Raw genomic sequence first — 56,951 nt, 5'->3', positions numbered from 1 at the left:
TCGATGCACTCGATCGTGGCGCCATGGGATATTTCGAGTATTCGGCAGACGCGGACGACCCCTACTCCAAGATCGAATCCTTGCGGTGTCGCAGCTTGCGCGAGCAGGGATTGCGCCATCGCCGCCAATCGGCTGTGCGCCGGCTCGAACAGCTGAGCCAGCGCGAGCGCGAAGTGCTGAGCGCCGTCGCAGAAGGCCATTCGAACAAGGCGATTGCCCGCCAGCTGTCGATCAGTCCGCGGACGATCGAGATTCACCGTCGCAATGTAATCGCCAAGCTCGAGGTGGCGAACAGCATCGGTGCGGTCCGCGTAGCCATGGAAGCCAGCCTATAGGTCCGGGCCGTCGCCCGCATTGGCTGCAGCGATGATGGCGACCAGCGCACGCGCATAGGCGCCAAGCAATGCGATCGCCGGATCGTCAGCGAAGAAATTACCTTCTTCGACATCGTCGACGATCTTCACGAGACCTGACGACGAACCGATTGCCGAACAGCCGATCAAAATGCCCCGGGTGGGACCGACGAGTTCCATGGCGGCGCACAGTTGCGCGTCCACTTCGAGAAGCTGCGCCAGTCGGGCATTGTCCGCCCGCTTCGAAAGGATGGAGGTGAGCGTTGGCGGGGCGTCGTCGAGAATCGCAGCCAGAGCCACGATCGCGTCATGCGAGGTCTGGAATCCACCAACCGAACATGAATCCACGAAAGACAGGATTCGGCTTTCCCAAGGCGACATCGGAGTTATCCCGAACGGAATGGCCCCGCAAAAGGGGTGCGTTACGGTGCGATTACACCGCAATACCGGCAGCTGTCATCCGTTCTGGCACGTATTGGCAAGATTTTTCGCAGAATTTCTCGTGGTTTGTGCGCTCACACGTGGTTTTCTAGCGATCGGCGATGGCCAGGCGCAGCTTCGAGAGCGCCGATGACTTGAGCTGGTGAACGCGCGGCACGCTCACATCGAGAACGGCGGCGATCTCGGTCAGGTTCAGCTCTTCGATGAAATGCAGCTTGACGATCAGCTGGAGGCGTTCGGGCAGGCTTGCGATCGCTTCGGCCAGGGCTTCCCGGTCGTCGGCTTCGAGCAGGCGCGCCTCGGCATCGGGTTCTTCCGAAGTGAACGCCGGATTTGCGTCGGAATAGCAATCTTCGAGATCGACCACGCGCGTCGCCAACTGTGCGCGCATGTCGTGATACTCCTCGACCGATATATCCATCGCGAAGGCGATTTCCTCGGCCGAAGGATCGCGGCCCAGGCTGATGCGCAGCTGGTCGATCGCGCCGTCGATGCGGCGGCGCTGGGCGGCGGCGCCGCGCGCATGCGGCGATTGGGAGCGCAAGAGATCGATCATCGCCCCGCGCACACGCATCTTGGCATAGGCGGCAAAGCCATCTTCGCCCGGCCGATCATGGCGCTGCGCGCATTCGGTCAGCGCGATCATTCCGGCCTGAAGCAGGTCGTCGACATCCAGGGACGCGCCGCAGCTGCCCTCGTAATACCATGCCAGCTTGCGGACCATGGGCAGGAATTTCCCGATCCGCTGATTGGTCTCGCTCGTATAGGCGCGCTGTGCATTGAAATTGGAGTGGTCGTACTTCATGCCGCGAGGGCCTCCGTTTCATGGCCGAGTTGAGCAGGCTGTTCGGGTGTCTCGTCGCCCACCACCGCGATCACTTCGATCGGCTGGGCGGCGGGCAGTTCGTTGATCGACAGCACCAGGCATTGCGGTGCGCGCAGCCGCAGCAGGGCGGTCAGCGCGCGTCGGGCGCGCGGCTGAACGATGAGCGCGGGCCGCGTGGCCGATGGGTCGCGCTGCGAGACGATGGCGGCGATGCGTTCGCCGATCGACCGCGCAAGGTCGGGTTCGATCACGATCTCGCCCGATGCGGGGTCCTGCAGCCCGCCGACGACCATGTCCTCGAGACCCGCAGCCAAGGTTATTACCGGCAGTTTTGCGTCGGGCGGGCAGGCTTCGCCTACGATCATGGCGCCAAGGTCGGCGCGGACGATGTCGATCATGCGATCGTGCTCCGCGGTCTGCTGCGCGGCGAGCGAGATGCTCGAGAAGACGCGCAGCGAATGGCGCAGCGAGATGCCGTCGGCGAGCAGCGCCTTGAGCAGGCGAGTGACCGCGGCAAGCGTCAGCGGCTGAGGCGTGAAGGATTCGATCAGCTGGCCGTGGCGCGCACGCAGATGGTCGAGCAGGTCGCGGACCTGGTCGGGGCCGAGCAGGTCCTGCGCCCGTGCTGCCAGCAATTGGTGGATCTGCGTGGCAATGACGCTCTCCGGATCGACCGCGAGGTAGCCCTCGGCCACTGCCAGGTCGCGGGTGCCCGGATCGATCCACAGCGCCGGGCAACCGAAGCTCGGATCGACCGTCGCTTCGCCGGGGACGGCCTGCGAGTGCATGACTTCGCCGGTGTCGATCGCCAGCAGGTGGTCGGGCTTGATCTTGCCGCCGCCGATCGTCGCACCGCCCAGCGTGATGCGATAGGCGTCGGGCTCGACTTCGAAACTGTCCTCGATGCGAAATTGGGGGATGATAAAGCCGAAGGTCTGGCACATTTGCTTGCGCAGGCCGGTCAGGCGCGCGACCAGCGTCGCGCCGCGCTTCTCGTCGGTCAGATGGATCAGGCCGTAGCCGAGCTGGATCGTCACCAGCGTCTGGTCGGAAACCTCGTCGATCGCGATATGCGCAGGGTCGGGTGTGACCACCGGTTCGGGTATGTTTTCCGCCGCTTCCTGGCGCTTGCGCAGGCTGTGCCACAACCAGAACGCGCCTGCCGACAGCGGCAGGATGATCGATTGGGGCATCGCCGGAATGCAGCCGATCACGAACAGGATGCAGGCGACGGGCAGCCAGATCTTGGGATCGGCGAGCTGGCCGCCGATCTGGCCGGTCAGGTCGCGCGCGTCGGATACGCGGGTCACGATGACGGCGGCCGCTATCGACAGCAGCAGCGCTGGCACCGATGCGACCAGCGCATCGCCGACCGCGAGCGTGACGTAGAATTCGGCCGCTTCGCCGGCCGACAGGTCGTGCGTCGAAACGCCCAGCACCAGCCCGGCGATCACATTGATGAGCAGAATCAGCAGCGCGGCGACGGCGTCGCCCTTCACGAATTTGCTGGCACCGTCCATCGAGCCATAGAAGTCGGCCTCGGTGGCGATTTCGCGCCGACGTGCCTTGGCCTCGTCGGCGGTCAGCAGGCCGGCCGCGAGATCGGCGTCGATCGCCATCTGCTTGCCGGGCAGGGCGTCGAGGGTGAAGCGGGCGGAGACTTCGGACACGCGACCGGCGCCCTTGGTCACGACCATCAAATTGATGATCATCAGGATCAGGAAGACGAAGATACCGACGGCGAAATTGCCGCCGATGAGGAAGGCGCCGAAGGCCTCGATAACCTTGCCCGCTGCCGCGCCACCCTCATGCCCGTTCAGCAAGACGATGCGTGTCGATGCGACATTGAGCGCCAGGCGCAACAGCGTGGCGAACAGCAGCACCGAGGGGAATGACGAGAAGTCGAGCGGTTTCTTGGCGTTCATCGCCGCCATCAGCACCGATACCGACAGGGCGATGTTCATCACGAAGAACACGTCGAGCAGCATTGCCGGGATCGGCATCACCATCAGCAGGATGATCGTCAGGATGCCGATCGGCAGGGCGAGCCCGGGGTTCAGGATCTGACGCGCGCTCACAGGCCGAGCGCCTTGAATTTGCCATAGGCGGCGGCGATTTGCTCATTCGCGCGGCTGCCGCCGGCGCTGCCGTCGCCGAAGGTGGACCGTAGCGTGTCGGCCATCGACGGACGCGGACCACCCGCAGGGGGCAGTGGCGGTGGCGCCAGATTGCCGCGGGTGGACACGGTACGCTGGAATTGCGGTTGCGCAGCCATCGCCGCGAAATCGTGTTCGGTGCCCCGACCGCCGCCGGGCACCGGCGTCTGGCCATAGGCGGCATCGACCTTGTCGCGCATCAGCGTCATCACCTCGCCGACCGAGCGCGGCGATCCGCCGGCATAGAAGATCGAACGGTTAGCGCGGGCGGCCTGCGGCATCAGGGCAGCGGCCGACTGATCGGGATTGCTGTCCAACACGCCGAGGAATTTCTGCGCCCCGCCGAGGCCGAGGAAATGCGCGAGGTAGAGTTCGGCCGGTTCGGGCTCGCGGCCCAGCGTCGTGCGCAGCCCCTGTGCATTGTCGCGCGTCAATTCGGCGGCCATCAGAGACGAGGCGTCGGCGTCGTAGCGCAGCGACAGGATGTGATTGCGCGTCGCCGCGTCGCTCACCCGCCCATTGGGGCTGATGGCGGCATCGGCCCAATCCATGCCGTGCTTGGCGCCATGCCGGTCGAGTGTGCGCAGCCAAGTGGAATCGATGAATTGGTAGAGCCCGGTCGCGCTCGAGGTTCGCGCCTTGGCGCTGGGGTCGAGACCGGATTCGAGCCTGGCCTGGGCCAGCAGGTAATCGAAGTCGACACCGGTCCGCGTCGCGGCGCGGGCGATCGCTCCCTGCACTTCTGCGGTCTGGACTGGATTGACTGTAGGCACGAAACCTCCGGGAATTGTTCTCCCGGCAGTTCAGCAAGATGCGTGCCAAATCCCCCGCCCAGGCGGGCTGGATCGTCAGGCGAGTGCCACGCCCATATTCTGGCGAGGCAGGGCCGCGTAGGGCTGGCTGTTGCCGCTCAGCGCGCCCAGGCGGTTCTGGACATTGCTGGCAATCAGGTTGCGCAAGCGGCGGTTGATCTCGTTCAGGCGGCGCACCGCGTCGAGGACGCCGAGGCATTCCTCGTCCAGGCTGGCCTGGTCCACCGCTTCGAGCTTTGCGCACAAATCCATCTTGCCATTGGTGCAGGTGACGATGCGATCGAGGTCGAGGGCGGCAAGTGCCTGCCGCTCACCCTGCAAAAGTGCGAGCATCTGTTGCAGGGTAGCCAGCGTTTCCTTCTTGCGGGTCATTTCCCGACCTTTCCATAAAGGCCCGCCGCGATGATCCCATCGGCGATTTCGGTGGGGATCAGCGGGTAGGTGCCGGTTTCCAGCGCCTTGCGGATTTCCGCCACACGGTCGTGGTCGACGGGAACCTCACGGCCCGCCGAAACGCGCGAAGTCGAAATGGGGGCTTCGGCTTCGCGCGCTTCGGCAGCGACCTTCTGCGAGGGCGAGATCTTCCCTGCAGGCGAGACGGCTGCGCTCGGGCGCAGCACCGATCCCTGAAATTCCGGCAATCCGACAATACGCATCGTTTCGCTCCATTGACTGGTCGCTCAGAAGAACGGCGAAAGATGCGCGGGTTTAACTCCCCGGCAATAAAATTTGCCGGTTACGGCAATTCGATGCCGACCTGGCCCGGGCGAATGACCATGGCGCGAAGCGTTTCGGTCTTTTCGCCGGCGGCGCGGACCTTGATCCATTCGCCCTGCGCTCCGTCTTCGACGGCGGATCCTTGCCGGGTCAGCGTAAAGCCGCTGCCGCGCACGAGAATGGTGACGTTTTCGCCGCGCTTGACCAGCGTCTCGCCATATTGCTGCGCGAAGCGACCGGAGCCCCCGGCACCACCATCCACGGCAACATAGATGCGCCAGCCCGCGCTGGGACAGGCGACCTGGATCGAGCGCTGGTCGCGCCCGAACCATTGCAGGTCTAGCGGAGACTGGCAGTGCGACAGCCGCAGGCGGCGGTCGACGGGCAGCTTTGCGCCGCCCGGCTGGCCGACTTCGGCACCGGTGAAATCGGCCACGGCGCGATCGATGATCGACAGGTCCATCGGCGCTGCGGCCACGGCCGAGGTCGCGAAGAGCGCGGCGGCGAGTGATCCTAGAAACTGGTGACGCATGATCGATTCTGGCTCCGGTTCACGAGTGTACCCCCGGCGATCGGGAGCGTTTCGCGATTACGGAGCAAGACTCGTGCCAGCCGAAGGCATGCGCAGGTAATCGACCGAGATCGCGACCTCGTCCTTCCTGTTCGGGATCGCGATCAGGCGTGCCGCGATGCCGGCGGCCTCCGCCTCGGCCATCAGCCGTTCGCCCTCGGCCAGCGCCTCGACCCGGCGATGGGGGGCATAACCGACGGAGATCGTCGCCACCTGGCGTTCGTCGGTAACCGTTGCGATCAGCCATTCGCGGACCTCTTCGCCCCGGACGGGACGGTGCAGGGCCAGCGCGGAAGAAGCGACCGGCGCCTGAGCGTCGGGGGCGGCTACGACCGTGGGCGTTTCGTCTTCTCCGGCCGGCGCCGCATTTGTCCCGGCGGCCTGGGCCGTGATCAGGAACAGGATCAGCGCGAGATCCGCGGTGATCGTCTGCCAGCCCGATGTGGGACGCAGGATCATGCCGCCACCTTCGCCGCGACCGGCGCGGCATCGGCCTTGCCGGCCTTCTGGATGCCGTTGGCCAGCCATTCGAGCACCTCGTCGCGATCGCGTTCTTCCTGGCGCGACCTGCGCGCGATGGCATTGCCGATGGGAGAAAAGAGGAAATTGGCGGCGACGAGGCCGTAGAGGGTGGTGACCACCGCCGTCGAGATCGCGCCGACGATCCCGCTGTTCGCCGCCGCCGCGCCCTGCGCCTGGCCGAGCGCGACCAGCGTGCCGGCGAGCCCGAGGACGGGCGCGAGTTCGGCGGCGCTGTCGAATACGCGCATGGCGGTGTGCGCATTGGCCAGCCGGGCGTCCTTGAACTTGGAATGCTCGCCATGCAGCGACTGGATCGAACGCTGGCTGATCATGAGGTCCGACAGGCTGTCGAATTCCCTATCGCCGAAATGGTGTGGTTCGGCGCGAAGGAAGCCGTCGTCGGCGATCTCGCGGATCTGGACGGCCAGGCTGGCCTTGGCCCTTGCGGCATCGAAGGGTTCATCGAACAGGCCGCGCAATGCGCATAGCGCAATGCGGCTGTCTGCGACGCCGCAGCGCAGCAGCGTCGCCGCCAAGGTGCCGGCAAGGACGATGGCGAGCGCCATCGGATCGAACCAGGTATCCAGCATGAAGTTGCTTCTCCTTGCCGCCAAGAACGACCGGAGTCTGCCGAGATTTATCCGGCGGACGAACTTTGCCGCCTACCGGCAAGCGCTTGCCACATTCTGCCGCTTTGGCCTTTTCCGGCCCTGCAAATCCACTTTGGCACGCCCCTTGCTGAACATTTCCCGTAATTTTTGCGGAGGCTCAGATGAGCGACAGATTGTTCGGCATTCACGGGGCGGCACTGGAAATCCGGTCGCAGCGCATGGGTGTGCTCGGTTCGAACATCGCCAATGCGGGAACGCCCGGCTACAAGGCGCGCGACGTGGACTTTGCCGCCGCGCTGCAGGCCAAGCTGGGCGGCGCCGATACCGCCCGCGCAACCGATAGCGCCATTCAGTATCGCGTCCCGACCATGGCGAGCCTCGACGGCAATACCGTCGAAATGTCGACCGAACAGGCTGCCTTCGCCGAAAACGCGGTGGCCTACACCGCCACGCTCAACTTCCTGCGCGGACGCGTCGAAACCGTCACCCGCGCGATCAAGGGCGAATGACGATGGCCGGTCCCAATTCCTTCTTCGATATCGGCCACCGCGCCATGTCCGCGCAGCTCGTGCGGATGAACACGGCGGCCTCCAACCTTGCCAATGCCGGCTCCGTGTCGGGTAGCGAGGAAGAAGCCTACCGCCCGATGCGCACGGTGTTCGAACAGGAACTCGATCGCGCGACCGGCCTGTCTTCGGTCCGCGTGGGCGGGGTGGTGCGCGAGGACGTCGCGCCGATCCGCCGCCACGATCCGGGCCACCCGCTGGCCGACGAAAACGGCGACGTCTGGGAAGCCCCGGTCGATGAGAACGCCGAGATGGTCGAGATGCTCGAAGCGTCCCGCCAGTACCGCAACATGGTCGAGGCCATGTCGACCGCCAAGCAGCTCATGCTCGAAACGATGAGGATGAAATGATCACTCCTATTACCAATCAGGCGGCCAATTCCGCCACGTCGAACGCGCCTGTCGCAGGCCGCGGCATGGACTCGCTGGGGCAGGGTGATTTCCTGCGCCTGCTGACCGTCCAGATGCAGCAGCAGGACCCCTTCAATCCGGTCGATAACAAGGAAATGCTGGCCCAGATGGCGCAGTTCTCCTCGCTCGCCGGGGTCGCCGAAACCAATGCCATGCTCGAGCGGATTGCGGACAAGCTCGACCAGTTGATCGTCACCAACCAGTCCGCATCCGACATCTGATCAGGGAGACAATCCATGTCCTTCTACACTTCGCTTAACGGCATGAAGAATGCGCAGACCTCGCTCGGGGTGATCGCGCACAATATCTCGAACTCGGAAACCCACGGCTTCAAGCGCAGCCGCACCGAATTCTCGGAAATCGTCGCCGGATCGGCGCTGACCAACCCGCGCATGATCCAGGGCATCGGTTCGTCGGTGTCGTCGATCACGCAGAATTTCGCGCTCGGCCCGGTCGAGCAGACCGGTTCGGCGCTGGATCTCGCGATTACCGGTGATGGCTTCTTCACCATGCGCTCGGGCACGGACGGTTCCACGCTCTATACCCGCGCGGGCTCTTTCGCACTGACCGAAACCGGCTTCGTGGCCGACAGCGCGGGCAATCGTCTCCAGGTTTTCCCGGTCGATGCCAATGGCCAGGTGACCGGCAATACGCTGTCCGATGCCCAGGTCCCCGCCGTGAATGCCGCCGGTGCGGAATTCGCCGGTGTCACCATCACCTCCACCGGTCTGGTCCAGGCGTCCTATGCCGATGGTTCGGTCGAACCGGTCGGTGCCGTGGCGCTCGCCAGCTTCATTTCGCCCACCGGCCTCAAGAAGGTCGGTTCGGCGAACTGGGAGAGCACCGGCCTGTCGGGTGCGGCCAGCTATGGCTCGCCGGGCTCCGGGGCTTACGGCTCGCTGCTGTCGGGTGCGCTCGAGCGCTCGAACGTCGATATCGCCGAGGAACTGGTCAGCCTGATTACCGCGCAGCGGAACTTCCAGGCCAATGCCAAGGCGATCGATACCGCGACCCAGATTTCGCAGACGGTCATCAACCTGCGGAGCTGATCGCCATGGACCGCCTAATCCATACCGCGCTTTCGGGCATGCGGGCGTCGATGGACAGCCAGCGCGTCATCGCGAGCAACATGGCCAACGCCAATACGCTCGGGTTTCGTGCGGAACTGCTCGATCAGCGTCCGGTCACGATCGAGGGCCAGCCCAACGAGGCTCGGGCGATGCAGACCGCAAGCGTCCGCGGCGCGGATATGGCGGCGGGCGAGACCATCGAGACCGGGCGCGAGCTCGACATCGCGATGGAAACCGATGCGCTGATGGCGGTGCAGGCCGCGGATGGAACCGAAGCCTACACCCGCCGCGGCGATCTGTCGGTTTCGGCCACGGGCCTGCTCGTCAATGGCGAGGGGCATCCGGTGCTGGGCGACAACGGACCGATCACGATCCCGCCGGTCGGTATCCCGGCGATCGCGCCCGATGGCACGATCACCATTGCCGATCCCGCCACGCCCGAACAGGCGCCGGCCGAGATCGGTCGGATCAAGCTGGCGGCGTGGGAAGGCTCGCCGGTGAGCAAGGGGCTCGATGGTTTGTTCCGCGTCGAAGGCGGCGGCATCCTGCCGACCGACGAGGCGGCCACCGTCAAGACCGGCGCGCTGGAACAGTCAAACGTGAAAACCACCGAAGTTCTGGTCGACATGATCGATGCTCAGCGGCTCTTCGCCATGCGCAGCAAGGTCATCTCCACCGCACGCGAAATCGACGAAAGCGGCGCGCAGCTCATGCGCCTCGGCTAATCAGGGGAAAGGATAGTCCATGCCCACTTCAGCCCTTCAGGTCGCCCGTACCGGGCTCGAGGCACAGGATGCGCGCATGCGCGTCATCGCCAATAACCTCGCCAATGTCGGCACTACCGGCTTCAAGCGCGATCGTGCCAATTTCGCCACTCTCGCCTATCAGGACGCACGCGTCGCTGGCCAGCGCTCGTCGGGCGAGACCGCCTATGCCACCGGGCTCAACCTGGGCACCGGCGTGGCTGTCCAGTCGACCAGCCAGATCATGACGCAGGGTGCGCTCAGCAACACCGACAATGCCTTCGACCTCGCGCTCGACGGGGATGGCTATTTCCAGATCGAGATGCCCGGCGGCCAGATCGGCTATACCCGGGCAGGCAATTTCACGCTCTCGCCGGAAGGCCAGCTGGTTACCCAGCAGGGCTATGCCGTCCAGCCCGCGATCACCGTTCCCGAAGGGGCCACGGCGATCGCCGTGGCGCCGGACGGCACCGTATCGGCGGCGCTGCCGGGCGAGGCCGAACCTGCGGAACTCGGCCAGATCCAGGTCGCGCGCTTCACCAACCCCTCGGGCCTGCAGGCGATCGGCGACAACTTCCTCGTCGAAACCGCGGCCAGCGGCGCTGCCGAACTGGCCGCCGCCGGTGAGAACGGTCGCGGCAACATCCGCCAGGGCATGCTCGAAGGCTCGAACGTCAACATCGTCCAGGAACTGGTCGAGATGATCGAAGCCCAGCGCGCCTACGAAATCAGCTCGAAGATGGTCTCCGCCGTCGACGAAATGCTGCGCAACGCCAACCAGACGCTGTGAGGAATTTCGCCATGAAACCCGCTATCTGTCTCGTCCCGCTCGCGCTCGCCCTGTCGGCCTGCGGCGGTGGCTCGGCGCGCCCCGAGGGCTTCTCGGCCGCGCTTCCGCCCGCTCCGCAACAAATGGCGCCCGCGCGCCATCAGGACGGCGCGATCTACCAGGCCAGCCACGGCTATGCGCCGCTCTATTACGGCAATCGCGCAGCCAGGGTCGGCGATATCGTGACCATCGTGCTGGTGGAACGCACGCGGACATCGAAATCGACCAGCGGATCGACCAATCGGGACGGCGACATCGGCCTTTCGCTGCCGCAATTCATCGGCATCGACGACAGCGACCTTAATGCCTCGGGCGGATCGTCGTTCACAGGTTCGGGCGATGCATCGCAGGCCAGTTCGATCCGGGCGGACCTGACCGTGACCATTGCCGAAGTTCGCCCGAACGGGACGGCATTGGTGCGCGGGGAAAAGGTCATGCAACTCAGCCAGGGCGAAGAATGGGTCCAGCTTTCGGGCATCATCCGCCTCGCCGATATCGATCAGGACAATCGTGTCCCGTCGATCCGCGTGGCCGATGCGCGTATTTCCTATTCGGGTGCAGGGTCGATCCAGCGCGCCAGCCGCGAAGGTTGGCTGTCGCGCTTCTTCGGCGCGATTTCGCCGTTCTGAGGATGCCGATCATGATCCGTCGCCTCGCCCTCCTCTTCGCCGCGCTGCTCGCGTCGCTGCCGGTTCCGGCAGCGGCCGAGCGGGTCCGCGACCTCGGACAGTTCCAGTCGGTGCGTTCCAACCAGTTGACCGGGTACGGCATCGTCGTGGGTCTCGACGGGTCGGGCGACGACAATTTCGCTTACCTGACGCAGGCCATGCGCGGCGTGTCGGGCCGTCTCGGCCTGCAGCTGCCGCCCGGGGTCAACCCGGCGCTCAAGAATGCCGCGGCGGTCATCATCACCGCCGAACTGCCGGCCTTCGCCAAACCCGGCCAGCGGATCGACGTGACCGTTTCGACCATGGGCAAGGCCAAGTCGCTGCGCGGCGGGGCCTTGGTGATGACGCCGCTCTACGGTGCCGATGGCCAGATCTATGCGATGGCGCAGGGCAACCTCGCCGTGGGCGGGCTCGGAATCTCCGGCCAGGATGGTTCGAAATTGACCGTCAACGTGCCCACCGTGGGCCGGATCGCCGATGGCGCGACGGTCGAGCAAGCGGTGTCGAGCAATTTCGATTTCAGCGAGGTTCTGCGCTGGAACCTCTACTATGCCGACTTCCTGACCATTTCGCGCGTGCGCGATGCGATCAACGCCGCCTATCCGGGCATGGCGCAGGTCGAAGATGGCGTCACGCTTGCGCTCATGCTGCCGCCCGGCGCCAATACGCGCGCCGAGATCATGGCGCGGATCGAGATGCTCGAAGTCAATCCCGCCGAACGCGCGGCCAGGGTCGTGATCAACAGCCGCACCGGCACGATCGTGATCTCCAGCGCCGTGCGGCTGGCTCCCGCGGCGATCAGCCACGGCAGCCTCGTGGTGCGGATCGACGAGAACCCGATGGTCGTCCAGCCCGCACCGTTCTCGCGCGGTCGGACGGCGCTCGAACCCAACAGCACGATTTCGGCCAGCCAGCAGGATGGGGTCGTCGCTCAGGTCGGTCCCGGCGCGTCGCTGGCCGAAGTGGTCGACGCACTCAACGCGCTTGGCGCCAGTCCGGCGGACCTCGTCGCAATCCTCGAAGGATTGAAACAGGCCGGATCTCTGACGGCGGAGCTGGTGATCATATGACGACCTTGCCGATCAACCTGACCGGCGCGAAGCCGCTGGCCGAACGCGAAGCCGCACCGAACCGCAACGAATTGCGCGACGCGGCCCAGCAGTTCGAAGCCATTCTGCTGCGCCAGATGCTGGCCAGCGCACGGAGCACCGACTTCGGCGGCAACGACCTGTTCGGCGGCGAGGGCGAAGACACTTTCCGCGAAATGCGCGATTCGCAGTTTGCCGAGCTGACAGCCCGATCGGGCCAGCTGGGGTTTGCCGAGGCGATCGAGAACCAGCTTTCGCGCTTCCTCCCGCAGGGTGACCTCTGATGGCATCGGACCTTCTCTCTATTGCCGCCAGTGGCGCCCGCGCGGCGCGCGGTGCGCTCGACGTAACGGCGCAGAACATCGCCAATGCTTCGAGTGACGGCTATGTCCGCCGCAGCCTGCGGATCGAGGAGGTCTCGGCCTCGGGCGGTGCCGGGCGCGTCGGGGATATCTCGCTCTCGGGCGCTCGGATCGCGGAGATCCGCCGCAATGCCGATTCCTTCCTGCAAGGCGAAGTCCGGCGAACCTCGGGCGACCTGCAGCGCGCCAATGTCGAATTGTCGGGCCTGCGCAATATGGAAAGCGCGCTCGAACAATCGGGCGTATTCACGTCTCTCGTCGAATTCGAGGCGGTTCTCCAGCAGCTCAGCGGCGATCCGGTGGATCCGGCGCGCCGCGCTGCGGCGATCGCGGAAGCCACAACTCTGGCGAACAAGTTCAACATTACCGCATCGAGCTTCGACGCGGTGGGCGATGGCCTGCGTTTCGACACCGATGCACAGATCGCCGAAACGAACATCATCGGCGGCGAGCTGGCGCGGGTGAATCTGCGCCTGACACGCGCCGGGAGCGGCAGCAGCGACCGTGCCGCGCTGCTCGACCAGCGCGACCAGCTGCTCGAACGGCTGGCCGGCTTCACGTCGGTCTCCACGCAATTCGCGGTCGACGGGACAGTCGCCGTATCGCTCGGCACCAATCCGCCGCGCGGTTTCGTGCAGGGCGGAAACGCCGGAACGCTCACTTCGATTGTGGCGGCCGACGGCACGCTCACCTTTGCTGTAGACGGACAGGCGGCGACGCCCGGATCGGGCAGCCTTGCGGGCGCATCTCTCGCCCTCACCGAACTGGCAACGGTGCGTACGCGTCTCGACACGATCGCCGCCGGGCTCGCCGACGCGGTGAACAATGCGCAGGCCGCCGGTGCCGCGCTCGACGGCACGCAAGGACAACCGATTTTCGCCGGGAACACGGCAGGCACGCTTCGCGTCGTCATGACCGACGGTCGGGGCATCGCGACGGCTCCAGCCGGAGCGGTGGCGGGAAGCCGCGACGACACCAACCTCAACGCGCTGCGCCAGTCGCTCGCCGGTATCGATCCCGCGCAGCAGCTCAGCGGGCTGCTGTTCGACGTGTCGAGCAAGGTCGCGGGACGGAACGTCACCCAGAGCGCACTGGAAACCATCGCGTCGTCAGCGCGCGTTTCGCTCGAAGCGCAGTCCGGCGTCGATCTCGACCAGGAAGCTGCCAATCTCATCCGCTTCCAGCAGGCGTTCCAGGCTTCGGGCCGCGCCATGCAGACGGCCAGCGAAATCTTCGACACTCTCTTGGGGATCGGGCGATGATCAACCTCAGCACCGGCGCCTTCTACGAGCGGGGAACCCGCCAGATCGGGACTCTCCGCGCCCGCGCGGAATCGCTCCAGCAACAGATCGGCACGGGCGAACGTCTCGAACGCTCGTCGGACGACCCGGTCGCTGCGGCCCGGCTGCGCATGCTGGCGCGCAACGATCGCATCGCGAATGTCGACACACGCAATTCACAGCTCGCCGAAGCCGATCTTTCGCTAACCGACCAGACACTGGGGTCGATCGCCGATGTTGTCGTGCGGGTGCGCGAACTGGCTGTCCAGGCCTCGGGCGAGACGCTCAGCGACGAGCAGCGCGCTTCCATCGGGATCGAAATCGCAGGATTACGGGAGAATCTGGTCCTGCTCGCCAACAGCAGAAACATCGCCGGCCATGCGCTCCTCGGCGGGCAAACTGCCGGGGCGGCCTATGTCGATGACGGCACAAGCGTACAGTTCCTTGGCTCAACCAGCGTGACGCCGCTCGAAATCGGAGAGGGGCAGTCGGTGATTCCGGGCATGACCGGTCCGGACATTTTCGAGTTCGATGCGACCAACGGCCCGACCGACCTGTTCGCCATTCTGGGCGGCCTTGCGGCCGCGCTGTCTGCTGGTGGTCAGGCGGCCGCCGATGCCAGCTCGGCGGCGCTCGCCGATCTCGACGCGGGTCTCGAAAAGGTCACCACCGCACAGACCGTCGTCGGCTCGCGGCTGAACTGGATCGATCTCATGGCCGAGCGGCGCGAAAACAATGCCGAGCGGATCGCCGATGAACGCCTCGATGTGGGCGGGGCGGATATCGCGGTAACGATGAGCCGGCTGCAGGAAACCATGACCGTTCTCGAAGCGAGCCAGGCCAGCTTCGTCCGCCTCGCCAATCTTTCGCTGTTTTCAATGCTGCGCTGATCGCGCGCGTAACTGGAGGAATTGCACAATGTACGCGATCATCGGCATCATAGTCCTGATCATCATGGTTTTCGGCGGCTTCATGCTCAGCGGTGGTGCGATGGGTCCCGTCCTGGCGGCCATGCCCTACGAAATGCTGATCATCGGCGGCGCCGCCATCGGCGCGATGGTTGCGGGCAATTCGCTCGACGGCCTGAAGGCCATCGGCGCCGCATTCAAAAAGATTTTCAAGGGGCCGCAGCACAACAAGCAGGACCATATCGATGCGATCGCGCTGACCACGCAGCTGATGCGCATGCTGAAGAATGACGGCCCCGTCGCGCTCGAGAGCCACCTCGACGATCCGGCCAATTCGACCGTGTTCAGCGAATATCCGAACCTGCTCGGGAACAAGGCGCTGATCGCGCTGATCTGCGACACGCTAACGCTGCTGGTGGTATCCTCGGGCACGCTCGAGACGCATGCGGTTGAAGAGGTGATGGACAATGCGATGAAGACGCATTTCCACGAGATCCACGAGCCGCAGCACAGCCTCGAGAAGCTGTCGGATGCGCTGCCCGCACTCGGCATCGTCGCCGCCGTGCTTGGCGTGGTGAAAACCATGGGGTCGATCGACGAGCCGCCCGAAGTGCTTGGCAAGATGATCGGCGCGGCGCTGGTCGGTACCTTCCTCGGCGTGCTGCTCGCCTATGGTGTCGTCGGGCCTCTCGCCGGACGTCTCAAGCAGGTGCTGGAACAGGACGAGCAGATCTTCCACGCGGTCAAGCAGGTGATAATCGCCTCGCTTTACGGCCATCCGCAGCCGCTGGTGGTGGAAAGCGCGCGATCCAGCCTCGGCCACACGGTGCGCCCCGGCCTGAACGAACTCCTCGACGCGCTGCGGGGCCGGTAAGATGGCCAGCACGCCCGCGGGTCGCAACGATCCCGTCCCCGTCATCGTCAAGAAGGTCACCGTCGTGCAGGCGGGGCATCATGGTGGAGCCTGGAAGGTCGCCTATGCCGACTTCGTCACCGCGATGATGGCGTTCTTCCTGCTGCTCTGGCTGCTCGGCGCGACGACCGAGGACCAACGCAAGGGCCTGGCGGATTATTTCACGCCGACGCTGGTCAAGACCAAGGAACAAAGCGCAGGCGCCGATGGCGTGTTGGGCGGCTCTTCGTTGGTCGACGTCGACAATTATCCCCATGCCGCCGGGCAGACGGGCACACAGACGCTGACCGTGCCGCGCGATGCGACCGGTGGTCCGAAGGAGGGCATGGCCAGCATCAAGCGCATCCAGCTGCGCGTGACCGAGGCCACCGCCGACAAGGAACGCCTCAAGCGGTTGATGCGCCAGGTACGCATGATCGATACCACGACGGGCATCCGGATCGATCTGGTCGATGACGCGGACTTCTCGATGTTCTCGCTCGGCACGACCGTGCTCACGACCGACGCGCGCGATCTGCTCGCCGTGGTGGGCGAGGCGATTGCACCCGAGCTGGGCAAGATCACCGTGCGCGGCCATACGGACGCGCTGAAGTATCGCGATCCCACGCGGGTGAACAACTGGTCGCTTTCCGCGGGCCGGGCCGAAACCACGCGGCAGACGTTGATCCGCAACGGTATCGCCGCCAACCGTTTCCGCCGGATCGAAGGGGTTGCGGATACCGAACCGCTGATTTCGGGTGATCCCGCCGACCCGCGCAACCGGCGGATATCAATCTCGCTGGAGGATTGAGGGGCGGGAGCGCGCGGGCGGAGCGCAACAAGCGCTCGCCTAGCGACGTCCCCAGCGGTCCATCTTGCGGTAGATCGTCGACGGATTCACGGCCAATTCCCTTGCCGCATGGGTGACATTGCCGTCATGACGATCGAGCGCGGCCTCGATCGCCATCCGCTCGACCTGGGCCAGCGTCATGCCCTCGAAATCGGGGGCATGTCTCGGGGGTAGGGTGGGTAATGGCGCCAGGTCCGGCGAGGCGGGCGGCAGAGCTTCGAACGTTCGCTCCGTAGGGGATGTCGCCTCGCGCAGCGGCTGGAAATGGCCGGGTGCCAGGTCGGGAATGTCGATCGATCGTCCGGATGACGTGATCGCCGCTCTGCGCAGCACATTCTGCAACTCACGAACGTTGCCGGGCCAGGGATGGGTCAGGATCGCGGCACGGGTCGCGCCGCCGAGTGTGATTGCGGACCGGTTCTCCTCGCGCGCGATCGCGGTCAGGAAATGGTCGGCAAGCAGCAGGATGTCGTCACCGCGCTCGCGCAGCGGGGGCAAGTGGATCGGGATGACGTTGAGGCGATAGTAGAGGTCTTCGCGAAAGCGGCCCTCGGCCACCTCGCGCAGGGGATCGCGATTTGTCGCGCAAACGATCCGCACATCGACCGGCTCGGCCTTGGCAGAGCCGACACGCTGGATCATGCCCGTCTGGATGAAGCGCAGCAGTTTGACCTGCAGCTTGAGCTCCATCTCGCAGATTTCGTCGAGGAACAGCGTGCCGCCATCGGCCGCCTTGGCCGCGCCGATGCGATTCTCGATCGCCCCGGTGAAGGCGCCTTTGACATGGCCGAACAGCTCGCTTTCGAGCAGGTTTTCGGGAATGGCTCCGCAATTGATCGCGACGAAGGCCTTGTTGCGGCGGCGCGAGGCCGAATGGAGGGCTTCGGCGGTCACTTCCTTGCCGGTGCCGCTTTCGCCGGTCACGAAGACGCTGGCCCGCGAATCGGCAACCTGCTCGACGGTACGGAATACGGCCTGCATGGCCGGCGATTGTCCGATAAATCCGTGAAAGCGCGTGTCGTCGGATTCCGGTGCGGCGCTATCCGGCTGGGGCGCCTCCTGCGATCGCTCGACCGCCGTGCCGATGGTCGCGAGCAGCCGGGAGCCGGCGACCGGCTTGACCAGGAAGTCGAAGGCCCCGAGCCGCATCGCCGCGATCGCCCGCGAGAGCGATCCATCGGCCGTCACAACAACATATGTCGGCGCATTGGCATCGCGGTTCTCGAGCAGCGACAAGCCGTCGCCATCGGGCAATTGCAGGTCGAGCAAGGCCGCAGCGAAACGGTTCGAGGTCAGCGCTTCGCGCGCTTCCGCGAGGGAGGCGGCGAGCGTCACAGCATAGCCAGCCTCTTCGAGCTGGGCGGCGTAGCCCAGCGCGAGCGACGCGCTGTCTTCGATAATCAAGACGGCTGGTTTCGACATCGACTATCCCGCGAGTGCGAACTCCGCTTGCGATCCATCTTCGCTGGCATGAACCCATTCGAGTTTTCGCTCATCGCCGAAATGGCGCATCGCGCCGCTCACCAGTCCATGCGCGATATGCGCGAAGGGGCGGTGCGAGGCATAGCGCACGTGCAGGATATTGCCTTCACAATAGGTGGTCACTTTCGGTGGCTGCGCGTCGGGGTAGAGGACTTTGACCTCCTCGTGGATATGGTCGCCAACATGCGCCAGCAATGCCTCCGCATCGCCGTAGCGCCCGACGATATCGGCGTAGAGCACGGTAAAGCGATCGAACAGATAGGCGCCGAACTGCTGGCACAGATCGGCGAAGTCGGCACCGCTCTCGCGCGAAGCGACTTCGACCACCCGCACGGCCTCCTGCCAGGGATATTGACCGATCCGCGAATAGGCACCGCCATGCGGGAGGTCCGCGTCGGCCAGCACCTTTTCGGCGAATGCCGGCCCACCCGCGCGATCGAGAAAGCCGACCAACTCCGAAAATACGATACCCTTCACCACCAACTCCTGGGTTGCTGCATGGACATGCGAAACGCCATGCAAGAGCCGTGCCGCTCCTAAAGCGCCAATCCGGGGCATTTTCAGGGTCATTTCGCCGCAATATGCGAAAAGCCTTTGCAAATTGCAAAGAGCACCGCCGCATTTTGCAAGGGAGTACTTCGCAAATCGCGATGACCAGCGCTGAAAACGTCAGAATTCTGCGATTGGCACGGTGCTTGAACAGGTGTCGTCACCAATCAACGGAGATGTGACGTGCCCCGATCGAACATACGAAATGCGAGCCTCAGCCTTGCCGTCGGTGCCCTGATGGCGGGGTGCGTGTCGGGGCCGGCCCCCGCCAACCACCGCGCCGCGCTCTATGCCCCGCACCAGGCCGCAGCCGACCGCGGCGGCCATCCCGAGGGTGACTGGATCGCCGCAGCGCCGGTCGCTCGCGGTGCCCCGACCTGCGATTGGCAGGTCCCGCGCGAGCTCGACATCTATCGTCGCGCATCGATCGAAGAATTCGTCTCGGTCAACGCGCCGCTCGCGCCGGGCGACCGGCTTGTCATCCGCATTCTGGGCGACAGCGACCGGCTGTCCGGCACTTACGTCGTCGAAACCGACGGCACCGTCCGCCTGCGCGGGATTGCCCCAACCCGCGCAGGCGGCGGCTCGTTGCAGGATCTCGAAACGGCTTTACGTGGCCGCTTGCTCGCGGCCGGGATAGTCCGGCCGCTGCGCAACGCCGTGTCGGTCTCTCTGATCGAGGCCGCTGGCGTGTCCGTGGCCGTCAGCGGCGCCGTGTTCGAACCGAGCGCAGTCCGCGCGGGCGAGCGGACCCCGGAAAGCCGCATCGGTCTCAAGGAAGGTGCTGTGACCGGCGATGCCAATGTCGCGCGCTCGGTCGCGACCGCCATTCGTGCCGCGGGCGGCGTGCGCCCCGATGCGGACGTCCAGCGGATCTATCTCCTCCGCGACGGTGCCTATGTCGAACTGGACCTCTCCGGTCTCGTCAACGGCTGGGCCGCTCGCGATGTGCCGATCACCAGCGGGGACCGCATCATTGTGCCGAGTCGCAGCTGTTTCGATACCAAGCTGGCGCGGCCGACCCCGCTGACGCCACCGGGCATCCGCGTTTATATGTCCAACCTTACCCGCAGCGCGAACAACAATGCCGGTGCCGCCATCGGCAAGGACGCCACCTCGCTGCCCTATGGCACGCGCCTGCTGCAGGCGCTGGTCGCGGCGAATTGCGTCGGCGGAAGCTACATGCAGTCCGATCGCCGCGCGGTCCTGATTTCACGTAATCCGATCAGCGGACGCAGCGTGGTGATCGAGCGCGATATCGAGAAGCTGGTGCGCGAGGCCGATCGCGATGCCTACGACCCCTTCCTCATGCCGGGCGACGCGATCGCATGCTACGACAGTCGCTGGACGAACTTGAGCGAAGCGATCGGGCTCGTGTCACAAGGCGTCAGCACCGTGACCCCCGCGATCCTGCTGGACAATGCGCTGTGATGGATGTTGCATCGCCCCCGGTGATGCCGGCCCGCTCGCGCTTTCTCGAAAGCGCGTGGGTGCTGGTACGCGACGGCCTGCCATCGGTCGGGCGCTATCGCCGCTATTTCGCGGCGCTGGCCGGCCCGCTCGCGGTGATTTGGTGCGTCACGATCGCCTATCTGATGTTTGCGCCCGATCGCTTCGACAGCCGGATGACGCTGATCCTGCCGGGCACGGGCGTGGGCGGTTCGCTCAATCTCGAATCGATCGGCCAGGCGACCACCACCACCGCCTCGGCGTTTTCCAGCCCTTCGCTGAGCCCGACCGAAAACTACAAGCGCCTGCTTACGTCCGATATCGTGCTGCGCGATGCCGCGCGGCGTGCGGGCGAAGAAGAAACCGCCTTTCCCGCCCCTAAGATCAAGCTGATCGACCAGACCAATCTGATCGAGGTCGACATGCCAGCCGGCAGTCCGGAAACGGCGCAGCGGCGCATGCAGGCGCTCGAGGCGGCCTTCTTCGGCGCACTCGATACGCTGCGCAAGGACGAAGCCGAGGCGCGCGAGAATGCCGATGCCGCCCGGATCGCAGAGCTCGAGGCCAAGGTCGACGAAGCGCAGAAAGCACTGCTCGACTTCCAGGGCGAAACCGGTCTCGTGTCGCTCGACCAGTTCGCCGGTCGCGTCACCGCGCTCGACCAGCTCAAGGCGAGCGAGCGCGACCGCCGCGTGCAACTTGCGCAAAGCAAGGCCGGAGCAGGGCGTCTTGCCGCCACGCTCGACATCAGCCTGCAAGAGGCGCGCATGGCGATGCGGCTCAAGGCCGATCCCGAATTCCGCAATCTGCTAACACGCTATGCCACGGTCGCCGCCCAATTGGCCGAGAGCGGCGCGACGCTGGGCGATGCCCATGCCACCATGGAAGAGCTGGCGGTCGAGCGCGATGCGTTGCGCGATGCGCTGGCAAGGCGCGGTGCCGCGGTCTCCGGAGCGCGCGAGGCCAGCGTGCTCTCCTTCGCCGATCTTGCCGTTTCGGACACGCGCGAACGGCTGTTCGCGGCGCTGACCGAGCGCGATGCGGGCGGGGCCGGGCACAGCGCCGCGCTCGCCGAATTGCGAAGCCAGATCGCCGCGCAATCGGACGACGCGCAGCGCCAGGTCGAAGAGGCCGCGCGCCTTGCCGATCTGATGCGCGACCTGCGCGTGGCCGAAGCGGTGTTCAGCTCCGCGCTCGCGCGGCTCGACACCAACAAATCGGATCCCTTCGCCTCCTACCCGCTCGTCCAGATCCTCGAAGCGCCTTCGCTCCCGCGCACCAAATCGGCACCGTCGTCGCTGCTGGCGATCGCGGGCGGGCTGGGCACCACCCTGTTCACGCTGTTCGGATTTCTGCTGCTGTGGCTGCGCCAGCCCATCATCCGCAAACTGCTGCCGAACGCATAGTCGGCGGCACGATCGCAGCGACCTGGCTGCTGTGGCTGGTCGGCGGGCTGTATGTCGCCGGGCCGGTGATCGGCTGGGTACTCGCGTTGCTGGTGTTCGGCGCGCTCTATCTCGACCGCAAGCCGGCCGACGCCATTCCCGGCACGATCTGGTTGTGGCTGACCGCGATGGCCGCGATGCTGGTCGTCCTCTGGATCGGACATGCCAAATTTGCACTCGGGAGCGGGCAGACGATCAAGAGTTCGATCGGCTGGGCCAAGGGCTGGGCGCTTATCGCGCTCTTCCCACTGGCGGGCGCGGTACTCGACATCCGCATGGAGGTGATCGCACGCGCGGTCTGCCGCCTCGGCATGTGGACGCTGTTGCTCCTGCCGCTGTTTCTGGCAGCCCCCTATCTCGGCCTGCCGGGGACGCTGTGGGTCTCGCCGCTCAAGGCGGTCGGCGGGCCGGGGCCGGAATATTTCGCGACCATACTCTATACGATCGAGCCCGGGGCGGGCACGCCGCGTTGGCAGTTCTTCGCCCCCTGGTCTCCGGCCGCCGGGATGATCGCGGTGATCTATATCTTCCTCGCCGCGCAGGAGCGCCACCTTGCCTGGCGCCTCGTCGGCATGGCCGGATTCCTGGCGATCGCACTGCTGTCGCAGTCGCGGCTGGCGCTGGTCGCGCTCGCCCTGATCGCTCCGGCGGTCTGGGGGGCCGCCCGGATCGACCGGGGGACGACCTGGCTGCTGGCTGCCCCGGCATTGCTGTTCGTCGGCCTGTTCGGATTCGAGCTGCTGGCTGCGCTCGACCAGCTGATGAGCGATTTCAGCTCGGCGCGGGCGGATTCGAGCCGGGTGCGCGCAGCGCTCGGTAGGATCGCGCTCGACCGCTGGGAGAACGAGGCCTTCTGGTTCGGCCATGGCGTGGTCGAAAACGGCCCGCATCTCGTCGAATACATGCCCATTGGCAGCCATCACAGCTGGTATGGCCTACTGTTCGTCAAGGGCCTGACGGGCGCGCTCGCCCTTGCGATCCCGCTCGCCGCGACGCTGGCCATCCTGTTCTGGCGCGCGCGCCATAGTGGCCTCCATCGCGCCGGCCTCGCCATGGTGCTGGTGCTGGTGCTCTATTCCTTCGGCGAAAACCTAGAGATCCTCGCCTATCTCATCTGGCCCGCGCTGATCGTGGTGGGCAAGGCTCTGGCCAGCCCGCAGCAAGCGAAGAACTGATCCGGTCTCTCTTCTCGCTCAGCTGATTGTCCTTTGAAATTGACTGCTCGAGCTCCGCGGTGGTGCCTGGGCCGGACGGGCGGCCCATTCCGCACCTCGACGGGTTGGCGTTTCCTCGGGCTGGAGTGTCGCTTTGCTCTTCTCTACTTTCCGGTCCGCGTCGATCGCTATCGGGGTGGCGCTGCCCGGCTCCCACGAGACAATAGCCAAACCTGCTCGCCCCCATCCATCGAGGCGGCGTGTGCCCAAAGGGAAACCGCCCCGCCCCCACCCGGATATCCGGGGGGAACGAGGCGGCCCTTGCAGCGCCTGGATGGGGTCGCGAGTCAGGCGCTGGCAATTCGGGCCGACCGGGCGTCGGCTGTTGCGGGATTTCGTTCGGCGGCGCGTTGAATGACTGCCAGCCAACCGGAGATGATGGCATCGTGCTGGCGGGTGACGCCTGCGCGCGCGGCGCGGCCCATGGCGGGCAGGTCGGCATTCATCAGCCGCACGATGCCGCTGGCGATGTCCGCTGCGCCGTGAATCGGTGCCGCAAAGCCGGCGCCGCCGCGCAATTGCGCGGTCAGCCCATCGACATCGGCGACAAGCAAGGGTCGCCCGGCCATGCGCGCCTCGGTCGCCACCAGCCCGAAGGCTTCGTAGCGCGAGGGCACGATCACCGCGTCGCAGGCGGCCAGCCGGGGCGCCAATTCATTGGTCGAGGGTTGCAGGCGGACATTGTCCAGGCTTTCCGCGAGCGCGGTAAGCCGGTCCTCTTCGGGTCCGGCGCCGAAGAGCGTGAGCATGACTTCGTCCGCCCGAAAGCACGTCATCGCCTCGATCAGCGCGGCAAAGTTTTTCTCCCGGGCAAGCCGGCCGTAGGCGAGCAGCTTAAGCGGGCCCTGGCGCGGTTGCAGGTCGGGAATGGCATAGAGTTCCTCGCGCCCGCACCAAGGATTGATCGTAGCCAGCTTCTCCTGGGGAACACCGACGTCGGCGAGCCATTCCCTTTGAGCCTCGGATACAGCGACGACCTCGTCGACGAGGCGTGCGGCGGTCCGCAGCAGGGTGCGAAAACGGATGGGCGATGCGACCTGGTCCGCCTCGAAGGCTCGGGTATAGCTATGCTCGACCTGCACGATCCGCGCGCCGGGATTTCGCAGCCTGAGCGACATCAGATAGGGTAGGCGGCTCCAGCAGGGTGGAACGTGGATGACGATGATATCGGCCTCGAGTCTCGGCGCCTCGCCCGGCCCCCGGCCCATGGCGACGCTGCACGAATGCGCAATGCGCGTGAGGCGCGGGTCGTCGAACAGCGACAGCGCGCGGGTGACGCCGCCCATGCCGAAATCGTCGAGCAGGTGGACCATCCGGATCATGCCGCCGCGCCCAGGTAAGGCCGCGCAAGGCGCTGGAAACGGTCGGGTCCGGCAAGCAGGGCGAGCTTGATCGCGCCCCATGTCATGGCCGATTTGACCGGCTCCTCCCAGTGGATTTGCGGCGCGAGACGGGTCGCGCGCCCAAACAGGTCGTCTGCCAGATCGGCATTGCCCAACTGGATCGACCGGCGCGCCAGATAACGCAGCTGGTAGGCCCGCGCCCGGTCGCCGAATTTCGCGACGAGTTCTGGCGCGTTGGTCCTGGCGATGTCGAGCATGCGCGACCAGCTGATGTATTGCTTGACCACATTGGCCGACAGCGCGCCGCCGATGATGCGATATTCGGTTAGCAACCCGGCAATGCCTTCGAAGCTGACGCCATGGACCGACGCGAGGCGGACCCACAGTTCGATGTCTTCCGACTGGCGGAAACTCTCGTCGAACCAGCAGATCCGGGTCGGTTCTTGGGGATGGCGGAATGCTGCGCGATCGAGCGCTTCGCGCCGCAGGACCGGAGCACTGCCATTGCCGACCGGGTTGCGGCAGAGAATGTCGCTTGCACGCACGCCGGACAGCTTGGGCCGCATGGCAACCGCCATGGCCTCGCCGTGCTCGTCGATCATGCGCGAGCCGGAATAGCTTACGCCGATATGTGGATTGGCCTGCAGATGCACATAGTGCAGCAGTAGCTTGTCCCTGTGCCAGCGATCGTCGGAATCGAGCAACGCGATATAAGGTGCGCGGGCATAGGCTATCCCGGTATTGCGGGCACCGGCCAGGCCGCGGTTGTCCTGCGAGATGATTCGGATGCGCGGATCGTCAAAGCTGCGCGCCAGCGTCCTTGAGTTGTCGGACCCGCCATCGTCGACGACGATCAGTTCGAAATCCTCGAAACTCTGGTCGAGGACCGACTGGATGGCTTCTTCGATATAGGCCTCGACATTGTATGCGGGCATGACGACGGACATGCGGGGACAGGTCATCTTGGGTCTCCTACGGATAATGGGATCAGGCGAAGATCGCGCTGCGCGCGCGGGACGGGATTGCGCTTCCTGCGATGGCGGCACCGGCGGTCATGACGCCGCGCGCGCCGCCGGACAGAAAAGCCTTGCCATCGCTCGCGAAGCCGCGGCGGACGAAATCGCGTGCGAGGGTCGTCGTCGCACCCGATCGCAGCGCCCGCCGCGCGAGGTAGCGACAATACAGCGCCTCGCCGCGCTTGACGTCGATCCGGTCGGCCCAGCGACTGGCGAGATCCTTCCAGGCGGCGAGCATGGCGGCGAAATCGCAGCTCAGCCCGTCAGCGCTCATGCGATAGCCGACCAGCGTTTCGGGAATGCCGCGTAGCAGGTGGCCATTGCCGACCAGGCGAGCGAGCAGGTCCTGGTCCTCGACATGGCGCATGGCGCGGTTGAAACCGCCGATCGCGAGCAGTGTTTCGCGCTCCACGACCAGGTTGGACATGGTGCACACGGCGTTTTCGACCACTACGTCCTCGAGCGCGCAATAACCCTCGGGCACGCTTGATTTCGTGCGGCCGGCGCGCAGCGGGCCTGCCCGATCGGGGCAGAAGGCGATCCGCGCAAAGCTTGCTTCGGTCTGCGGGTCCTCATCGTGCAGCCGTGCATGGCTGGCCAGCTTGTCGGCATGCCAAATGTCGTCGGCATCGAGGAAGGCGACAAGCTCGCCGCTTGCCTTGGACACGCCCAGATTGCGCGCGGCCGAAACACCCTGGTTGGATTGCGAAGCCACGCGGATCCGCTCGTCCATGGCGGCATAGCCGAGCAGTATCTTGAGCGTGTCGTCTTGCGAGCCGTCGTCGATCGCGACGATTTCGAAATCGGTCTCGCTCTGCGCCAGCACGCTGTCGAGCGCTTCGGCGATGGTGCGCTGTGCATTGTAGGCGGCAATCACGACGGAGAAGCGGGGCGTGTTCATGACATGGCTCCTTGGATGGAAAGCGTATTTCGGGTGGGGGCGGCCAGCCTGAGGGCGGCTGCGGGAATGAAGGCGAGCGCAAGGCCGGCGGCGTATCCGATGCAGGCACCGGTCAGGCCGAATGGAGAGCCTGCGGCGAGGCCGGTGAGCGCGGCGGCGCTGGCGCAGGCAGTCAGCAGCGTCTCGCGCTGGGGGCGGCCGTCGACACGCAGGACCGCGCCGACCAGAGACCCTGCGTAAAGTGGCAGGGCAGCGAGCGAGAGCAGCGCGACATACGGTACGGCCGGGACCCATGTCTCACCGAAGACCAGCGGCACGTAGAAGGGCGAGAGTAGTGCCTGGGCGGCGACGACAGGGGCCAGCATGGCGAGCCCCGTGACGAAGGCCTTGCGGAATTCGCGCTGGCCGCTGCGATGATCGGCGTTGGCAAGATGCGGGAAAACGACGAGATTGCACGCGGCAACGAAACTCTGCGTGATGCCGAGCCCGGCATTGAAGGCGAAGTAATAGAGTCCGAGCACCTCGGTCCCGAACAATGCGCCCACGACCAGCTTGTCGGCATTGAGCCGCGCAGCAGCGAGCATTTCGCTGGCAAGGATCGCCGGACCGAATAGGGCAAATGCGCGCCACGGGGCCGGGGCCACTTTCGGATCGGCCTTCCACGGCGTCGAGCGCCGGGCAAGGATGGTCCAAAGGGGCGCCGCGAGCAGTTTCGGCAGCACGATGGCCCATGCGCTCGGCCAGACGAGCACCAGCGAAAGGGTCAGCAGGCTGTCGGCGATGTTCTGCGTCGCCGCGATCCGAGCCACGCTCTCCATACGCATGGCGCGCATGGTCAGGAAAATCTGCACGAGGCCCGGGGGCATGACGCAATAGACGATCGCCAGCACGGCCAGCATCGCGCCCGCTTGCGGAAGGTCGAACAGCCAGGCGGCGATCGCCGCCACGCTCAATTGCACGCCGGCGACGCCGAGGCACACTATCCAGAACAGGCGATAGGCGGTGCGGCACAGCGCGGGCAGCTCGGCGTCGGAAGCGAGAATGAGCCGTTGGCCGATGCCCGCATTGGCAAGCACGCGGACCAGTTCGAACAGGCTCAGCGCCAATGCGGCGGTCCCGAACATTTCGGGCGTCACGCGGCGCGCGACGACGAGAAGCACGCCGAGCCTGATCACGCGCGTCGCCGCTTCGGCCGAGCCGAATGCGACCAGGCCTCGCACCAGCGGCGAAGCGGTGAGCGCATTAAGTGATGAGCGAATGGCAGGCATGAAATCCTCGAATTGCGATTGCCGAGGACTTTTCAAAGAGCGTGCCAACTCCAGGAAAGCGCGCATTTCCGGGAGTTTTTCAATATGGCCAATGCAGGCTTCGCATTCTGCACCGGCGCATGATGCAATTTGCATCGAACACCTGCCGCAAAATGCGAAAATGGCTCTTCTACGGGAGAGGTGTGTTCGAGCGACAGTTAAAAATCATTTATATATCAGGTATTTAGCCGAAGTGGCACGGGGGTTGCCCCTACGACGATGACTTTGACCAAGGAGCATCGCCATGAAACATATCCCCGCTTCGGCCTTACGCACTGCAGCCTTTCCGGTCGATTTTGGCCTGCCGAGCGCGCGACGTGCGGAAGCCTTCCGCACGATCCATCTGTTCGGCCTCGAGCTCGCCAGCGCTTCGCCCGAATTCGCCGCCTCGCAGATTGTCGAATGTGCGGGTGCGGGTGAGCGCATGACGGTCAATTTCATCAACGCCCACTGCGTCAATCAGGCGCGCGATGACGCAAATTACCGCCATGACCTTGCCGACAGCGATCTGCTGCTGCCCGATGGCATCGGTATTGAGATTGCAGCACGCCTGTGCGGCTACGAGCGCCCCGAGAACCTCAACGGTACCGACCTGTTCCCGCAAATCTGCGAACGAGCGGCGGTGGAAGGGACGGGCCTGTTCCTGCTGGGAGGCGTGCCGGGTGTCGCGGATGCCGCGGCGGCCTGGGCTTGCGACCAGTGGCCCGCGCTCAGAATTCGCGGAACGCACCACGGATATTTCGACCCCGCCGAGGAAGACGCGTTGATCGAACGAATCAACGCCTCAGGCGCGGGGATACTCATGGTTGGCTTCGGCGTGCCGCTGCAGGAAAGCTGGATCGCCCGTAATCGCGCGCGTCTGCAGATTCCGGTCGTCATGGGTGTCGGCGGGCTGTTCGACTATTACTCCGGCCGTATCGCGCGTGCTCCCCTGGCCGTGCGCAAGCTGCGCTGCGAATGGGTCTGGCGATTGGCCATCGAGCCGCGCCGCATGGCCAATCGCTATCTCGTCGGCAATGTTCGTTTCCTCGCTCATAGCGTGCTGGAGGCCGCCCGCGTGCGCGGAGTGGATGCGCAGATCGGCGCTGCAACGAAACGCCTGTTCGATATCGCCGCCGCCTCATTCGCGCTTTTGATGTTGCTACCGCTGTTTCTTCTCACGGCGCTTGCCATTTGGGCCGAGGATCGCGGCCCGGTATTCTTTCGCCAGGATCGGGTCGGCGCGAACGGTCGGACGTTCTCGATGATCAAGTTCCGCTCGATGTTTACCGATGCGGAGGCGCGCAGGGCGCCGCTGCTGGCGCGGTCCGATCGCGCGGGCACCTGCTTCAAGATGCAGGACGATCCCCGGATTACCCGGGTAGGAAAGGTCATCCGCCGCCTGTCGATCGACGAATTGCCGCAGCTCTTCAATGTTTTGGGAGGCAGCATGTCGCTGGTCGGACCGCGCCCCGCCTTGCCCACCGAGGCCGCCAGCTATCGCGACCGCCAGTGGGAACGCTTGTACGGCAAACCCGGCATTACCTGCAGCTGGCAGGTCAAGGGGCGCGCGGAGATCCCCTTCCATCGGCAGGCGATCATGGACCGGGCCTATTTGCGCCGCCGCTCTTTTGCGACCGACCTGCGATTGCTCGCAATGACCGTCCCGGCGGTCATCGGCGGACGCGGCGCCTATTGATCGGTCGCGACCAGCGCTTCGTAGAGGTCGTCGACTGCCAGCAGGCAGGCGGCGACCGCTTCGCGGAAAGCCTCGATCGACGCTTCCCCGTCGCGTCTCGCCTCGCGATAGGCAGAGAGTTCCTCGACGATGCCGATCGCTCCGATATTGAGCGCAACGCCGGTGAGCGAATGCGCTGCCTTCGACAGGGCTTCCTCGGCATCGGTCTCGACTGCAGAAAGCACCTCGCTGGCATATTTGGTAATATCGGTCTTGGCGGCATCGCGCATTCGCTTGCGATAGGCCGAAGGCAGTTCGCTGAATGTACGGCGGAAGAGTTCGTGATCGAACCGCGCTTCGTTCCGGCGGACGTCCCGCCCCGAGATCAGGGCCGTGCGGATTGCGGTTTCCAGAGCGTCCTTGCGCACGGGTTTTGCAAGACAGGCGGTCATTCCCGCCGCCAGCAACCGCTCCCGCTCGGATTGCAGGCTGTGCGCCGTCGCGCCGATGATCGGTGTACGCGCCGCCGGTCCGGCGAGAGCGCGGATCGCCTGCGTGGCCTGCTCACCGTTCATGATCGGCATCATTACGTCCATCACGACGAGGTCGAAACCCTGGCGCCGTACTGCCTCGACCGCAGCTGCGCCGTTCTCCACCGAAGTGACGTCGCATCCCAGCTCGGCGAGCAGGCGCTCCACTACATAGCGGTTGCTTTCCGTGTCTTCGGCCAGGAGGACGCGGGGTCGATCGGGTATGCCCTCCGAGGCTCCTGGGGTCTCCATGGCGGGCGGGTCTTGTGCGAGCACTGGATCTTTGCCGTCGTCTGCTGCCGCTTCCTCGATCAGGCGCGAGGCCAGCTCGCCAAGCTGCTCCGCCGCCTCGCGGGCAACCGCAAGATCCTTCGCGCCATCTTCGCGGACGTATGTCTCCAGAAGCTCCAGCCCGCCAGTGAGCGACGCGAGCGGCGTTCGGATGGCGTGCGCCATTTCCGAAATGAAGCGATTGCGCGCGTTCAGCGCATCTTCGACCTGGGTCTTTGCCGCGGCCAATTCCAATTGCAGCGTCGCAAGCTCGCGCACGCGTCGCTCGGCCCGCAATTGCAGCGCGCGCACGCTGCGCTCGTTGCGCCGTTCCTCGGTAATATCGCGCACCATTGCGACGATGTGCGAAGGGCGTTCCTCGGTGCCCGGCTCGCGCTTGATCGACCAGCGGAGCCAGCGTGTTTCGCCATTGTCCTGCCGTATGATGCGATGTTCGTAGCGATGGGCGACACCCGTCGTTCGATCTCGAAAGAACTGGATGCCTTCGCGCATGATCCGGTCGCGGTCGAGCGGATGGATCGCCTCGACAAGCTTCTCGAGCGTCGCCTCCTCGCCTTCGGGGGTACCGAGGATCGATCCAGCACTGTCCGAGACGGTAAAGCCCCGGTCACGTTCGCCGTAAGCGGTCGCCATTTGCGCATTCGACAGCGCGCCGAGGAGAAGCGCGCTTTCGATTTCCAGCTTCCGTGCGAGATCGTTTTCGCGCAGGCGCAATTCCTGGTTGGCCCGGTACAGTTCCTTCATACGGCTTTCGAGGGCGGTCTCGGCATCGCGCAGGGCCCGTTCGCTGCGATCGAGCCGGGCAGTGAGGATCTCCACCATGCGTTCTGCAGGGATGTCGTGAGCTTTATCCATCGGCGACCTCGTCGAGCAGATCTGGAAGCATGTCGAGCAAGTCCGCCTCGCTCGCGTACAACACACCGCCACGTCTCGCTGCCTCGCCGCTTTCGACCACTATGACCTGAAGCTTGAACGTAGGCTCGATTTCGGGCTCGGGATCGTCCGTCACCAACATGTCTGCACTGGCAATCTCGGCGTCGCTTGCCGCAGAGTCGAACATCGCAAAGCCTTTGCGATGAGCGATCACTTCGACCCGCAATGCCAGCGAGGCTTTGGTAAGCCGGACCGCGACGACTCCACGTTCGAGCGAAGAGACATCGTCGTGGGTCACCGCCTCGAGTGGCAAGGCCAGGTCCATGCGCGTTCCGCCTTCATCCCCAATCCGGGCGGCGACGGTGCCACCCATCTGCTGCGCAAGATCGCGCGTAATCGACAGGCCGAGCCCGCTGCCGGTAGAGCGGCCAAGCGTATCGGGAGCGCTGCCGGAAAAGGGCTCGAATATGGTCTTCAGCCGTTCCTGATCGATTCCTGCCCCCGTATCCTCGACGCTGAAGGTCCAGATCTCGGAATCCTTCTCGGGTTGATCGAAGGAGAGGGTGACCTTTCCGGTGGACGTGAACTTGATCGCATTGGAAACGAAATTGGCGAGGATCTGCTGGATGCGGGTTGGCTGGCCGATGACCAGGCCATCCGATCCCGTCACCACGTCGAGAGCCAGGCCCTTGCGGCGGGCGAGCGGGCGGAACAACTCTGCCACCCGTTCGACGAGCGCGGCAGGCTGAAACTCTTCGACTTGTGATACCGTTTCCTCACGTTCGGCTCGCGTGCGCTGCAGGGTCGCGTCGAGCGTCTTGAGCAGCGCCTCCGAAGAATCTTCGATGAGAGTGAGCGCGCGGCTGCGCTCGCTTTCGGAGCGCTCGCGACGGACCTGGTCGATCAAGCCTAGAATACCCGCAACGGGTGTCCGGATTTCGTGCGCGATTACCGCCAGGATATCGGTCTTCGCTCGCGCTTCCGCGCGAGCTGCGTCGCGCGCGCGTAGCAAGGCCTGCGCGGCGTTTTGCTGATCGGTGATGTCGTGGCCGATATAGGCCGTCCCGAACGGCGCACCGGCCTCGTCTTCGAGCGCAACCAGCGCTTCTTCGAGCCAGACCCTACGCCCGTCCGCAAGCGTCCGTTCGATCACCGAGGGTTTGGGACCCGGCCGGTCCGCGAAATCTGGCATGACATCGCCTTCGGTAGCCAGGCCCCAGCGCGCCGCGAGTTCGGCAACTTCGTCCTCCCCGAACAGGTCGACGGCCCCCTTGCTGGCGCGAAGGAGACGACCGCGCTCGTCGAACAGGATCATCGCATAGCGTTCTGCTGCGTCGACCAATACGTCGAACGAACGGCGCTCGCGCGAACGGGCGAGGGCAAGACGTTGCTCCATCTGGTCGAAAGCATGCTCCAACTGCCTGATCTCGTCGCTGGTCCCGGCATCCAGGTCCATCCCCTCCATCGCGGCGACACGGTCGATCCGTGTTCCGAGCCGGGCTATTCGTAGTGCCACTGTACGGTGAAACACCGCTGCGAGAAGCAAACCAAGAACCAGCGCGCCGACCAGCGCGACAAGGATGACACGCCGGGCGACGGACCATGCCCGGTCGCTGAGTGCCTGTTCGGGCAGCAGCGTAAGAACGTACCATTCCGGAGCATCGAGCTGGCGGGCGGAAACATAGGCGTCCAGGCCTTGCGCGAAATCGGTACGGTTCTCGATTCCGTCCCGCACATAGCTCCAGAGCGCGCGGAGGTGGTCGTCCTGAGAATTTGCAAGGTCCAGATTTGCGGCAAGCTGCCGATTATCCGGGCCGGCAACGCCCGAATGATGGATTATCTTTCCGCTGCGGCTGACGATGACCGTGTAGGCTCCGTCGGGAGGTGGCCTGAGTTTTTGCGTGAGATCCTCCAGCGGAATGCTGATCCCCCATGCGCCGAGATGCCGGCCATCGACTCGCACGGGTAGCATGCAGCCGGTGGTCCACAGTTCGCCGGATTCGTCATAGGCGGGACGCTGCAGGCTGGTGCAACGCAGCTCGCCTTCGGGATTGTTGGCCGGCGACGTAATCCGGCTGAACTCGGATCCCTGGAAATCGAAATCCGCCGGGGCACTCCGGTAGAATGACAATCGGTCCGGGCGGCGCGGCGCGTAGATCAACAAATCGTTCGCCTGAGAGAAGAAGTAAAGGCTCTCGATCCTGCTCGGCAGGCCGTTGGACATTTGCTTGAGGGTTTCGAAAGCGGCAAGGATCGCTGCGCGGCGCTCTCCGAGCGGTTCCGGCGGGGCCAGAAATCCGCCGATCCCCGTCAATCTGATCGCACCGGGAAATCTCTGCCCGGTCCACAGCTCGTCGCGCGTATGGAAGGCGCCGTCGGGTGCCCGCACGAAAACGTCGTCGAGATCGGTCGGCCCGCCTTGCTCGAGCTTGCGCGCCATGGTCGCCGCGGCCTTTTCCTCGGTCTCCGCAATCAGCGCGATTTCGCGCTCGAGCGTTCCAGCCGCCGCGGCATTTGCGATATCGATTTCGTTGGCCGCGTTCGCCCGATCGGCGGCGATATTGGCACTGTAGATGCTCCAGGCCATGCCGCCGATGATCAGCGCAACTATCGGGAGCGCAATGAAAAGGCCTCTGAGCGAGAGCGACATCGTCCGGGTTCTCGCCTATTCTTGCCCAAGGCACAACGGCTTATGGAAAAACCGCCGTCCTAGTCCCGGGCGTAGGCACGGCAGAAGACCTCCACCGCGCCCTCGATGCGTCGGCGATTGCGATCGGGGTCGTCGGCGGCACCGAAGCGTCTTTCGAGATCGCCCATCCCCTTGCACATGCTGGCGAATTGCTCGGCTGCGAGTTCGGGGTCGCCGACTTCGATCTCGCCCGCGTCGTGCATGGCGGCGATCAACGCCGCGAAGGCTTTCTTCATCCGCAGCGGACCGGCCGTCAGGAAGGCTTCGCCAACCGCCGGTTCGTGTTCGGTATCGGCAGCTATGCGCCGCTCGAACTGCACCATCCTGGGACGTGAGAGAAACGCGACCATGGCCTCGCCGATTGCGGTCAGGCGGTGGCGCAGACTGCCCGACGGGATATCCGGGACCTTCAGGCTGTCACGAAGTTGCTCGCATTCGAGCTCTACCGCCGCGGTGAACAACGCGCGTTTGTCGCCGAAGCGGTTGTAGATCGTGACCTTCGAAACGCCCGCATCGGCCGCGATCTGCTCGATCGAGCTCGCCGCGAAACCGTGCTCGAAAAAGCAGTCGGCGGCGGCCGCGAGGATTGCCTCGCGCTTGGCCTCGTCCGCCGGTCGCCCGGTCCGTTTCGGTTCGATGCTTGACAAACTGAACGCCTCCGTTCACTTGAACGACATCGTTCACTAATGGACCTATCGGCAGGTGAAGGCAAGTTAGCGTGCTCTGGATTGCGATCAGGATGCTCACCGGGGACGCCCAGAAGTTCTATGGGCTGGTCTTCGGCATTGCCTTCTCGACGCTGCTGATTACCCAGCAGCTGACCATTTTCGTCAATCTGATCGAACGCGGTGCGAGTGGCGTCTACAATGTCTCCAGCGCCGACATCTGGGTGATGGACCCGGTCAGCCGCACGACCGATGTGGCTTATGCCATGCCCTCGACCGCGCTCGACAAGGTGCGCAGCGTGCCGGGGGTGGAATGGGCCGTGCCGCATATTCGCGCGCAGGCCAGCGTGCGCACCAAGGATGGCGATCTCGAAGGTGTGGCGGTGATCGGGGTGGACGATGCCACTCTGATCGGCCTGCCCAAGCGGATGCTGGAGGGCTCGACCGATGTGCTCTCGCAGCCCGATAGCGTGATCATCGACGACGTCGGCACGACGCGCATGTTTCCCGGCCAATCGCCCATTGGCGAACGTCTGGAATTGAACGATCAGCGCGCGGTAATCCGCGGTATCGCAGATGCGATACCCAGCTTCACCAGTACTGTCGTGCTCTATACCAAATACAGCCAGGCATTGAACTACGTGCCCGGCACGCGCAATCGCCTGTCCTTCGTGCTGGTCGGCGCGGAGAACCCGCTCGAGGCCAAGGCGCTGTCCGAGCGGATCGAGCGCGAAACCGGGCTGAAGGCGCAGACCCGCGACGAATTCGCGCAGGACGGGGTCCAGTTCATCATCGAGAATACGGGCATCCCGCTCAATTTCGGGATCACCGTCATGCTCGGTTTCATCGTCGGCGTGGCGATCGTGGGGCTGACCTTCAGCCTGTTCATTCGCGACAACATCAAGCAGTTTGGGGCGCTCAAGGCCATTGGCGTCACCAATTCCAAAATCCGCCGGATGGTCGCCGTTCAGGCGGGACTGGTCGGGCTTACCGGCTACGGGCTGGGCGTGCTGGGCACCGTATTCTTCATCTGGGGCTTCTCGGGCGATCCGACTTTCAAGGGTTTTTACATCCCATGGCAGATTCCGCTGATCAGCGCGCTGGCGGTGGCCGTGATCCTCGCTCTGACCGGCTGGCTGGCACTGCGCAACGTGCTCAAGACCGAGCCCGCCTCGGTGTTCCGCTGATGGGCAAATCGATGGACACGACCGCAATCGGCGGGTGCAATCCCGAAGCCGCGATCTGCACGCGCGGGGTGACGCGCGATTTCGAAGCGGGCCAGCAGACGATCACCGTTCTGCACGGCATCGATCTCGATGTCCGCGCGGGCGAGCTCACCTTTCTCGTGGGCGAGAGCGGATCGGGCAAGACCACGCTGATTTCGATTATGTGTGGTATCTTGTGGCCGACGCTGGGCGAGGTGAAGGTGTTCGGCACCGACATTTACGATCTGGGCGATACCGATCTTGTCGAATTCCGCCTGCAGAACATCGGCTTCATCTTCCAGCAATACAATCTCATCCCCTCCATCGATGCGGCGAACAACGCCGCCGTGCCGTTGATCGCCCAGGGCATGGACCGGCTGGAGGCGCGTGAGAAGGCGGTCGCCATGCTGGAGAAGCTGAATATCGGCGACCAGGCCGGCAAGCTGCCCAGCCAGCTTTCGGGCGGGCAGCAACAGCGCGTTGCCATCGCCCGCGCACTGGTCCACGAACCGCGCCTGGTGGTGTGCGACGAACCCACCGCCGCGCTGGATGCATCTTCCGGCCGACGGGTGATGGACCTGCTGCGCGACGTCGCCGTGGCCGAAGACCGCGCCTGCATCATCGTCACGCACGACAATCGTATTTTCGACCTCGCCGACCGCATCCTCGTGCTCGAGGATGGGCGGATCACCCACGACGGCAAGGACATGCCCGAAGGACACTGACATGGCACTCGACTGGAAAAACCTCAGCTTCTCGCGCCAGATCCTCCCGGCGATCGCTCTGCTCGGCCTGCTCGCGGCAGTGCTGTTCATCTTTGTCGGCCTGCCCGATCGAAACCTGACCGAACCCGACCGCGAACCCCCACGTGCCCCGGCCGAGCTGGCGGCGCAGGCGCGCGTTGCCGGTGCGGGCGTGGTCGAACCGTCTAGCGAAACGATCCAGATCGGCTCGGCGCTGTCGGGATTGATCACCGGCCTGTTCGTTCAGCCGGGCGACCGCGTGACAGAAGGACAGGTGCTGTTCACCGTCGACGATCGCGCGGTCCGCGCGCAGCTGCGCGAAGCCAATGCCGCGATTGCCGAGGCGCGTGCATCGATCGCCGAGGCACGCAGCGCGCAGGCGACCGCGGCGCAGCAGCTCGCGCTCTATCGCAATGTCGATGATCCCGCCGCGGTTAGCCGGGCGGAAGTCATCCGGGCGGAGGGCGAAGCGGCTGCTGCGCGCGAACGGTTGAGCCTCGCGCAGGCACGCCTCCAGGCAGCGCAGGCCCGCGCGGGCTCGGCCCAGACCGAGATCGCCCGGCTGACCGTGCGCGCACCGATTGCGGGCGAGATCCTGGCGGTGAATATCCGTAAGGGGGAATATGTCAGCACCATGGGTGGGGGCGGTTCGCAGCCCTTCATCGAAATGGGGCAGACGCAGCCGCTGCATGTCCGCATCGATATCGACGAGGAACAGGCCCCTCGCGTCGCGCTCGGCGCGCCGGCGACGGTCAGCCCGCGCGGTGCATCCGATCGCCGGGTCGAGGCCGAATTCGTGCGCGCCGAGCCCTTGGTGGTGCCCAAACGTTCGCTGACCAACAGCGCGGCCGAGCGCGTCGATGTGCGGGTATTGCAAGTGATTTACGAACTGCCCGAGACCAACGGCCTGTTCCGCGTCGGCCAGCAGGTCGATGCCTATATCGCTGCGAAGGGGGCAGAGGAATGACACGGCGCGCGCTCTTCCTCGTGGCGAGCGCGCTGTCGCTCGCGGCCTGCGCGGGCGGACCGCCGCCCGAAATCGCTACGCCGGTACCGGTTCTGCCCGAAGGTTTCCTGTTCGCACCCGATGCCGAGCAGGGCACCACGCTGGCCCGATTGATGCCCCTGGGCGATCCGGCTTTCGACACGCTCGCCGCGCAGGCGCTGGCTTCCTCGCCCACACTGACCGAGGCGGCCGCGCGGGTGGAACAGGCGCGGGCAGGTGCCGATCGGGCGGGGGCGGAACGTCTGCCCGATATCGGTGCCAATGCCGCCGTCACCGGCACGCGCACCAATCCCGCCTCTTTCGGAGGCGATCTGCCGCCGGGTGTCGCCTTCGATACGGAGCGCGTGTCCTACGCCGCCAATCTGACCGCGCGTTGGGATCTCGATCTGTTCGGACGCCTGCGCGCGCAGGAACGCGCCGCCTTGGCCCGCGTCGATGCCGCCGATGCCAGTGCGCGGGCGGTGCGCAATGCGTTGCTCGCGGAAATCGCGGCAAGCGTGATCGACTGGCGCACGCTCGAAGCACGCGAAGCCGAAGTGCGCAGCGACATTGCTTCGGCAGAAGAACTGGCACGGCTGGCAGGCGTGCGCGAACGCGCCGGGATTGCACCCGGTTTCGATCGTGTGCGCGCGGAAAGCTCGGCGGCCAGCTCGCGCAGCCGTCTGGCCGCGCTCGATAGCGAGCGCACGCGCCTTCTCGGCCGGTTGGTCACGCTGACCGCGCAGGGCGGGGCGCAAGTACGCGCTTCACTCGCGCAGGGAGAAAGCCGCGCCGATCCGCCCACGCCCCCCGCAACGCTGCCCTCCGCACTGCTCGCCAATCGTCCGGACGTACTCGCCGCCGCCGCCACGCTCGCGGCCGAGGACGCCGAACTGGCGGCGACCGCGCGCAGGCGCTTCCCAACATTCGACCTGTCGGGGGCGATCGGCCTCTTGGCTTTCGGCATCGGCGATCTGTTCGACAGCGAATCGGTGGTCGGCTCGCTTGCCGCGACGATAGCCGGGCCGCTGCTCGATTTCGGGCGGATACAGGCGGAAATCGATGGCGCGGCAGCGGAAAAGAAAGCCGCTTTCGAAGCTTATCGCGGCGCGGTCTATACCGCGCTCGGCGATGCCGAGGCCGGCTATGGTCTGGTGGCCGCCGCCGATGTCGAGGCGCAGGCAGCGGCAGCCGAGGCTACGAACCTGCAGCGCGCCGCGCGGCTTGCCAACACCCGCTACGAAGCCGGACTGGCCGATTTTCTCACCGTGCTCGAGGCACGCCGTGCCGCCGATGCGAGCGGCGAACGCGCTGCGGCGGCGCTGGGCCGGGCACAGCGTGCCCGCGTGCTGCTGTGGCAGGCGCTGGGTGGCGGCGAATTGCCTTAGGCCAGCGGCTAGATCGTCGCCCCGCCATCGACCACGATGGTCTGCCCGGTTGTCCACTTCGCCGCGGGCGAGGAAAGATAGACGGCAGCGCCCGCAATATCGTCGGGCTCTCCGATGCGGCGCATGGCGAGTGCCTTCTCAGTCGCGGCGAGGGCTTCCGGATTGTCCCAAAGCGCCTTGGCGAAATCGGTCTTTACCAGGCCCGGAGCGATCCCGTTGACGCGAATGCCGTGCTTGCCGTTCTCGGCGGCATAATTGCGCACCAGCTGGAAATCGGCGGCCTTGGAGATGCAATAGGCCCCGATCGTGGTCGAGGCGCGCAGGCCCCCGATCGAGCTGATGATAACGATCGCCCCGTCGCCCTTGGCGCGCATGTCGGGCAGGGCAAGCTGGATCAGCCAGTGGTTGGATATGACATTGTTGTCGAGGATCTTGCGGAACTGCTCGTCCGTGATGCCGTCCATCGATCCGTAATAGGGGTTGCTGGCCGCATTGCAGACGAGGACGTCGACCGGGCCGAGTTCCGCTTTGGTCCGGGCGAAGAGGTCCTCAAGCTGGGCTTTCTCCGAAATGCTCGCGGCAATCGCCACCGCGCTGCCTTTGCCATGCTCGGCATTGATCGCGGCGGCGACCTCCTCGCAGGCGTCCTGCTTGCGGCTCGAAATCACCACCCGCGCGCCTTGAGCAGCGAGGCTTTCGGCAATGGCGCGGCCGATCCCACGGCTCGATCCGGTGATGATGGCGACCTTTCCGGTCAGGTCGAATGACGACATGGCTGGACCTCCTATTCCCAAGAAAAAGGGCCCGGCATCGTCCGACGCCGGGCCCGTATGTGGCTCATCCGATGCGGATCAGAAGCCGGCGCGAACGGTCACGCCATAAGTCCGCGGCTCGGCCAGGAAGGCCGAATAGGTCTGCTGCGGCGCGACCAGCGGCGTATTGAACGCAACCTGGGTGTAATCCTTATCGAAGAGATTCTGCGCCCAGAGTTCCACAGCCCACCGTTCGTCTGGCCCACGCACGCCGATACGACCGTTCACGAGGAAAAAGCTGTCTTGTTCTTTCCCGTACAGCAGGTCCGAGCCCGTGTTATAATCATCGCTCAGCCTGGTATTCAGATAAAACAATCCGGACAGTCCGCTATTGCCTAGAGGCGGCGTGTAGGAAATCGATGCGGTTGCGATCAATTCCGGCGCGTTCGACAAATTGTCTCCGGGAAGCAGGCGAAGCTGATCCGTCAAGGGAGACCCGTCATTACTACCAACAAGATCATCGTCGAACTTGGTGTTGGCATAGGTCACACCGAAATTGGTGGTCAGATGCCGTGCTGGGCGCAAGTTAAGTTCCACCTCGACGCCGGTCGAGGTGACGCCCGGCTTGACGTCTGAGGGATCGCAAGATCCTGTGCCGCTGTCCGCATCCTCGTCGGCACCGGGCCCGTCAATCAGGTTCGAACAGCCGTTGATGTTCTGCACAACGAAGAAGAGTCCGTTGAACGTATTCAACTGGAAGCTTGAAAATTCCTGATGAAAGGCGGCAACCGATAGCGTCCAATTCCGCCCGTCATATTTTCCGCCGATTTCGTAAGCGTCGACAGTTTCCTCCTCAAACTGAAGATTAGGCGCGAGCGCCTGCGCCCCGCCAAGTTGGCTGAAAGAGGGGATCGGCGATTTGAGTGCCGATGTGTCGAGATTGTACCCACCCGCTTTATAGCCGCGCGAGTAGCTTGCGTAGACCAAAGAGCGATCGGTCGGTTTGTAGGAGAGGATTGCCGTGCCGGTGAACGCGTCCTCATCGCGTGTATCGGATATCGACTGACCATCAAGCTCGGCTGTTGAATTGAAAAGGCAGCTTAGCGTGACGAAACCGCCGAGCAACGGATCGAGCGCAGGTGAAGCACCCAAGAAGGGGAGGAGCGCCTGCTGCTGTGCAGGACAAACTACATTGTCATTACTGAAGCTTGCATCGATCGACTTGGTTTCATTCGTGTAACGCAGGCCGAGTGTCAGATCGAGTTTGTCGGTAATGTTGAAGATATTGTGAGTGAAAAATGCGAAATTCTCACTGTCCTGACTAAATCCGCCTCCTCCGGCATTGCCAAGGTCGCGTATCGTATCAAGCCGATCGAATGCGCCGATCACCACAGGTGTCAAAGGTCCGAATGCGGGATCAACCCCTGGGGTGAACGGATTATCCGCGAGAAATGCGCGAGTTTGGGGGGAAAGACAGCCGGTCGCGTCTGTCGTCGTCGGTACACCTGCAAGAACAGCTAGACGACAAGCCGCATAACGCCCATACTGTTCACCGAAGCGCAGGTTGTCCCGTAAATTCAGCTTCTCATTCGCGTAGTATGCGCCCACCAGCCAATCCAGAATGCCATCAAACGCTTCGCCTTGGAGCCTCAGTTCCTGAGTGAATGTCTGGAATTCGCGTGCGCCCGCGTTACTTCCTGGCGCGCGATAGAGAATATCGACTTGAGTGTAATCGGTATCCGAAGCCTGATTGTTGGAATATTCGCGATAGCCAGTGATTGATGTCAGGGTAACGTTACCGAAATCCCAGTTGATTTCGCCGGAAAGGCCCCAGTCCTCGGTCTCGCCAGCATATGACCTACCGGGTGTGATATAGAGATCGCGGTTGAAGGTCGATTGGGACAATGCGCGCGGATCCTGTCCGAGACCCAGCAGGATAGGCACGATCGGGTTCGAGGTACTGGTGAGAGGTGGGCCGCCATTTGGCCTGGTGAACGGATTGAGCCCCGGGCTGACTTGCGCAAGAGGTGCAAACTCCGGCTGCACAAATGTGGCCGCACAGCAGGCTTCGTCCTTCTTCGAATAATCAGCTACGAGACGAAAACTCAGATCTTCCGTCGGCTCAAAGAGAACTTGGCCGCGGATCAGGTAGCGGTCACGATCGTTTATCCGCACATCGTTGACGACATCGTTGTAAAAGCCGTCGCGTTGGAAATAGACGCCGTCGAGACGCGCTGCCACGGTCTCCCCAATCGGAGCGTTGATCCCACCTTCGACCTTGATCGCATCGTAATTGCCATAGGTGAAGGCGCCATAGCCTGAAAATTCGAATTCCGGAGGGGCGGTGTAGATGTTGATCAGACCGGCCGAGGAGTTGCGACCGCCCAGAGTGCCCTGCGGACCGCGCAAGACCTCTACGCGGTCGATCGGGCCTAGCTCACTCAGCGCATTCCCGGATCGCGAACGGTATACACCGTCGACAAACACGGCAACCGAGCTCTCGAGGCCAGGATTGTCACCCACCGTGCCGATGCCGCGAATACGGGCTGAACCATTGGCCTCGTTACCCGTCGAGGACACGAGCAGCGATGGAGCCACCTGATTGAGCTCTCGGATATCTGCAGCACCGGAGTTACGCAGAACCTCGGCCGATACGACATTCACTGCCACTGGAACATCGGTCAATTCCTGCGCGCGGCCCTGTGCGGTAACGATGATGACATTGCCGTCGTCGACGTCGGCGGCATCGACGAGATCGGGGGCTTGATCGTCGGTAGCCGGGTCTTGCGCTTGCGCCGCAGCGGGCGCGAAGGCCAGCGCTCCGGCCAATGCTCCAAGGGCGCAATGGTGGCGTAATCCGAGTCTTTGCATGGGTTTCTCCTCTCCTCTGGGCCACGCACTACCGTGCGCGTACCCTTGCATCGAATGTCAATGCGCATTGCATATTTATGTCAAGGGACAACGGCTCAACGCATGGTTTCAATCGTCGAATTGCGTACCGCTGTTTCGAAATTGCCGCACTTATCCACTCATCCCGTGAATTTTCCATTCCCCTCGGCGGTCTTGCGAAGATAGCCGCTGACCGGCAGGCCGTGCTTCTCCAGTCCGGCAATGACGGTGTCGAGACCGATCGTGTCGGCCCAGAACATCGGGCCGCCGGTGTAAAGCGGCCAGCCGTAACCGTTGATCCACACGACATCGATATCGCTGGCGCGCTGGGCCATGCCCTCATCGAGGATCTTCGCGCCTTCGTTGACCATCGGGTAGAGCAGCCGTTCGCGAATCTCTTCCTTGGAGATCTCGCGCTGCTCGCGGCCTTCCTTGGCGGCGAAATCGGCGATGATCGCCTTCACTTCGTCCGACGGCGTGCGGTTACGCGCTTCGTCATAGTCGTAGAAGCCCTTGCCCGCCTTCTGTCCGAAGCGTCCCTTGGCGGACAGCGCTTCGCGGATCGTGGTGACCTTGGTCGGGTCGCGGTGCCAGCCGATGTCGATCCCGGCGAGATCGCCCATCTGGAAGGGCCCCATGGGGAAGCCGAAGTCGAGCAGCACGTCGTCGACTTCCCAATAGTTCGCTCCCTCCATGATCAGTTCGTTCGCCTGTTCCTGCCGCTTCGACAGCATGCGATTGCCGATGAAGCCGGGACAGACACCCGACACTGCCGCCACCTTGCCGATCCTCTTCGACAGCTTCATCACCGTGGCGAGCACGTCGTCGCGCGTTTCCTTGCCGCGCACGACTTCGAGCAGTTTCATGATGTTGGCGGGCGAGAAGAAGTGCATGCCGAGCACATAACCGGGCCGCTTGGTCGCGGTGGCGATCTCGTCGACATCGAGATAGCTGGTGTTCGAAGCGAGAATCGCTCCCTGCTTCACCACTTCGTCGAGCTTGGCGAAGACTTCCTTCTTGACGTCCATGTTCTCGTAGACCGCCTCGATCACCAGATCGCAGTCGGCAAGGTCGTCGTAGGACAGCGTGGGGGTAAGCAGACCCATCGCCCGTTCGAGCTGCTCGTCCGTCATCCGGCCCTTCTTGGCGGTGTTCTCGTAATTCTTGCGCATCACGCCGGTGCCGCGATCGAGCGCGTCCTGCGCCATTTCGAGTATCGTCACCGGAATGCCGGCGGACAGGAAGTTCATCGCGATGCCGCCGCCCATGGTGCCGGCTCCGATCACCCCGACCTTCTCGATCGGGATCAGTGGCGTGTCCCTGGGCACGTCGTCGATCTTGTTGGCGGCGCGCTCGGCAAAGAAATAGTGGCGCATGGCGGCGCTCTGCGTGCCGGACATGAGCTTCATGAACAGCTCGCGTTCCTTCTTGACGCCGTCTTCATAGGACAATTCGCCTGCGGCCTTGACCGCCTCGATCGCGGCATTGGGCGCGTCGAAGCCGCGGATCTTGCGCGCTTGCGACGCGCGAAAGCGGTCGAACAGGTCGGGATCGCGGACGCCGTCCTCGTTCGCCTTGCCTTCCGAGGCGCGGGGGACCGGCAGGCCGATCTTGGACTTGGCAAAGGCGATCGCGTCGGCCTCGAGGCTGTCCTCGTCCACCAGTGCATCGACGAGGCCGATCGCTTCTGCCTTCTTGGCCGGGATCGGATTGCCGCCGACGACGAGGGGCAGGGCAGCTTCCGCCCCGACAAGGCGCGGCAGGCGCTGCGTGCCGGCGGCACCCGGTATCAGGCCAAGCTTCACCTCGGGCAGGCCGAGCTTCGCGCTAGGCACCGCGACGCGGTAATGACAGGCGAGCGCCACTTCGCACCCGCCGCCCAGCGCCGTGCCGTGGATCGCGGCCACCACCGGCTTCTCGCTCGCCTCCATCGCGTCGAGCGTCTCGGGCAGGTTGGGGCCGACCGGCGGCTTGCCGAATTCGGTGATGTCGGCGCCGGCAAAGAAGGTCTGGCCGTCGCATCGAATGACCACCGCCTCGATGCTGTCGTCACCAAGCGCTTCCTCGATCGCGCCTTTCAGCCCGGCACGCACCGCCTGGCCCAGCGCATTGACGGGCGGATTGTCGGAAATGACGACGAGGACGTTGTCATGGCGTTCGGTGCGGATGGGGGAGGTCATGGAAGTCTCCTCAGGCATATGTTTCGGTGAGGGCGGAATAGATCAGCGTCTTCAATTGCCGCCGGATGGGATAGGTCGACGAGGGATAGACCTGCGTCATGAAAACCATGGTGATCCGTTCGACCGGATCGACGAAGAAGGCGGTCGAATAGGCGCCGCCCCAGTAGAACTCGCCGAGGCTCGACGGCATCAACGTTTTCGCCGGGTCGATCACCATGGCGAAGCCGAGGCCGAAGCCGGTCCCGGCGTTGTTGGCCTCCGAAAACAGGCTGCTCGACATCTCGGTGAGGTCGGCATTGTCGGGCAGATGGTTGGTGCGCATCAGTCGCACCGTCTTGGGGCTGAGGATGCGCGCGCCGTCGAGTTCGCCGCCGTTCAGCAGCATCGTGGCAAAGCGGTGATAGTCGGCAGTCGTACCGACGAGACCACCGCCACCACTGTCGAATGTGCCCGGCTTGTTCAGCTTGCTGGTCGCGCCCGCATTGATCATCTTCGGCGCCTGTCCCGGCCGATAGGAATAGGCATCGACCAGCCGCTCGGCCTGCCCCTCGGCCACGCCGAATCGCGTGTCGGTCATCCCGAGTGGGCCGAAAATGTGCTTCTCGAAATACTCGCCCAGCCGCATCCCGCTGATGCGCTCGACCGCGATGCCGAGCACATCGGTCGAGACCGAGTAGTTCCACCCCTGTCCGGGCGCGAACTCGAGCGGTAGTTTCGACAGCTTCTCGATGAAACCATCGCTGTCGAGATGGTCGCGGGCGAAGTCGAAATTGTGCTCGCGATAGACCGCATCGATATTGTTGCGGTTCTGGAGGCCGTAGGTCAGGCCCGACATATGCGTCAGCAGGTCGACGAAGCGCATCGGATGCGCGTGCGCGCCCGGCGCGAAAGGGATCGACCCGCCGCCGCCCGCGTAGACTTTGAGATCGGCGAGCTCGGGGAAAACCCGCGTGACCGGCTCTTCCAGCGCGACCTTGCATTGTTCGACCAGCTGCATGAAGGCAACCGAGGTTACCGGCTTGGTCATGCTGGCGATGCGGAACAGCGCGTCGTCGCGCAGCTCCCGCTTGTCGTCGCCCATAGCGCCCAGCCTGGTGTAGTGTACCGGCTGCCCGTCGCGCGCGACCAGCAATTGAGCGTTCGGCAGGCGACCGCTGTCGACATAGGCCTGGGCAAGGAAGGGCGCGATACGCGCAAGCCTGTCGGCATCGAAACCCAGTGATCCGGCGTCGGCCAGCTCGAACATTGCGCTCTCCTCTCCCGCGCATACCTATGCTTCGGTTTTGCACGAATAGCGATTTCATCTGTTCTTGCCACCCTCATACCTTTCCTTCGAAGGTGGCTTGCCTAGGAGCGTCAAGCGCGGTTAGACCACGGATGGAGAGAGTCGCCCGGACAGAGGCGGCGTATAAGGGGATGCCATGAACGAGCTCGCGCATGCGACCGATTTCGTGTTGCCGGCGAACTGGCCTGCCATGTCGAGGGAGAACTGCGTCGAGCGATTGACCGCTCCGGGCAAGCGCTTCGAGATGGACACGATCGACATTCGCGGCGTCCCGACGCGCGTGTGGAAGAATGCGCCTGCGAACCTGCGGTTGGTAGCGATGGCTGCCCGCGCGCATGGCGAACGCCTGTTCGCGATCTATGAAGACGAGCGGGTCACCTACGATGCGTGGTTTCGCGCGGTCGCGCGTCTCGCCGCCGAATTTCGCGCGCGCGGGATCGCCAAGGGCGATCGCGTGGCGCTGGCGATGCGCAACCTTCCCGAATGGCCGGTCGCCTTTTTCGCTGCGACCACGATCGGCGCGATCTGCGTTCCGCTCAACGCCTGGTGGACCGGACCCGAGCTGGCCTTCGGGCTCGCCAATTCGGGTTCGAAACTGCTCGTCTGCGATGCCGAACGGTGGGATCGGATCGCGCCCCACCGCTCGGAGTTGCCTGACTTGGCAACCATATTGGTTTCGCGCGGCGAAGGAGCGATGGAAGGAACCGGGCGGCTCGAGAACATCCTCGGCACCCCGAACGATTATGCTGCGCTTCCGCAGGCCGAATTGCCGCCCGAAGAAATCGCCCCCGATGACGAGGCGACGATTTTCTACACCAGCGGCACCACCGGCCAGCCCAAGGGCGCGCTGGGTACGCATCGCAATCTGTGCACCAATATCCTGTCGAGCGGATTCAATGCCGCCTGCGCTGCGCTGCGTCGGGGCGAGGAACCGCCGGAACCGGTGCAGAAAGTCGGGCTGACGGTCATTCCCCTGTTCCATGTCACCGCCTGCTCGGCCGGATTGATGGGCTATGTCGTGGCCGGCCACACGCTGGTTTTCATGCACAAGTGGGATCCGGTGAAAGCATTCCAGCTGATCGAGCGTGAGAAGGTCAATCTGACCGGCGGCGTACCGACCATAGCCTGGCAATTGCTCGAACATCCCGAGCGCGGGAATTACGATCTCTCCAGCCTGGAAGCGATCGCCTATGGCGGCGCCCCGGCCGCGCCCGAACTCGTCCGCAAGATCCACGAGGAATTCGGCGCACTGCCTGCCAATGGCTGGGGCATGACCGAGACCATGGCGACGGTCACCGGACATTCGTCGGAGGACTATCTCAACCGCCCAGACAGTTGCGGTCCGCCGGTCGCTGTAGCGGACCTCAAGATCATGTCGGATGATGGCGAGACCGAGCTCCTGACTGGTGAGGTGGGCGAGCTGTGGGCGCGCGGCCCGATGGTGGTCAAAGGATATTGGAACCGTCCCGATGCGACCGCCGAAACCTTCGTCGACGGCTGGGTGCGCACCGGCGACCTCGCCCGGCTCGACGAGGAAGGCTGGTGCTATATCGTCGATCGCGCGAAGGACATGATCATCCGCGGCGGCGAGAACATCTACTCTTCGGAAGTCGAGAACGTGCTCTACGACCATCCTGCTGTGACCGATGCGGCGCTGGTCGGCATCGCCCACCCGACGCTGGGCGAAGAACCTGCCGCCGTGGTTCACCTCGCCCCCGGCACTACGGCGAGCGAGGAAGAACTGCGTGCATGGGTCGCGGCGCGGCTGGCGAAATTCAAAGTGCCCGTGCGCATCGCCTTTGTCGAGGAGACGCTGCCACGTAACGCCAATGGCAAGATCCTCAAGAAGGACCTGGGGGCCTTCTTCGCGTGAACGGTCCCGCCGCCACCCGCAAGTTCGGCGAGAAGCGCGAGGCGATCGTCCATGCCGCCGCCGTGCTGATCAACGAGGTAGGTGTGCAGGCGACCACGCTAGCGGAAGTGGCACGCGCGATCGGCCTCAATGCGACCAGCGTGACTTATTACTTCCCGCGCAAGGAGCAACTGGTCGTCGCGGTCTATGACGAGACGCTGACGCTGATGGAGCGCATGGCGCGGGAGGCACTGGCGCAGGACGATCCCGCAGCGCGGCTGCGGCACTTCATCGCCGCGCATGTCGCGCTCAGGAAACGAATCCGCGCGGGCGAACGCGGGCTGACCACCGCATTGTCGGAAATCCGCACGCTCGATCCCGAGGTGCAGGACCCGCTGATGGCGCATTACCTGAGAGTAGTCGATCTCGTGCGGCGGTTCTTCGGCGAATGGCGCGATAGAGATCAGCGGGCACTGTTCTCGGCGCGCGCGCATATCCTGCTCGAGGCGATGATGTGGTGGCCGGTGTGGTCGCTGCGCTACTCGGTGCTCGATTTTCCGCGGATCGAGGAGCGGCTGTTCGATGTTCTCGCGCACGGACTGCCCGCGCAACGCGGCGCTTTCGATCCGCAGCCCCTTGTAGGCAGCTGGCGCACCACGGAGGACGACGAGGCGGGCCAGAACGAGGCGTTCCTGCGCGCGGCGACGGTGACGATCAACGAACGCGGCTATCGCGGCGCCTCGGTCAATCGCATCGCCGAGAGCCTCAATGTCACCAAGGGCAGTTTCTACCACCACCACCAGGCCAAGGACGATCTGGTGCTGGCGTGTTTCCAGCAAAGCTACGATCGCCTCTCGGCGGTGCAGATCGCGGGACGCGATATCGAAACCGACTACTGGACCCGCCTCTCGAGCGTGCTGGCCGAACTGGTCGATTTGCAATTCTTCGATCGCACGCCCTTGCTGCGGACGACAGCGCTGCAGGCGCTCGATGCGGAACACAAGATCGATGTGGTCACCCGGTCGAACCGGCTGGCGCGGCGCTTTGCGGGGATGCTGATAGACGGCATCGCCGATGGATCGGTGCGCGCGATCGATCCGCTGGTGGCGGGGCAGGTCATCATGTCGACGGTCAATTCGGCCTATGAGGCGCGCCATTGGGCCGCCCGCTTCGACCCGCCCGAAGCTTCGATCCGAACTTATCTCTCGGCCATGTCCGAAGGCCTGCTTGCGCCGTCAGATTGAGCCGCGCGGCTCGCGCACGCGCCAGATCATCAGCGCCAGGCTGGCGATCAGCGAAGCGAAGGCCGCAACGATCAGCGGGGCATAGCCCAGCGCGGCGATGCTGAGGCCCACCAGCACCGGACCGATGGAAGACACGCCACCCTCTACGGTGGTGGTGAGCGCAAGCCGCATGGGGATGTCTTCGTGCTCGCCGAATTCGAGAACCAGCGTGACCGCCGCCATCATCCAGCCCGAAAATCCGAAGCCGAGGAAGACGAAGCTGGCATAGAGCAGCCAGCCGTCGCCCAGCACAAGCAGCAGCATTCCCGCCAGGCTGCTCGCGAGCGCACCGAGATAGACCGAGCGGAAGCCCCATCGGTCGCCGAGCGATCCCCAGACGAGGTTGGACATGGTGTCCGCTGCGAGAAAGGCGAGGCTCAGCGTCCCGATCAATGCCCCGTCGAGGCCGAGCCGGTCGCCGACATAGAGCGTCCAGAAAGGCAGGCCGACCCGGGCGATCGCGGCGAGGCCATGGGCATACAGGAAGGCGCGGAAATCGCGGTGCCGAAGCAGTTCGCCGAACTGTCCGACCCGCTCGCGCAAGGGCGTAACCGGGCGCAGCCGCGGCGCATCGGGCTCGCGAATACCCATTTTAAGCACGACGAGTCCGATCGATGTCAGGACGAAGGCCAGCAGGAAGGTCGTGGCATAGCCATTGCCCAGCCATTGCTGCTCGATGAAATAATGCCCCGCCACCCAGGCGAGACCTGCGGCGATCAATCCGCCCACCATATTGCGGATGCCTTGCAGGCGTCCGCGCCGGTCGATGGGAATGAGCTTGGCCATCAGCATCTGGAACGCCACCCGCTGCGCGCCGCTGAAGAAGCCCAGCAGCAGGAAGCTGGCGAGGGTGACGACCAGCAGCGCAGTGCCCTCCAGCGTCCACGCGGCAATGGCGAGCGCCAGAACCATGACCCGCATCATCGAACCCACGGTAATCGCGTAGGGCAGGATGCGCTTGCGGCTTTCGACCTGCGCGCCCGAGAGAATGGGCGAAACCGTACCGCCCAACTGCAGCAGCGCGGTGCCCAGGCCAACCGCAGCGGCGCTGCCGGTCAACAGGTAGAGATAGGCGGGGATGATCGTGGGAGCGTAGATCAGGCGAAAGCCCGTCATGCCGAACACGCCATGTGTCAGGTTGACCTGATAATTGCGCCGGAGGTTCGCCTCCATAAATGCGCGATGGCGCCCCCAGACGTCGCCGTCGGGGAGCGCCGTGTCTTCCTCGCCCGATGTGGCGAGCGCCTCGCTCAATAGCTGGCGAGCTTGGCGAAACGGTCTTTGAGATAGCTCGATGAACCCCAGCTGGCTTCGAGCACGCGGGCGCGCTTGAGGTAGAAGCCGACATCGTATTCGTCGGTCATGCCGATGCCGCCGTGCAGCTGGATGCCCTGATTGCTGATCGTGTGCAGCACGCGGTTGGCCTCCGCCTTGGCGATGGTCGCCGCGCGGGCGACGCCGAAGCCGCCATCGACCGCCTGCAGCCCGGCCTCGACCGCGCTGCGCATCTGCGCGAGGTCGGCGAAGAGGTCGGCCATGCGGTGCTGCAGCGCCTGGAAGGTGGCGAGCACCTGGTTGAACTGCACGCGCTGCTTCAGATAATCGAGCGTGGTGTCGAACACCTGCTGCGCCATTCCGAGCATTTCGGCTGCGGTCAGCACGCGTGCCCGGTCGAGCACATCATCCAGCAGGCTGTCGCCACCGCCTTCGAGCTTTTCCGCCGCCGCGCCGTCGAAACTCACGTCGGCATGGCTGCGCTGGTCCGTAAGTTTGCGCGTGGTAAGCGATACGCCGTTACCCTTTTCGACCAGATAGAGCCCGTCCTTGGCCGCGACGACGAACAGGTCGGCGCCGTGCGCTTCGTGGACGAAGGCCTTCTTACCCGTCAGCTTACCGCCCGAAACGCTTGCCTCGATCGCGCTGGGATCGTGATGCGCACCTTCGTCGACCGCCAGCGTGGCGACCGTTTCGCCGCTGGCGAGCTTCGGTAGCCACTTGGCCTTCTGCTCATCGCTGCCACCCAGCACGATCGCGCTTGCCGCGATGGTCGTGGCGACCAGCGGGCTGGCGGTCAGCGTCTTGCCGAGTTCCTCGACCACGAGGCCTGCCGACATGAAGCCGAAGTCCGACCCGCCGTGTTCCTCGGGGATGATAACTCCGGCCCAGCCCATCTCCGCCATCGTGGCATAGGCATCGGCATTGTAGGCATGCGGCTCACCCGCCGCGCGAACCTTGCGGAATTCGGTGACCGGGCTTTCGTTGGTCGCCCATTCGCGCGCCATGTCGCGCAGCATTTCCTGTTCTTCGTTGAGAACTGCCATGTCTGTGTGCTCCCCTCTCTTACTGGTGGTCGAGCATGCCGAGCACGCGCTTGGCGATGATGTTGTTCTGGATTTCGGTCGAGCCGCCGTAGATCGTCGTCGCCTTGCCGAAGAGCCAGCCGCGCACGGCCTTGAGTTCGCCGTCGGTGAACTCCTCGCCCTCCCAGCCGAGGCCCTGAAGACCGCGGATTTCGATCAGCAACTCGCTGCGTTCCTGGCTGAGCTTGGTGCCGACCTTTTTCAGCACCGAGCTGATTTCGGACACGCCGCCCTGCGCCTTGCTCTCCTCGACCGCACGGCGCGCGGTCAGCAGGAAGGAATTCCAGCGGATCTCGAAATCGGCGATCTTGTCGCGCAGCACCTTGTCGGCGAGTTCGCCCGCCGCATCGGTCTCGCCATACTTCTTGGCGATCTCGCCGAGGCTCTGGCCCATCATCCGGGCAAGGCTGCCGCCGCCCGAGATGTTGGTGCGCTCGTGCTGGAGCAGGCGCTTGCCGATGGTCCAGCCCTGGCCTTCCTCGCCGACGAGATTCTTTTTCGGCACTTTAACATTGTCGAAGAAGGTTTCGCAGAACGGGCTGGTGCCGCTGATCATGGTGATCGGACGGACTTCGACGCCCGGCGCGTCCATATCGATCAGCATGAAGCTGATGCCGCGATGCTTGTCGCTCTTGTCGGTGCGCACGATGGCGAAGCATTTGTCCGCCCACTGACCGCCGCTGGTCCAGGTCTTCTGGCCATTGACGATATAGTGGTCGCCCTTGTCTTCGGCGAAGGTCTGGAGATTGGCGAGGTCGGATCCGGCATTGGGTTCCGAATAGCCCTGGCACCAGCGGATTTCGCCACGGCAGATGGGCGGGATGTGCTCCATCTTCTGCTCTTCACTGCCATATTCGAGCAGGGTGGGGCCGAACATCATCACGCCCATGCCGCCGATCGGGTTGTAGGCGCCGACCTTGGCGAATTCCTGATCGATGATCTTGGCCTGTGCCTTGGTCAGCCCGCCGCCGCCATATTCCTTGGGCCAGGTGGGGGTTCCCCAACCGCGCTCGCCCACGGCCTCGCGCCATTTCGTCTGCGCGGGACTCTCATTGGTCGGTCCGTCGACGCCCGACAGAGCATTGGACTTTCCCTTGAGCTCCTCGGGGAAATTGGCGGCGAGGAATTGCCGCACTTCGGTGCGGAAGGCGTCCTCGTCTGCGCGGACGTCGGGTTCTAGCTGGGTCGCCATGATTCTCTCCTAAATCTCCATCGATCTGCATACCGCAAAGCTTACGCTTACGGAAATACGCTAGGGCATGCTTGACGAATGCCGGGCTTTGCGTCTCAAGCACGCGCATGACCGCAATACCCGAACCCCGAATCCGCATGCGCAGCTGGCTTTTCGCACCCGGCGACAGCGACAAGAAAATGACCAAGGCAAGCGAGAGCGAGGCCGACATCGTGATCTTCGATCTCGAAGATGCGGTGGTCGAAAGCGGCAAGGCCGATGCGCGGGGCGCGATAACGCAATTCCTGAGCAAGAAGTCCAAGGACGAACGCGCGCGGCTGTGGGTGCGGGTCAATCCGCTCGACGGCGACTGGACCGCCGAAGACCTCGCCGCAGTCATGCCGGCGCGCCCGGGCGGGATCATGCTTCCCAAGTCGCGCGGACGGCACGATGTGGAGGAACTCGATCGCCAGATGACCGCGCTCGAGGTCGAGAACGGAATCGAAGCCGGATCGACCCCGGTGATCGCGCTGGTGACCGAAACCGCGGCGGCCATGTTCACCACCGGCGATTACGGCGGCGCGCCGCGACTGGCGGCGATGACCTGGGGGGCGGAAGATCTCGCCGATTCCCTCGGCGCGCAAAGCAACAGGGATTTCGATGGCGATTTCGCCTTTACCTACAAACTCGCGCGTAGCCTGTGCCTGCTTGGCGCGGCGGCGGCCGAAGTGATGCCGATCGAGACGATCGACACCAATTTCCGCGATCTCGAGGCATTGCGCAAACGCGCCATCGAGGTGCGCCGCCAGGGCTATCGCGGCATGCTCGCGATCCACCCGGCGCAGGTGCCGGTGATCAACGAGGCCTTCAGCCCAAGCGAGGAAGAAGTTGCCGAAGCACGCGAGATCGTGGCGCTGTTCGAAGACAATCCGGATGCGGGCACGATCGGCTGGAAGGGCGGCATGCTAGATCGCCCGCACCTGTCGCGCGCGCGCCAGCTGCTGGCTCAGGTCGAGGGCTAGGCCGAGAGCTTCGCCACTTCGCCCAGCACCCGCTCGGCCCATTCCGGGCGGCAGATCAGCAGGTCGGGCATGTAGGTGTCGGACTTGTTGTAGGTGAGCGGGCTGCCGTCGATGCGGCTGGCATGCAGGCCGTGAGCGAGTGCGACCGCTGCGGGCGCCGCGCTGTCCCATTCGTATTGGCCGCCGGTGTGAAGGTAGATTTCCGCTTCGCCGCGCACCACGGCCATCGCTTTCGCGCCCGCGCTTCCCATCGCTACCAGCTCTGCGCCGATCGCTTGGGAGACGCTGACCGCTTCGGCCGCCGGGCGGGTGCGGCTGACGACCATGCGCGGGGTGTCGGCTGCCTTGGGTAGGGCGATCGGACCATCGCTGCGCAGCACGGTGTCCAGGCCCGGCAGGGCGACTGCACCGATTTCGGGCCTGCCGCCCACGCATAGCGCAACATGGACCGCCCAGTCGGTTCGCGCCTCGCCATATTCGCGCGTGCCGTCGACCGGATCGACGATCCACACGCGCTCTTTCGAAAGCCGCTCGGGCGTGTCCTTGCTCTCTTCCGAGAGAAGGCCGTCATCGGGTCGCTGTTCGCGCAGGGCGTGGACGAGGAACTGGTTCGCGGTCTGGTCGCCCGCATTGCCCAGCGCCTTGCCTTCGAACATGCCGCTCTCGCGCACCTCGATCAGGATCCTCCCCGCAACTTCGGCGAGATGCGCGGCCAGTTCGGCGTCGGTCATGTCGATGGTATTCCCGGTGTCCAAATGATCGGGGGTCGCATGGCAGACCGTCGCCGCCTTGCGAACCCCCTAACTTGTGCAGCTGCGAGATCAGCCGATGGCCGGACGCCGGGCAAAGACCCCGAAGCCGGCGATGATGGCGTAGCACACCACCGGAATCACCATCGCCGCCGCAAGATTGCCGCCAGTAGCATCGGCGACGACGCCGTAAAGCAGCGGGACGATCGCGCCTCCGCAGATAGCGACGTTGATGATGCCCGATCCATCGGCCGCGCGGGGTCCCAGCTTTTCGCAGGCGAGCGAGAAGATCGTCGGGAACATGATCGAGTTCATCAGGCCGACCGCCAGCAGGCTGTATGCCGCCACTTCGCCCTCGCCGTTGGCCGAAATGAGGATCAGCAGGATCGCGCCCGTTGCGTTGAAGGCGAGGATCTTACCTGGCGAAAAGATGCGCAGGAAATAGGAGCCGATGAAACGGCCGACCATCGCGCCGCCCCAATAGAGCCCGATCATCCAGCCGATCACGCTTTCCGGCTGCCCCAATACGCGCTCTTCGGAAAGGTAGTTGATGATCACCGAGCCAATCGAAACCTCGGCACCGACATAGAGGAAAATGCACAGCGCGCCGTATCCGAAACGCCTGCGCTTTAAGAGGTCGAGGCCGGCGAGCCCTTCTGAGGCTTCGTGCTTTTCGCCCTGCAGGCGATTGCGGAACATCCATACGACAAAGGCGACCAGCGCGATCAGTGCGGCAAGGCCGAGATAGCCCTGCCAGATCGCCTCGCTCTCGGCCTGGCGATAGGCCTGGAGCTCCGCGCCCGACAGCTGGTCGGCGCTGACCGTGGCGAGGCTGCCGAGGATGATTGCCGCCCCGACGATCGGGAAGATGGTGGTGCCGAGCGAGTTGAACGCCTGTGCAAAGGTCAGGCGGCTGTGCGTGGTGCTGGCCGGGCCGAGCAGGCTGATCAGCGGGTTGGCCACCACCTGCACGATCACCACGCCGCTGGCGAGGATGAACAGCGCGAACAGGAAGATGGCATAGGTCGCGGTCTGGCTGGCCGGGATGAACAGCAGGCAGCCGGTCATCATGGTCAGCAGACCCGCCACGGCGCCGCGCATATAGCCGATCTTCTTGACCAGCTTGGCACCGGGAATGCCGATGATCGCATAGGCTGCGAAAAAGCAGAACTGGACCAGCATCGCTTCGGTCCAGCTGAGCGTGAAGAGCTCCTTCAGCTTGGGAATTATCACATCGTTGAGCGATGTGATGCCGCCGAAGATGAAGAACAGGCCGAAAACGAAATATTGCAGGCCCGGCGCATTCACATGTGTGCCCTCATCCTCGATCGGATTGGGATCGGTGCTGGTCGCAACGTCGGGTGCGAGTGCCATGTCGGTATCCTCCCTGAAACCGGTATCGCCTTTCGCGACCCGGCCTTTGTCCTCATGCTAGGTGTGGCAGGCTTTTGCCGTCACACAAAACGAATACGAATGTGCTCGCTCAGAACGAGCAGTCGGTGCCTTCGGCCACCTCTTCACGGGTGATTGTCGCGATGTCGAAACTGAAGGCGCCCTGCGAGGTGAACGTCAGGCTGTCGCCCAGACCCGGGGCGCATTGACCGGTGATGACCATTTCGCGCCAGTCCTTCTCGGCAGCGACGGAAAACGGGTGGGTCAGGTCGACCGTCACGTCGCCCACGGTGAGCGAAACCGGCTGGGTCGGGCGCCGCTTGACCCGGTAGGCGATACGATAGGCGCCCGAGCCTTCGCCTTCCTGTGCGATGGTCAGCGACGCGCCGGGCGAAAAGGCGATTTCGCGCGAATCTTCCTGCGCATTGCGGTCGATGCCAATCGCGGTCACCCCCGCTGCCGAGCCCCGCAGGTCGGGCAGGTCGGTGCTGCCGGCCGCTGCGGTCACACCATCTGCGAAGCGGCCGTTGACGAACCATTCGGCGCCCTCGTGTGCGAGTAGGGCGTCGCAGTTCTCGTCAAGCCGGCGCAGCGGCGAGGTGTCGGTGAGAGCGCGGCCATAGCCTACCGCAAACAGCGCGCCTTCGGGTCCGTTGAGCGGGCCATGGTCGCAGGTCGCGGGCCAGCTGAAGCCGAGCTTGCCGCTCGCCGGAACTGCTCCGGTAAGGACATCGGCAATGCCCGCGCCCTCGCTACCCGGGAGCCACGAAGCGACGAAGGCGTCGGCGGCATTGAGTTCGCGGTTGACCCACATCGGACGCCCGCTGAGGAACACGGCAACGGTCGGAACGCCCTCGGCCTCGAACTTGCGCAGCAGGCCGAGCCCTTCTTCGTCGCGGAATGCAAGGTCCTTCCGGTCGCCCGCGAATTCGGCATAGGGTTCCTCGCCGAATACCACGACCGCGACGTCCGGCTTGTCGGCATAGCTCCCGTCCGCGGACAGAATGGCACTTCCGCCGCTGGCTTCGGCTGCGTCCTTCAATCCCTTCCAGAGGGAGGTGGCGCCGGGAAAATGTTCATTATTGTCGAGTTCGAGCCCGCCCTGCCAGGTAAGCGTCCAGCCGCCTGAAGCCTGCGCGATGCTGTCGGCTGCGCTTCCTGCGACGAGGATATTTGCACCCTCGGCCAGCGGCAGCACACCGTCATTCTTGAGCAGAACCTGCGATTTGGCCACCGCTTCGCGGGCGATCGCGCGATGCTCGCGGGAACCGAGCAATTCATACTCGCCCGCATTGGGCCGGCCGGATGGCTTGACAAATTCGTCGAGCAGCCCCGCGCGCATCTTCACCCGCAAGACCCGGCTGACCGCCTCGTCGAGCACCGCCATCGGGATCGTGCCGTCCTGAACCTGGCGCACGAGCGTGTCGTGCAAACCCTTCCACTCGTCGGGCACCATGTAGATATCGAGCCCGGCGAGAAGCGACTGCGGACAGTCGGTGTTCGTACAGCCCGCGACCTGGCCGTGGCCGTTCCAGTCGCCCACGACGAGGCCGTCGAATCCCAGCTCGCCGCGCAGCACGTCGGTCAGCAATTCCTTGTTGCCGTGCAT

At 64.5% G+C, this 56,951-nt stretch carries 53 protein-coding genes (2 of these 53 cut by a window edge); 25 read left to right on the top strand and 28 right to left on the bottom strand.

Annotation, left to right across the window (positions count from 1 at the left end; translation table 11 throughout):
* Positions 1-335: the 3' portion of a response regulator transcription factor gene (locus tag ACQY4G_RS01925; protein ID WP_067693985.1), read on the top strand. The gene continues 262 nt to the left of window position 1, outside the view; the window shows 335 of its 597 coding nt (coding positions 263-597); its start codon lies off the left edge, out of view; its stop codon occupies positions 333-335.
* Here ACQY4G_RS01925 and ACQY4G_RS01920 read toward each other — a convergent pair.
* The 9 genes from ACQY4G_RS01920 to ACQY4G_RS01880 form a co-directional block, all read right to left on the bottom strand.
* A complete protein-coding gene (locus ACQY4G_RS01920; RefSeq protein WP_421992663.1) occupies positions 330-653 on the bottom strand; it encodes a hypothetical protein in 324 nt (107 codons plus the stop codon). The genes ACQY4G_RS01925 and ACQY4G_RS01920 overlap by 6 nt on opposite strands.
* 229 nt (positions 654-882) lie before the next feature.
* Entirely contained in the window at positions 883-1,599 is a 717-nt protein-coding gene (locus ACQY4G_RS01915; protein WP_421992661.1) for a sigma-70 family RNA polymerase sigma factor, read from the bottom strand.
* Positions 1,596-3,698, bottom strand: coding sequence for a flagellar biosynthesis protein FlhA (locus tag ACQY4G_RS01910; protein WP_421992659.1), 2,103 nt, complete (start codon positions 3,696-3,698; stop codon positions 1,596-1,598). The genes ACQY4G_RS01915 and ACQY4G_RS01910 overlap by 4 nt, the downstream gene beginning before the upstream one ends.
* Positions 3,695-4,549 (bottom strand): transglycosylase SLT domain-containing protein, encoded by an 855-nt coding sequence (locus ACQY4G_RS01905; protein ID WP_421992657.1) that lies wholly within the window; start codon positions 4,547-4,549, stop codon positions 3,695-3,697. Before ACQY4G_RS01905 ends, ACQY4G_RS01910 begins: the two co-directional genes overlap by 4 nt.
* Positions 4,550-4,624: 75 nt before the next feature.
* On the bottom strand, positions 4,625-4,960 hold the full coding sequence (locus tag ACQY4G_RS01900) for a hypothetical protein (protein WP_421992655.1): 336 nt from the start codon (positions 4,958-4,960) through the stop codon (positions 4,625-4,627).
* On the bottom strand, positions 4,957-5,244 hold the full coding sequence (locus ACQY4G_RS01895) for a flagellar biosynthesis anti-sigma factor FlgM (RefSeq protein WP_067694000.1): 288 nt from the start codon (positions 5,242-5,244) through the stop codon (positions 4,957-4,959). The genes ACQY4G_RS01900 and ACQY4G_RS01895 overlap by 4 nt, the downstream gene beginning before the upstream one ends.
* Before the next feature lie 80 nt (positions 5,245-5,324).
* Complete coding sequence (locus ACQY4G_RS01890) at positions 5,325-5,837, bottom strand: flagella basal body P-ring formation protein FlgA (protein ID WP_421992653.1); 513 nt, start codon at positions 5,835-5,837, stop codon at positions 5,325-5,327.
* 57 nt (positions 5,838-5,894) lie between these two features.
* Positions 5,895-6,335, bottom strand: coding sequence for a hypothetical protein (locus ACQY4G_RS01885; protein ID WP_421992651.1), 441 nt, complete (start codon positions 6,333-6,335; stop codon positions 5,895-5,897).
* Positions 6,332-6,988 carry a MotA/TolQ/ExbB proton channel family protein gene (locus ACQY4G_RS01880; protein WP_421992649.1) on the bottom strand — a complete coding sequence of 219 codons (657 nt, stop codon included), beginning with the start codon at positions 6,986-6,988 and terminating at the stop codon, positions 6,332-6,334. The genes ACQY4G_RS01885 and ACQY4G_RS01880 overlap by 4 nt, the downstream gene beginning before the upstream one ends.
* Positions 6,989-7,170: 182 nt before the next feature.
* On the opposite strand from ACQY4G_RS01880, the gene flgB reads away from it, so the two are divergent.
* The 13 genes from flgB to ACQY4G_RS01815 are packed head-to-tail and all read left to right on the top strand — an operon-like array spanning position 7,171 to position 16,636.
* A complete protein-coding gene (flgB, locus tag ACQY4G_RS01875; RefSeq protein ID WP_067694012.1) occupies positions 7,171-7,518 on the top strand; it encodes a flagellar basal body rod protein FlgB in 348 nt (115 codons plus the stop codon).
* A gap of 2 nt (positions 7,519-7,520) precedes the next feature.
* Entirely contained in the window at positions 7,521-7,925 is a 405-nt protein-coding gene (gene flgC, locus ACQY4G_RS01870; RefSeq protein WP_083508313.1) for a flagellar basal body rod protein FlgC, read from the top strand.
* Complete coding sequence (locus ACQY4G_RS01865; RefSeq protein ID WP_291179529.1) at positions 7,922-8,206, top strand: flagellar hook assembly protein FlgD; 285 nt, start codon at positions 7,922-7,924, stop codon at positions 8,204-8,206. Before flgC ends, ACQY4G_RS01865 begins: the two co-directional genes overlap by 4 nt.
* A gap of 15 nt (positions 8,207-8,221) precedes the next feature.
* Complete coding sequence (locus ACQY4G_RS01860) at positions 8,222-9,034, top strand: flagellar hook-basal body complex protein (RefSeq protein ID WP_421992647.1); 813 nt, start codon at positions 8,222-8,224, stop codon at positions 9,032-9,034.
* 5 nt (positions 9,035-9,039) lie between these two features.
* Positions 9,040-9,780 (top strand): flagellar basal body rod protein FlgF, encoded by a 741-nt coding sequence (locus tag ACQY4G_RS01855; protein ID WP_067694025.1) that lies wholly within the window; start codon positions 9,040-9,042, stop codon positions 9,778-9,780.
* Between the two features lie 19 nt (positions 9,781-9,799).
* Complete coding sequence (gene flgG / locus ACQY4G_RS01850; RefSeq protein WP_067694028.1) at positions 9,800-10,588, top strand: flagellar basal-body rod protein FlgG; 789 nt, start codon at positions 9,800-9,802, stop codon at positions 10,586-10,588.
* 11 nt (positions 10,589-10,599) lie between these two features.
* Positions 10,600-11,256: a flagellar basal body L-ring protein FlgH gene (locus tag ACQY4G_RS01845; protein ID WP_067694031.1), complete on the top strand. Its 657-nt coding sequence runs from the start codon at positions 10,600-10,602 to the stop codon at positions 11,254-11,256.
* An 11-nt stretch (positions 11,257-11,267) separates the two neighbouring features.
* On the top strand, positions 11,268-12,365 hold the full coding sequence (locus tag ACQY4G_RS01840; RefSeq protein ID WP_291179520.1) for a flagellar basal body P-ring protein FlgI: 1,098 nt from the start codon (positions 11,268-11,270) through the stop codon (positions 12,363-12,365).
* Positions 12,362-12,667 (top strand): rod-binding protein, encoded by a 306-nt coding sequence (locus tag ACQY4G_RS01835; protein WP_421992645.1) that lies wholly within the window; start codon positions 12,362-12,364, stop codon positions 12,665-12,667. The genes ACQY4G_RS01840 and ACQY4G_RS01835 overlap by 4 nt, the downstream gene beginning before the upstream one ends.
* Entirely contained in the window at positions 12,667-14,007 is a 1,341-nt protein-coding gene (gene flgK, locus ACQY4G_RS01830) for a flagellar hook-associated protein FlgK (RefSeq protein WP_291173305.1), read from the top strand. The genes ACQY4G_RS01835 and flgK overlap by 1 nt, the downstream gene beginning before the upstream one ends.
* Entirely contained in the window at positions 14,004-14,915 is a 912-nt protein-coding gene (locus ACQY4G_RS01825; protein WP_421992643.1) for a flagellar biosynthesis protein FlgL, read from the top strand. Before flgK ends, ACQY4G_RS01825 begins: the two co-directional genes overlap by 4 nt.
* Positions 14,916-14,943: 28 nt before the next feature.
* Positions 14,944-15,807: a flagellar motor stator protein MotA gene (gene motA, locus ACQY4G_RS01820; RefSeq protein ID WP_067694040.1), complete on the top strand. Its 864-nt coding sequence runs from the start codon at positions 14,944-14,946 to the stop codon at positions 15,805-15,807.
* A 1-nt stretch (position 15,808) separates the two neighbouring features.
* Positions 15,809-16,636, top strand: a complete 828-nt coding sequence (locus tag ACQY4G_RS01815; RefSeq protein WP_291173311.1) for a flagellar motor protein MotB — start codon at positions 15,809-15,811, stop codon at positions 16,634-16,636.
* Between the two features lie 39 nt (positions 16,637-16,675).
* Here the strand turns inward: ACQY4G_RS01815 and ACQY4G_RS01810 are convergent, their stop codons facing one another.
* On the bottom strand, positions 16,676-18,097 hold the full coding sequence (locus tag ACQY4G_RS01810) for a sigma-54-dependent transcriptional regulator (RefSeq protein WP_421992641.1): 1,422 nt from the start codon (positions 18,095-18,097) through the stop codon (positions 16,676-16,678).
* A gap of 3 nt (positions 18,098-18,100) precedes the next feature.
* Positions 18,101-18,634: a heme NO-binding domain-containing protein gene (locus ACQY4G_RS01805; RefSeq protein WP_421992639.1), complete on the bottom strand. Its 534-nt coding sequence runs from the start codon at positions 18,632-18,634 to the stop codon at positions 18,101-18,103.
* 255 nt (positions 18,635-18,889) lie between these two features.
* On the opposite strand from ACQY4G_RS01805, the gene ACQY4G_RS01800 reads away from it, so the two are divergent.
* The 3 genes from ACQY4G_RS01800 to ACQY4G_RS01790 are packed head-to-tail and all read left to right on the top strand — an operon-like array spanning position 18,890 to position 22,775.
* Positions 18,890-20,137 (top strand): polysaccharide biosynthesis/export family protein, encoded by a 1,248-nt coding sequence (locus ACQY4G_RS01800; RefSeq protein WP_421992637.1) that lies wholly within the window; start codon positions 18,890-18,892, stop codon positions 20,135-20,137.
* A complete protein-coding gene (locus ACQY4G_RS01795) occupies positions 20,137-21,561 on the top strand; it encodes a GumC family protein (RefSeq protein WP_425061703.1) in 1,425 nt (474 codons plus the stop codon). Before ACQY4G_RS01800 ends, ACQY4G_RS01795 begins: the two co-directional genes overlap by 1 nt.
* Positions 21,516-22,775 (top strand): O-antigen ligase domain-containing protein, encoded by a 1,260-nt coding sequence (locus ACQY4G_RS01790; RefSeq protein ID WP_421992633.1) that lies wholly within the window; start codon positions 21,516-21,518, stop codon positions 22,773-22,775. Before ACQY4G_RS01795 ends, ACQY4G_RS01790 begins: the two co-directional genes overlap by 46 nt.
* 326 nt (positions 22,776-23,101) lie before the next feature.
* On the opposite strand, the gene ACQY4G_RS01785 is transcribed toward ACQY4G_RS01790, so the two are convergent.
* Genes ACQY4G_RS01785 through ACQY4G_RS01770 form a run of 4 tightly spaced genes read right to left on the bottom strand, consistent with a single transcriptional unit; the run spans position 23,102 to position 27,342 of the window.
* Positions 23,102-24,136 carry a glycosyltransferase family 4 protein gene (locus ACQY4G_RS01785; RefSeq protein WP_067694055.1) on the bottom strand — a complete coding sequence of 345 codons (1,035 nt, stop codon included), beginning with the start codon at positions 24,134-24,136 and terminating at the stop codon, positions 23,102-23,104.
* Complete coding sequence (locus tag ACQY4G_RS01780) at positions 24,133-25,119, bottom strand: glycosyltransferase family 2 protein (protein WP_291173325.1); 987 nt, start codon at positions 25,117-25,119, stop codon at positions 24,133-24,135. The genes ACQY4G_RS01785 and ACQY4G_RS01780 overlap by 4 nt, the downstream gene beginning before the upstream one ends.
* A gap of 25 nt (positions 25,120-25,144) precedes the next feature.
* Positions 25,145-26,074 (bottom strand): glycosyltransferase family 2 protein, encoded by a 930-nt coding sequence (locus tag ACQY4G_RS01775; RefSeq protein WP_421992631.1) that lies wholly within the window; start codon positions 26,072-26,074, stop codon positions 25,145-25,147.
* A complete protein-coding gene (locus tag ACQY4G_RS01770; protein ID WP_421992629.1) occupies positions 26,071-27,342 on the bottom strand; it encodes an oligosaccharide flippase family protein in 1,272 nt (423 codons plus the stop codon). The genes ACQY4G_RS01775 and ACQY4G_RS01770 overlap by 4 nt, the downstream gene beginning before the upstream one ends.
* 283 nt (positions 27,343-27,625) lie before the next feature.
* Here ACQY4G_RS01770 and ACQY4G_RS01765 point away from each other — a divergent pair, with 283 nt between their 5' ends.
* Positions 27,626-29,059, top strand: coding sequence for a WecB/TagA/CpsF family glycosyltransferase (locus tag ACQY4G_RS01765; RefSeq protein WP_421992627.1), 1,434 nt, complete (start codon positions 27,626-27,628; stop codon positions 29,057-29,059).
* Here the strand turns inward: ACQY4G_RS01765 and ACQY4G_RS01760 are convergent.
* The 3 genes from ACQY4G_RS01760 to ACQY4G_RS01750 form a co-directional block, all read right to left on the bottom strand.
* Positions 29,053-30,714, bottom strand: coding sequence for a response regulator (locus ACQY4G_RS01760; RefSeq protein ID WP_421992625.1), 1,662 nt, complete (start codon positions 30,712-30,714; stop codon positions 29,053-29,055). The two genes, ACQY4G_RS01765 and ACQY4G_RS01760, sit on opposite strands and share 7 nt — an antisense overlap.
* Positions 30,707-33,319 (bottom strand): ATP-binding protein, encoded by a 2,613-nt coding sequence (locus tag ACQY4G_RS01755; RefSeq protein ID WP_421992623.1) that lies wholly within the window; start codon positions 33,317-33,319, stop codon positions 30,707-30,709. The genes ACQY4G_RS01760 and ACQY4G_RS01755 overlap by 8 nt, the downstream gene beginning before the upstream one ends.
* Positions 33,320-33,441: 122 nt before the next feature.
* Positions 33,442-34,068, bottom strand: coding sequence for a TetR/AcrR family transcriptional regulator (locus ACQY4G_RS01750; protein ID WP_067694071.1), 627 nt, complete (start codon positions 34,066-34,068; stop codon positions 33,442-33,444).
* Positions 34,069-34,139: 71 nt separating this feature from the next.
* On the opposite strand from ACQY4G_RS01750, the gene ACQY4G_RS01745 reads away from it, so the two are divergent.
* From ACQY4G_RS01745 to ACQY4G_RS01730, 4 genes are read left to right on the top strand one after another with little or no spacing between them, the layout of a single operon-like run.
* Positions 34,140-35,273, top strand: a complete 1,134-nt coding sequence (locus ACQY4G_RS01745; protein WP_067694073.1) for an ABC transporter permease — start codon at positions 34,140-34,142, stop codon at positions 35,271-35,273.
* Positions 35,274-35,284: 11 nt separating this feature from the next.
* Positions 35,285-36,016: an ABC transporter ATP-binding protein gene (locus ACQY4G_RS01740; RefSeq protein ID WP_291173344.1), complete on the top strand. Its 732-nt coding sequence runs from the start codon at positions 35,285-35,287 to the stop codon at positions 36,014-36,016.
* A gap of 1 nt (position 36,017) precedes the next feature.
* Complete coding sequence (locus ACQY4G_RS01735; protein ID WP_421992621.1) at positions 36,018-37,001, top strand: efflux RND transporter periplasmic adaptor subunit; 984 nt, start codon at positions 36,018-36,020, stop codon at positions 36,999-37,001.
* Positions 36,998-38,407, top strand: a complete 1,410-nt coding sequence (locus ACQY4G_RS01730) for an efflux transporter outer membrane subunit (protein WP_421992619.1) — start codon at positions 36,998-37,000, stop codon at positions 38,405-38,407. Before ACQY4G_RS01735 ends, ACQY4G_RS01730 begins: the two co-directional genes overlap by 4 nt.
* Before the next feature lie 8 nt (positions 38,408-38,415).
* Here ACQY4G_RS01730 and ACQY4G_RS01725 read toward each other — a convergent pair whose 3' ends face one another.
* The 4 genes from ACQY4G_RS01725 to ACQY4G_RS01710 form a co-directional block, all read right to left on the bottom strand.
* A complete protein-coding gene (locus ACQY4G_RS01725; RefSeq protein WP_421992617.1) occupies positions 38,416-39,180 on the bottom strand; it encodes an SDR family NAD(P)-dependent oxidoreductase in 765 nt (254 codons plus the stop codon).
* A gap of 78 nt (positions 39,181-39,258) precedes the next feature.
* Positions 39,259-42,030: a TonB-dependent receptor gene (locus ACQY4G_RS01720; RefSeq protein WP_421992615.1), complete on the bottom strand. Its 2,772-nt coding sequence runs from the start codon at positions 42,028-42,030 to the stop codon at positions 39,259-39,261.
* 158 nt (positions 42,031-42,188) lie between these two features.
* Complete coding sequence (locus ACQY4G_RS01715) at positions 42,189-44,228, bottom strand: 3-hydroxyacyl-CoA dehydrogenase NAD-binding domain-containing protein (protein ID WP_421992613.1); 2,040 nt, start codon at positions 44,226-44,228, stop codon at positions 42,189-42,191.
* Positions 44,229-44,238: 10 nt separating this feature from the next.
* Positions 44,239-45,474, bottom strand: a complete 1,236-nt coding sequence (locus tag ACQY4G_RS01710) for a serine hydrolase domain-containing protein (protein WP_421992611.1) — start codon at positions 45,472-45,474, stop codon at positions 44,239-44,241.
* 175 nt (positions 45,475-45,649) lie between these two features.
* On the opposite strand from ACQY4G_RS01710, the gene ACQY4G_RS01705 reads away from it, so the two are divergent.
* Positions 45,650-47,386, top strand: coding sequence for a class I adenylate-forming enzyme family protein (locus ACQY4G_RS01705; protein ID WP_421992609.1), 1,737 nt, complete (start codon positions 45,650-45,652; stop codon positions 47,384-47,386).
* Positions 47,383-48,609, top strand: coding sequence for a TetR/AcrR family transcriptional regulator (locus ACQY4G_RS01700; protein WP_291173700.1), 1,227 nt, complete (start codon positions 47,383-47,385; stop codon positions 48,607-48,609). Before ACQY4G_RS01705 ends, ACQY4G_RS01700 begins: the two co-directional genes overlap by 4 nt.
* Here ACQY4G_RS01700 and ACQY4G_RS01695 read toward each other — a convergent pair.
* From ACQY4G_RS01695 to ACQY4G_RS01685, 3 genes are read right to left on the bottom strand one after another with little or no spacing between them, the layout of a single operon-like run.
* On the bottom strand, positions 48,601-49,902 hold the full coding sequence (locus ACQY4G_RS01695) for an MFS transporter (protein WP_421992607.1): 1,302 nt from the start codon (positions 49,900-49,902) through the stop codon (positions 48,601-48,603). The genes ACQY4G_RS01700 and ACQY4G_RS01695 overlap by 9 nt on opposite strands.
* Positions 49,899-50,969, bottom strand: a complete 1,071-nt coding sequence (locus ACQY4G_RS01690) for an acyl-CoA dehydrogenase family protein (RefSeq protein WP_421992605.1) — start codon at positions 50,967-50,969, stop codon at positions 49,899-49,901. The genes ACQY4G_RS01695 and ACQY4G_RS01690 overlap by 4 nt, the downstream gene beginning before the upstream one ends.
* A gap of 19 nt (positions 50,970-50,988) precedes the next feature.
* On the bottom strand, positions 50,989-52,200 hold the full coding sequence (locus tag ACQY4G_RS01685; protein ID WP_421992603.1) for an acyl-CoA dehydrogenase family protein: 1,212 nt from the start codon (positions 52,198-52,200) through the stop codon (positions 50,989-50,991).
* 107 nt (positions 52,201-52,307) lie between these two features.
* Here ACQY4G_RS01685 and ACQY4G_RS01680 point away from each other — a divergent pair, with 107 nt between their 5' ends.
* On the top strand, positions 52,308-53,201 hold the full coding sequence (locus tag ACQY4G_RS01680) for an HpcH/HpaI aldolase/citrate lyase family protein (RefSeq protein WP_421992601.1): 894 nt from the start codon (positions 52,308-52,310) through the stop codon (positions 53,199-53,201).
* Here the strand turns inward: ACQY4G_RS01680 and ACQY4G_RS01675 are convergent.
* From ACQY4G_RS01675 to ACQY4G_RS01665, 3 genes are all read right to left on the bottom strand, one after another.
* The gene (locus ACQY4G_RS01675; protein ID WP_421992599.1) at positions 53,198-53,932 is read right to left on the bottom strand and encodes a 3'(2'),5'-bisphosphate nucleotidase CysQ; all 735 of its coding nucleotides are present in this window, start codon (positions 53,930-53,932) and stop codon (positions 53,198-53,200) included. The two genes, ACQY4G_RS01680 and ACQY4G_RS01675, sit on opposite strands and share 4 nt — an antisense overlap.
* Before the next feature lie 90 nt (positions 53,933-54,022).
* A complete protein-coding gene (locus ACQY4G_RS01670; protein ID WP_421992597.1) occupies positions 54,023-55,324 on the bottom strand; it encodes a sugar MFS transporter in 1,302 nt (433 codons plus the stop codon).
* Between the two features lie 109 nt (positions 55,325-55,433).
* Positions 55,434-56,951, bottom strand: partial view of a glycoside hydrolase family 3 N-terminal domain-containing protein gene (locus tag ACQY4G_RS01665; RefSeq protein ID WP_421992595.1) — the 3' portion only. 861 nt of this gene lie beyond the right edge of the window; the window shows 1,518 of its 2,379 coding nt (coding positions 862-2,379); its start codon lies beyond the right edge, outside the window — the gene reads right to left on this strand; the stop codon is at positions 55,434-55,436.

This window comes from Qipengyuania sp. (genome assembly GCF_965277845.1).
GTDB lineage: Bacteria > Pseudomonadota > Alphaproteobacteria > Sphingomonadales > Sphingomonadaceae > Qipengyuania.
Note: the sequence above shows the minus strand (reverse complement) of the source record. Positions and strands in the feature narration are given on the sequence as shown.

Coding starts and splice junctions, on each gene's coding strand:
- ACQY4G_RS01785 (WP_067694055.1), bottom strand. CDS start 24,136: ATGATCCGGATGGTCCACCTGCTCGACGATTTCGGCATGGGCGGCGTC.
- ACQY4G_RS01735 (WP_421992621.1), top strand. CDS start 36,018: ATGGCACTCGACTGGAAAAACCTCAGCTTCTCGCGCCAGATCCTCCCG.
- ACQY4G_RS01725 (WP_421992617.1), bottom strand. CDS start 39,180: ATGTCGTCATTCGACCTGACCGGAAAGGTCGCCATCATCACCGGATCG.
- ACQY4G_RS01865 (WP_291179529.1), top strand. CDS start 7,922: ATGATCACTCCTATTACCAATCAGGCGGCCAATTCCGCCACGTCGAAC.
- flgC (WP_083508313.1), top strand. CDS start 7,521: ATGGCCGGTCCCAATTCCTTCTTCGATATCGGCCACCGCGCCATGTCC.
- ACQY4G_RS01740 (WP_291173344.1), top strand. CDS start 35,285: ATGGACACGACCGCAATCGGCGGGTGCAATCCCGAAGCCGCGATCTGC.
- ACQY4G_RS01835 (WP_421992645.1), top strand. CDS start 12,362: ATGACGACCTTGCCGATCAACCTGACCGGCGCGAAGCCGCTGGCCGAA.
- ACQY4G_RS01770 (WP_421992629.1), bottom strand. CDS start 27,342: ATGCCTGCCATTCGCTCATCACTTAATGCGCTCACCGCTTCGCCGCTG.
- ACQY4G_RS01900 (WP_421992655.1), bottom strand. CDS start 4,960: ATGACCCGCAAGAAGGAAACGCTGGCTACCCTGCAACAGATGCTCGCA.
- ACQY4G_RS01840 (WP_291179520.1), top strand. CDS start 11,268: ATGATCCGTCGCCTCGCCCTCCTCTTCGCCGCGCTGCTCGCGTCGCTG.
- ACQY4G_RS01755 (WP_421992623.1), bottom strand. CDS start 33,319: ATGGCCTGGAGCATCTACAGTGCCAATATCGCCGCCGATCGGGCGAAC.
- ACQY4G_RS01855 (WP_067694025.1), top strand. CDS start 9,040: ATGGACCGCCTAATCCATACCGCGCTTTCGGGCATGCGGGCGTCGATG.
- ACQY4G_RS01780 (WP_291173325.1), bottom strand. CDS start 25,119: ATGACCTGTCCCCGCATGTCCGTCGTCATGCCCGCATACAATGTCGAG.
- ACQY4G_RS01795 (WP_425061703.1), top strand. CDS start 20,137: ATGGATGTTGCATCGCCCCCGGTGATGCCGGCCCGCTCGCGCTTTCTC.
- ACQY4G_RS01760 (WP_421992625.1), bottom strand. CDS start 30,714: ATGGATAAAGCTCACGACATCCCTGCAGAACGCATGGTGGAGATCCTC.
- ACQY4G_RS01720 (WP_421992615.1), bottom strand. CDS start 42,030: ATGCAAAGACTCGGATTACGCCACCATTGCGCCCTTGGAGCATTGGCC.
- ACQY4G_RS01680 (WP_421992601.1), top strand. CDS start 52,308: ATGACCGCAATACCCGAACCCCGAATCCGCATGCGCAGCTGGCTTTTC.
- ACQY4G_RS01705 (WP_421992609.1), top strand. CDS start 45,650: ATGAACGAGCTCGCGCATGCGACCGATTTCGTGTTGCCGGCGAACTGG.
- flgB (WP_067694012.1), top strand. CDS start 7,171: ATGAGCGACAGATTGTTCGGCATTCACGGGGCGGCACTGGAAATCCGG.
- ACQY4G_RS01675 (WP_421992599.1), bottom strand. CDS start 53,932: ATGACCGACGCCGAACTGGCCGCGCATCTCGCCGAAGTTGCGGGGAGG.
- ACQY4G_RS01810 (WP_421992641.1), bottom strand. CDS start 18,097: ATGTCGAAACCAGCCGTCTTGATTATCGAAGACAGCGCGTCGCTCGCG.
- ACQY4G_RS01715 (WP_421992613.1), bottom strand. CDS start 44,228: ATGACCTCCCCCATCCGCACCGAACGCCATGACAACGTCCTCGTCGTC.
- ACQY4G_RS01845 (WP_067694031.1), top strand. CDS start 10,600: ATGAAACCCGCTATCTGTCTCGTCCCGCTCGCGCTCGCCCTGTCGGCC.
- ACQY4G_RS01730 (WP_421992619.1), top strand. CDS start 36,998: ATGACACGGCGCGCGCTCTTCCTCGTGGCGAGCGCGCTGTCGCTCGCG.
- ACQY4G_RS01860 (WP_421992647.1), top strand. CDS start 8,222: ATGTCCTTCTACACTTCGCTTAACGGCATGAAGAATGCGCAGACCTCG.
- ACQY4G_RS01890 (WP_421992653.1), bottom strand. CDS start 5,837: ATGCGTCACCAGTTTCTAGGATCACTCGCCGCCGCGCTCTTCGCGACC.
- ACQY4G_RS01775 (WP_421992631.1), bottom strand. CDS start 26,074: ATGAACACGCCCCGCTTCTCCGTCGTGATTGCCGCCTACAATGCACAG.
- ACQY4G_RS01685 (WP_421992603.1), bottom strand. CDS start 52,200: ATGGCGACCCAGCTAGAACCCGACGTCCGCGCAGACGAGGACGCCTTC.
- ACQY4G_RS01710 (WP_421992611.1), bottom strand. CDS start 45,474: ATGTTCGAGCTGGCCGACGCCGGATCACTGGGTTTCGATGCCGACAGG.
- ACQY4G_RS01880 (WP_421992649.1), bottom strand. CDS start 6,988: ATGCTGGATACCTGGTTCGATCCGATGGCGCTCGCCATCGTCCTTGCC.
- ACQY4G_RS01765 (WP_421992627.1), top strand. CDS start 27,626: ATGAAACATATCCCCGCTTCGGCCTTACGCACTGCAGCCTTTCCGGTC.
- flgK (WP_291173305.1), top strand. CDS start 12,667: ATGGCATCGGACCTTCTCTCTATTGCCGCCAGTGGCGCCCGCGCGGCG.
- ACQY4G_RS01885 (WP_421992651.1), bottom strand. CDS start 6,335: ATGATCCTGCGTCCCACATCGGGCTGGCAGACGATCACCGCGGATCTC.
- ACQY4G_RS01670 (WP_421992597.1), bottom strand. CDS start 55,324: ATGGCACTCGCACCCGACGTTGCGACCAGCACCGATCCCAATCCGATC.
- motA (WP_067694040.1), top strand. CDS start 14,944: ATGTACGCGATCATCGGCATCATAGTCCTGATCATCATGGTTTTCGGC.
- ACQY4G_RS01690 (WP_421992605.1), bottom strand. CDS start 50,969: ATGGCAGTTCTCAACGAAGAACAGGAAATGCTGCGCGACATGGCGCGC.
- flgG (WP_067694028.1), top strand. CDS start 9,800: ATGCCCACTTCAGCCCTTCAGGTCGCCCGTACCGGGCTCGAGGCACAG.
- ACQY4G_RS01895 (WP_067694000.1), bottom strand. CDS start 5,244: ATGCGTATTGTCGGATTGCCGGAATTTCAGGGATCGGTGCTGCGCCCG.
- ACQY4G_RS01915 (WP_421992661.1), bottom strand. CDS start 1,599: ATGAAGTACGACCACTCCAATTTCAATGCACAGCGCGCCTATACGAGC.
- ACQY4G_RS01815 (WP_291173311.1), top strand. CDS start 15,809: ATGGCCAGCACGCCCGCGGGTCGCAACGATCCCGTCCCCGTCATCGTC.
- ACQY4G_RS01825 (WP_421992643.1), top strand. CDS start 14,004: ATGATCAACCTCAGCACCGGCGCCTTCTACGAGCGGGGAACCCGCCAG.